57 protein-coding genes, 3 tRNA genes and 1 pseudogene (1 of these 61 only partly in view) are annotated in these 55838 nt (G+C 68.4%); 25 read left to right on the plus strand and 36 right to left on the minus strand.

The genetic code is table 11. The features are described from left to right. On the plus strand, positions 1-822 hold the 3' portion of the coding sequence (locus BM199_RS07335) for a phytoene desaturase family protein (RefSeq protein ID WP_091671375.1). It extends 771 nt beyond the left edge of the window; 822 of the gene's 1593 nt are visible here — the last part of the coding sequence; its start codon lies beyond the left edge, outside the window; it ends in the stop codon at positions 820-822. Between the two features lie 167 nt (positions 823-989). Here BM199_RS07335 and BM199_RS07340 read toward each other — a convergent pair whose 3' ends face one another. Beyond that, positions 990-1439 carry an SRPBCC family protein gene (locus BM199_RS07340; RefSeq protein ID WP_091671376.1) on the minus strand — a complete coding sequence of 150 codons (450 nt, stop codon included), beginning with the start codon at positions 1437-1439 and terminating at the stop codon, positions 990-992. A 79-nt stretch (positions 1440-1518) separates the two neighbouring features. Next, positions 1519-1758 (minus strand): hypothetical protein, encoded by a 240-nt coding sequence (locus tag BM199_RS07345; RefSeq protein ID WP_143101783.1) that lies wholly within the window; start codon positions 1756-1758, stop codon positions 1519-1521. A 138-nt stretch (positions 1759-1896) separates the two neighbouring features. Here BM199_RS07345 and BM199_RS07350 point away from each other — a divergent pair, with 138 nt between their 5' ends. Further along, positions 1897-2784, plus strand: coding sequence for a universal stress protein (locus BM199_RS07350; RefSeq protein ID WP_091671379.1), 888 nt, complete (start codon positions 1897-1899; stop codon positions 2782-2784). Here the strand turns inward: BM199_RS07350 and BM199_RS07355 are convergent, their stop codons facing one another. After that, positions 2785-3642 (minus strand): helix-turn-helix transcriptional regulator, encoded by an 858-nt coding sequence (locus BM199_RS07355; protein WP_245788208.1) that lies wholly within the window; start codon positions 3640-3642, stop codon positions 2785-2787. 122 nt (positions 3643-3764) lie between these two features. Here BM199_RS07355 and BM199_RS07360 point away from each other — a divergent pair, with 122 nt between their 5' ends. The 5 genes from BM199_RS07360 to BM199_RS07380 all read left to right on the plus strand — a co-directional run bounded on the left by BM199_RS07360 (position 3765) and on the right by BM199_RS07380 (position 9569). Continuing rightward, positions 3765-5462, plus strand: coding sequence for an AMP-binding protein (locus BM199_RS07360; RefSeq protein WP_091671381.1), 1698 nt, complete (start codon positions 3765-3767; stop codon positions 5460-5462). Positions 5463-5655: 193 nt separating this feature from the next. Next, positions 5656-6222 (plus strand): YbhB/YbcL family Raf kinase inhibitor-like protein, encoded by a 567-nt coding sequence (locus BM199_RS07365; protein ID WP_245788223.1) that lies wholly within the window; start codon positions 5656-5658, stop codon positions 6220-6222. A gap of 35 nt (positions 6223-6257) precedes the next feature. Next, positions 6258-6920 (plus strand): phosphoribosyltransferase, encoded by a 663-nt coding sequence (locus tag BM199_RS07370; RefSeq protein ID WP_091671382.1) that lies wholly within the window; start codon positions 6258-6260, stop codon positions 6918-6920. Positions 6921-7143: 223 nt separating this feature from the next. Beyond that, entirely contained in the window at positions 7144-8457 is a 1314-nt protein-coding gene (locus BM199_RS07375) for an erythromycin esterase family protein (RefSeq protein WP_091671384.1), read from the plus strand. A gap of 131 nt (positions 8458-8588) precedes the next feature. Beyond that, entirely contained in the window at positions 8589-9569 is a 981-nt protein-coding gene (locus tag BM199_RS07380) for a neutral zinc metallopeptidase (protein ID WP_143101784.1), read from the plus strand. A 9-nt stretch (positions 9570-9578) separates the two neighbouring features. Here the strand turns inward: BM199_RS07380 and BM199_RS07385 are convergent, their stop codons facing one another. From BM199_RS07385 to BM199_RS07435, 11 genes are all read right to left on the minus strand, one after another. After that, positions 9579-9821, minus strand: a complete 243-nt coding sequence (locus BM199_RS07385) for a DUF2630 family protein (RefSeq protein ID WP_091671388.1) — start codon at positions 9819-9821, stop codon at positions 9579-9581. A 70-nt stretch (positions 9822-9891) separates the two neighbouring features. After that, positions 9892-10590 carry a DUF7662 domain-containing protein gene (locus BM199_RS07390; RefSeq protein ID WP_091671389.1) on the minus strand — a complete coding sequence of 233 codons (699 nt, stop codon included), beginning with the start codon at positions 10588-10590 and terminating at the stop codon, positions 9892-9894. A gap of 74 nt (positions 10591-10664) precedes the next feature. Continuing rightward, entirely contained in the window at positions 10665-11453 is a 789-nt protein-coding gene (locus tag BM199_RS07395; protein WP_091671625.1) for a class I SAM-dependent methyltransferase, read from the minus strand. 64 nt (positions 11454-11517) lie between these two features. Beyond that, positions 11518-12141: an FMN reductase gene (locus tag BM199_RS07400; protein WP_091671391.1), complete on the minus strand. Its 624-nt coding sequence runs from the start codon at positions 12139-12141 to the stop codon at positions 11518-11520. Then, positions 12138-13217, minus strand: coding sequence for an LLM class flavin-dependent oxidoreductase (locus BM199_RS07405; protein WP_091671392.1), 1080 nt, complete (start codon positions 13215-13217; stop codon positions 12138-12140). The genes BM199_RS07400 and BM199_RS07405 overlap by 4 nt, the downstream gene beginning before the upstream one ends. 82 nt (positions 13218-13299) lie before the next feature. Beyond that, entirely contained in the window at positions 13300-13659 is a 360-nt protein-coding gene (locus BM199_RS07410) for a GntR family transcriptional regulator (protein WP_091671394.1), read from the minus strand. Between the two features lie 6 nt (positions 13660-13665). Further along, entirely contained in the window at positions 13666-14637 is a 972-nt protein-coding gene (locus BM199_RS07415; protein ID WP_091671395.1) for a DUF1648 domain-containing protein, read from the minus strand. A gap of 308 nt (positions 14638-14945) precedes the next feature. Beyond that, a complete protein-coding gene (locus tag BM199_RS07420) occupies positions 14946-15704 on the minus strand; it encodes a DUF2382 domain-containing protein (RefSeq protein WP_091671397.1) in 759 nt (252 codons plus the stop codon). Between the two features lie 173 nt (positions 15705-15877). Beyond that, entirely contained in the window at positions 15878-16261 is a 384-nt protein-coding gene (locus BM199_RS07425) for a hypothetical protein (RefSeq protein WP_091671399.1), read from the minus strand. A 1-nt stretch (position 16262) separates the two neighbouring features. Next, positions 16263-16982 carry a hypothetical protein gene (locus BM199_RS07430; protein ID WP_091671401.1) on the minus strand — a complete coding sequence of 240 codons (720 nt, stop codon included), beginning with the start codon at positions 16980-16982 and terminating at the stop codon, positions 16263-16265. A 2-nt stretch (positions 16983-16984) separates the two neighbouring features. Beyond that, the gene (locus BM199_RS07435) at positions 16985-17296 is read right to left on the minus strand and encodes a type VII secretion target (protein WP_245788209.1); all 312 of its coding nucleotides are present in this window, start codon (positions 17294-17296) and stop codon (positions 16985-16987) included. 123 nt (positions 17297-17419) lie between these two features. On the opposite strand from BM199_RS07435, the gene BM199_RS07440 reads away from it, so the two are divergent. Further along, positions 17420-17956 (plus strand): hypothetical protein, encoded by a 537-nt coding sequence (locus BM199_RS07440; protein ID WP_245788210.1) that lies wholly within the window; start codon positions 17420-17422, stop codon positions 17954-17956. Positions 17957-17970: 14 nt separating this feature from the next. Here the strand turns inward: BM199_RS07440 and BM199_RS07445 are convergent, their stop codons facing one another. From BM199_RS07445 to BM199_RS07485, 9 genes are all read right to left on the minus strand, one after another. Beyond that, complete coding sequence (locus tag BM199_RS07445; protein WP_091671403.1) at positions 17971-18201, minus strand: hypothetical protein; 231 nt, start codon at positions 18199-18201, stop codon at positions 17971-17973. A 91-nt stretch (positions 18202-18292) separates the two neighbouring features. Beyond that, entirely contained in the window at positions 18293-19126 is an 834-nt protein-coding gene (locus tag BM199_RS07450) for an SAM-dependent methyltransferase (RefSeq protein WP_091671404.1), read from the minus strand. A 798-nt stretch (positions 19127-19924) separates the two neighbouring features. Beyond that, positions 19925-19997, minus strand: a tRNA-Arg gene (locus BM199_RS07455). Positions 19998-20053: 56 nt separating this feature from the next. Then, a tRNA-Ser gene (locus BM199_RS07460) sits at positions 20054-20143 on the minus strand. Positions 20144-20300: 157 nt separating this feature from the next. Further along, a complete protein-coding gene (locus BM199_RS07465) occupies positions 20301-22274 on the minus strand; it encodes an acetoacetate--CoA ligase (protein WP_091671631.1) in 1974 nt (657 codons plus the stop codon). A 25-nt stretch (positions 22275-22299) separates the two neighbouring features. Beyond that, positions 22300-23073 carry an ESX secretion-associated protein EspG gene (locus BM199_RS07470; RefSeq protein ID WP_091671406.1) on the minus strand — a complete coding sequence of 258 codons (774 nt, stop codon included), beginning with the start codon at positions 23071-23073 and terminating at the stop codon, positions 22300-22302. Beyond that, positions 23074-24165, minus strand: a complete 1092-nt coding sequence (locus tag BM199_RS07475; RefSeq protein ID WP_091671408.1) for a PPE domain-containing protein — start codon at positions 24163-24165, stop codon at positions 23074-23076. Further along, on the minus strand, positions 24165-24626 hold the full coding sequence (locus BM199_RS07480; RefSeq protein ID WP_091671409.1) for a hypothetical protein: 462 nt from the start codon (positions 24624-24626) through the stop codon (positions 24165-24167). Before BM199_RS07480 ends, BM199_RS07475 begins: the two co-directional genes overlap by 1 nt. Before the next feature lie 94 nt (positions 24627-24720). After that, entirely contained in the window at positions 24721-25371 is a 651-nt protein-coding gene (locus BM199_RS07485) for a dienelactone hydrolase family protein (protein ID WP_091671411.1), read from the minus strand. A gap of 261 nt (positions 25372-25632) precedes the next feature. Here BM199_RS07485 and hisC point away from each other — a divergent pair, with 261 nt between their 5' ends. Next, the gene (hisC, locus tag BM199_RS07490) at positions 25633-26697 is read left to right on the plus strand and encodes a histidinol-phosphate transaminase (protein WP_091671412.1); all 1065 of its coding nucleotides are present in this window, start codon (positions 25633-25635) and stop codon (positions 26695-26697) included. Positions 26698-26708: 11 nt separating this feature from the next. Here the strand turns inward: hisC and glmS are convergent, their stop codons facing one another. The 4 genes from glmS to BM199_RS07510 all read right to left on the minus strand — a co-directional run bounded on the left by glmS (position 26709) and on the right by BM199_RS07510 (position 31085). Further along, positions 26709-28532, minus strand: coding sequence for a glutamine--fructose-6-phosphate transaminase (isomerizing) (gene glmS / locus BM199_RS07495; protein WP_091671414.1), 1824 nt, complete (start codon positions 28530-28532; stop codon positions 26709-26711). 24 nt (positions 28533-28556) lie between these two features. Beyond that, positions 28557-28826 carry a hypothetical protein gene (locus BM199_RS07500; protein ID WP_091671417.1) on the minus strand — a complete coding sequence of 90 codons (270 nt, stop codon included), beginning with the start codon at positions 28824-28826 and terminating at the stop codon, positions 28557-28559. Positions 28827-29028: 202 nt separating this feature from the next. Next, the gene (locus BM199_RS07505; RefSeq protein ID WP_091671418.1) at positions 29029-30228 is read right to left on the minus strand and encodes a lipase family protein; all 1200 of its coding nucleotides are present in this window, start codon (positions 30226-30228) and stop codon (positions 29029-29031) included. Between the two features lie 101 nt (positions 30229-30329). Then, complete coding sequence (locus tag BM199_RS07510; RefSeq protein WP_091671420.1) at positions 30330-31085, minus strand: sulfite exporter TauE/SafE family protein; 756 nt, start codon at positions 31083-31085, stop codon at positions 30330-30332. Positions 31086-31289: 204 nt separating this feature from the next. Here BM199_RS07510 and BM199_RS07515 point away from each other — a divergent pair, with 204 nt between their 5' ends. From BM199_RS07515 to BM199_RS07525, 3 genes are all read left to right on the plus strand, one after another. Further along, positions 31290-32387, plus strand: coding sequence for an Rv2629 family ribosome hibernation factor (locus BM199_RS07515; protein ID WP_091671422.1), 1098 nt, complete (start codon positions 31290-31292; stop codon positions 32385-32387). A gap of 150 nt (positions 32388-32537) precedes the next feature. Next, a complete protein-coding gene (locus BM199_RS07520) occupies positions 32538-32972 on the plus strand; it encodes an ATP-binding protein (RefSeq protein WP_425425504.1) in 435 nt (144 codons plus the stop codon). Next, complete coding sequence (locus tag BM199_RS07525; RefSeq protein ID WP_425425505.1) at positions 32969-33790, plus strand: SigB/SigF/SigG family RNA polymerase sigma factor; 822 nt, start codon at positions 32969-32971, stop codon at positions 33788-33790. Before BM199_RS07520 ends, BM199_RS07525 begins: the two co-directional genes overlap by 4 nt. A gap of 74 nt (positions 33791-33864) precedes the next feature. Here BM199_RS07525 and BM199_RS07530 read toward each other — a convergent pair whose 3' ends face one another. Then, complete coding sequence (locus BM199_RS07530) at positions 33865-34281, minus strand: CBS domain-containing protein (RefSeq protein WP_091671424.1); 417 nt, start codon at positions 34279-34281, stop codon at positions 33865-33867. Between the two features lie 119 nt (positions 34282-34400). On the opposite strand from BM199_RS07530, the gene ligD reads away from it, so the two are divergent. The 3 genes from ligD to BM199_RS07545 all read left to right on the plus strand — a co-directional run bounded on the left by ligD (position 34401) and on the right by BM199_RS07545 (position 38053). Continuing rightward, entirely contained in the window at positions 34401-35408 is a 1008-nt protein-coding gene (ligD, locus tag BM199_RS07535) for a non-homologous end-joining DNA ligase (protein ID WP_245788211.1), read from the plus strand. Beyond that, entirely contained in the window at positions 35408-36394 is a 987-nt protein-coding gene (gene ku, locus BM199_RS07540) for a non-homologous end joining protein Ku (protein WP_091671426.1), read from the plus strand. The genes ligD and ku overlap by 1 nt, the downstream gene beginning before the upstream one ends. A gap of 174 nt (positions 36395-36568) precedes the next feature. Further along, positions 36569-38053, plus strand: coding sequence for an adenylate/guanylate cyclase domain-containing protein (locus tag BM199_RS07545; RefSeq protein WP_091671637.1), 1485 nt, complete (start codon positions 36569-36571; stop codon positions 38051-38053). Positions 38054-38083: 30 nt separating this feature from the next. Here the strand turns inward: BM199_RS07545 and BM199_RS07550 are convergent, their stop codons facing one another. Continuing rightward, a complete protein-coding gene (locus tag BM199_RS07550; protein ID WP_177242509.1) occupies positions 38084-39136 on the minus strand; it encodes a beta-ketoacyl-ACP synthase III in 1053 nt (350 codons plus the stop codon). A 324-nt stretch (positions 39137-39460) separates the two neighbouring features. Between BM199_RS07550 and BM199_RS33210 the strand changes: the two genes are divergently transcribed. The 4 genes from BM199_RS33210 to BM199_RS07565 all read left to right on the plus strand — a co-directional run bounded on the left by BM199_RS33210 (position 39461) and on the right by BM199_RS07565 (position 45572). Further along, entirely contained in the window at positions 39461-39781 is a 321-nt protein-coding gene (locus tag BM199_RS33210; RefSeq protein WP_143101785.1) for a hypothetical protein, read from the plus strand. Between the two features lie 40 nt (positions 39782-39821). Beyond that, the gene (locus BM199_RS07555) at positions 39822-41351 is read left to right on the plus strand and encodes a penicillin-binding transpeptidase domain-containing protein (RefSeq protein ID WP_177242510.1); all 1530 of its coding nucleotides are present in this window, start codon (positions 39822-39824) and stop codon (positions 41349-41351) included. A gap of 122 nt (positions 41352-41473) precedes the next feature. Further along, positions 41474-42631: a bifunctional glutamate N-acetyltransferase/amino-acid acetyltransferase ArgJ gene (gene argJ, locus BM199_RS07560; RefSeq protein WP_091671428.1), complete on the plus strand. Its 1158-nt coding sequence runs from the start codon at positions 41474-41476 to the stop codon at positions 42629-42631. Positions 42632-42755: 124 nt separating this feature from the next. Continuing rightward, positions 42756-45572: an ATP-binding protein gene (locus BM199_RS07565; protein WP_091671430.1), complete on the plus strand. Its 2817-nt coding sequence runs from the start codon at positions 42756-42758 to the stop codon at positions 45570-45572. 3 nt (positions 45573-45575) lie between these two features. Here BM199_RS07565 and BM199_RS07570 read toward each other — a convergent pair whose 3' ends face one another. Beyond that, positions 45576-46184: a hypothetical protein gene (locus tag BM199_RS07570; protein WP_091671432.1), complete on the minus strand. Its 609-nt coding sequence runs from the start codon at positions 46182-46184 to the stop codon at positions 45576-45578. A gap of 218 nt (positions 46185-46402) precedes the next feature. On the opposite strand from BM199_RS07570, the gene BM199_RS07575 reads away from it, so the two are divergent. Both BM199_RS07575 and BM199_RS07580 read left to right on the plus strand, forming a co-directional pair. Next, complete coding sequence (locus BM199_RS07575) at positions 46403-46792, plus strand: hypothetical protein (protein WP_091671434.1); 390 nt, start codon at positions 46403-46405, stop codon at positions 46790-46792. Positions 46793-46868: 76 nt separating this feature from the next. Then, positions 46869-47420, plus strand: a complete 552-nt coding sequence (locus tag BM199_RS07580) for a DUF305 domain-containing protein (protein ID WP_091671436.1) — start codon at positions 46869-46871, stop codon at positions 47418-47420. Positions 47421-47483: 63 nt separating this feature from the next. Here the strand turns inward: BM199_RS07580 and BM199_RS07585 are convergent, their stop codons facing one another. Then, a complete protein-coding gene (locus tag BM199_RS07585; protein ID WP_245788212.1) occupies positions 47484-48692 on the minus strand; it encodes a glycoside hydrolase family 3 N-terminal domain-containing protein in 1209 nt (402 codons plus the stop codon). Between the two features lie 241 nt (positions 48693-48933). Here BM199_RS07585 and BM199_RS35165 point away from each other — a divergent pair. Beyond that, positions 48934-49125, plus strand: a pseudogene (locus BM199_RS35165) (LppA family lipoprotein); the annotation flags it as partial. 51 nt (positions 49126-49176) lie between these two features. Further along, positions 49177-49455: a DUF2277 domain-containing protein gene (locus BM199_RS07590; RefSeq protein ID WP_091671438.1), complete on the plus strand. Its 279-nt coding sequence runs from the start codon at positions 49177-49179 to the stop codon at positions 49453-49455. A 133-nt stretch (positions 49456-49588) separates the two neighbouring features. Here BM199_RS07590 and BM199_RS07595 read toward each other — a convergent pair whose 3' ends face one another. Continuing rightward, positions 49589-50530 carry an SEC-C metal-binding domain-containing protein gene (locus BM199_RS07595; protein WP_245788224.1) on the minus strand — a complete coding sequence of 314 codons (942 nt, stop codon included), beginning with the start codon at positions 50528-50530 and terminating at the stop codon, positions 49589-49591. Positions 50531-50664: 134 nt separating this feature from the next. On the opposite strand from BM199_RS07595, the gene BM199_RS07600 reads away from it, so the two are divergent. Further along, the gene (locus BM199_RS07600; protein ID WP_091671442.1) at positions 50665-51450 is read left to right on the plus strand and encodes a DUF427 domain-containing protein; all 786 of its coding nucleotides are present in this window, start codon (positions 50665-50667) and stop codon (positions 51448-51450) included. An 18-nt stretch (positions 51451-51468) separates the two neighbouring features. Here the strand turns inward: BM199_RS07600 and BM199_RS07605 are convergent, their stop codons facing one another. From BM199_RS07605 to BM199_RS07615, 3 genes are all read right to left on the minus strand, one after another. Next, positions 51469-51915, minus strand: coding sequence for a DUF1801 domain-containing protein (locus tag BM199_RS07605; protein WP_091671444.1), 447 nt, complete (start codon positions 51913-51915; stop codon positions 51469-51471). A gap of 163 nt (positions 51916-52078) precedes the next feature. Beyond that, positions 52079-52163: transfer RNA gene (locus BM199_RS07610), tRNA-Ser, on the minus strand. 21 nt (positions 52164-52184) lie between these two features. Continuing rightward, positions 52185-52661 (minus strand): MarR family winged helix-turn-helix transcriptional regulator, encoded by a 477-nt coding sequence (locus BM199_RS07615; protein WP_091671446.1) that lies wholly within the window; start codon positions 52659-52661, stop codon positions 52185-52187. A 577-nt stretch (positions 52662-53238) separates the two neighbouring features. Here BM199_RS07615 and ypfJ point away from each other — a divergent pair. Then, positions 53239-54153 (plus strand): KPN_02809 family neutral zinc metallopeptidase, encoded by a 915-nt coding sequence (gene ypfJ / locus BM199_RS07620; protein WP_091671447.1) that lies wholly within the window; start codon positions 53239-53241, stop codon positions 54151-54153. A gap of 78 nt (positions 54154-54231) precedes the next feature. On the opposite strand, the gene BM199_RS07625 is transcribed toward ypfJ, so the two are convergent. Further along, complete coding sequence (locus tag BM199_RS07625) at positions 54232-55767, minus strand: M28 family metallopeptidase (protein WP_091671449.1); 1536 nt, start codon at positions 55765-55767, stop codon at positions 54232-54234. Positions 55768-55838: the final 71 nt, after the last annotated feature.

Consider the following 55838-nt stretch of genomic DNA (forward strand, 5'->3'; position numbering starts at 1 on the left):
CGGGTGCTGACGGCCAGGGGACGCGCGGTGGGGGTGCGGGACGCGTCGGGGGAGCTGGTGCGGGCCCGGCACGCCGTGCTCGCCGACGTGCCCGCGCCCTCGCTGTACCTCGATCTGGTCGGTCCGGAGCAACTGCCCGCGCGGCTGCTGGAGGACCTGCGCGGCTTCCGCTGGGACGACGCGACGGTGAAGGTCGACTGGGCGTTGTCCGGACCGGTGCCGTGGACGGCGCGGGGTGCGGCCGGAGCCGGAACCGTGCATCTCGGCGCCGATCTCCAGGGGCTCAGCAGGTTCAGCTCCGATCTACAGCTGCACCGGGTGCCGGAGGACCCGTTCGTGTTGCTGGGGCAGATGACGACGACCGATCCCACGCGTTCACCGGAGGGAACGGCCTCGGTGTGGGCGTACACGCATGTCCCCCACGGCAGCTGCGACGACGAGCGATCACTGGCGGAGGTGGTGCGCCGGATCGAGCAGACCGTGCAGCGGCACGCGCCGGGTTTCACCGACCTGATCGTCGACCGACGGGTACAGGGCCCGGTGCAGCTGGAGGCGCACAACGCCAATCTCGTCGGCGGCGCGATCAACGGCGGGACGGCAGCGATCTACCAGGAGTTGTTCTTCCGGCCGGTGCCGGGACTCGGCCGGGCGGACACCCCGGTGGACCGGCTGTACCTGGCGGGGGCGTCGGCCCATCCGGGTGGCGCGGTGCACGGCGCGCCCGGCGCGAACGCCGCCCGGGCGGCCCTGGCCCGCCACGGGCTCGCCGGTGACCTGTACGCGCGTCTCATCCAGGGCCTGCACAAGCGCATCTACACCTGACCCGCACTTTCCCGGGAAAGTGTCGTGTCGGGCCTCGCACTTTCCCGGGAAAGTGCGGATGGTGGTAGTTGGCGCCGATGTCGATCTTGCTTGGTGGTACTTGCAGGCGCTCCATCCCTGGAAGGTGAGGGGCGGGCGGTGATCGCACTTTCCCGGGAAAGTGCGGGTCAGGGGGTGCCGCCGCCGCGGCCGTCGGCCAGATCGGCGAGCCTGCCGAGCGCCTCCTGGTTTCTCGGCTTGAGCAGGAGGTCCTGCAGTACCTTCGGCGCCATGCTCACGGGCCCACCGGTGGGATGCTCCTCCATCCGTATTTCGGTTTCCCGCTCGGCCAACGGCAAAAGCGACACGCGGATACGTACGTCACCCAGCACCCACAGCTTCGCCCGCAGCTCCAGCATCCGGTCCTGCTCCATGGTCAGCACCTCGGTCTCGTCAGCGACCTGGACCGGCCACGGACCGGACTTGTGGTAGATCCGCGACCCCACGGACGGCCAGTTCGGGTCGACATCGCGGATATGTGATGCACCGACCACCCATCCTGCGTAGGACCAGCCGTCGGCCAGCACGGCGAAGATGTCCTTCGCCGGCACGGGGACGGTGCGGCAGACCTCGGTCATACGTCCTCCTCAGCTTCGTGACCCCGGCGGGAACCCGTCAACGAGTTCCGGTGATGAGGGTGGGGATTTGGGGTGCACGTCAGGCACCGAGGGTGGAGATCTCGGTGCGCAGCAGTGCGACCTGCTCGCGCAGCCCGTCGTCGTCCGGGTTGTCACCGAGGCGGTCCCGCAGGGCAGCGCGCGAAATGACCAGCAGCGCGCCCTTCACCTCCTCGGTACCGGAGGGACCGGTCAGGACGTAGTCGCCCTCCCGCAGCATCAGTTGCGCACCGGGCCCGGCGTCCAGCAGCCGGCGCAGGTGGTCGACCTCCAGTGGCATGAGCATCTCCTCGAACGTCGTGCCGCACGGTCCTCCTCGGGATGCCCAGGATCGCGGTGGCGAAACGCTCGGCACGAAACGGTCACCGGCGGGACAATCGGGCAGGAAAGCGGCAGGCCGCGGGACCAAGGAGGTCGGATGACGCGACAGCACGGCAATGCGCCGATCGTCGTCGGAGTGGACGGATCGGAGCGGGCGCTCGACGCGGTCCGCTGGGCGGCACGGGAGGCCGCGGGCTGGAACACGCCGTTGCGCCTGGTGAGCGCGTCGGGCTATCCGGACCTCTACATCGGTGCCACGCTCCCGCCCCCGGGCGGCCTGCTGGACGAGCTGGAGCAACACGGGAACAACGTCGTGCACGAGGCGGAACTGGCGGCCGCGGCGGAGGCCGACGTCGAGATCCACACCCAGGTCACCCCCGACTCCCCCATCCCGTTCCTCATCGAGGCCTCGACGACGGCCCGGATGGTGGTGCTGGGCGCGTCGGGCCGCGGCGGGTTCGTCGGACTGCTGGTCGGTTCCACCACCATCGCGCTGGCGGCGCACGCGCACTGCCCCGTCGTGTCCGTGCGCGGCCAACCGGCCCCCGAAGGTCCGGTGGTCGTGGGTGTCGACGGCAGCGAGCTGAGCGAGGACGCCATCGAGTTCGCGTTCGAGGAGGCGGCGCTGCGTGACGCGGAGCTCGTCGCGGTGCACACCTGGAGCGACGCCGACACCGAAGCCGTGTTCAGCGAGACCCGGTTGCAGTTCGAGTGGGAGCCGCTGGAGGAGGCCGAGCAGCGGGTGCTCGCCGAGCGCCTCGCCGGGTGGCAGGAACGCCACCCGGACGTGCGAGTCCGGCGGGTGGTGGAGCGGGACAAGCCCCGGCACCAGCTGCTGGAGTTGAGTCGCGGCGCTCAGCTGTTGGTGGTGGGCAGCCGAGGCAGGGGCGGGTTCCGCGGCATGCTGATGGGCTCGACCAGCCAGGCGCTGCTGCACCACGCCGAGTGTCCGGTGATGGTGATCAGGAAGGAACAGGGTGAGTGATCACGGCAGCAGGCCGGCCCGCCGCGCGGCGATAACCGTCTCCAGGCGTCCGTGCGTGCCGAGCTTGCGCATGACCTGGCGGAGGTAGCTCTTCACGGTCTCCGGGCGCAGGCCCAGGCTCCGCCCCGACTCGGCGTTGGTGCAGCCTGCCGCCACGCACACCAGTACGTCGAGTTCCCGCGGCGTCAGCGCGGCGACCGGCGCCGGCGTGCCGGGGCGGCGCTGAGCCGCGGCGAGACGGTCGCACACGCCCTGCAGCTGGGCACGTAGTTCGTCGTCGTCGGTGTCCTGCGCGAGCAGCCGCAGTTCCGTGTGGGCCGCACGGACCTCCTCCCAGTCGGCGGAGTTCCACGGCTGGCTTCCGGCCTCGGTGAACGCACGCACGCTCGTGCGCCGACCGTCGAGTTCATCGCGGACGACGAGGTTCTGCTCCAGCCCACGGGCGGTGTCCACGGCCGCGCCGAGTGTCCGGTCACCGAGCGAGGCGGCGTTGCGGGCCGCTCCGTAGAGCACGCCGCGCACGGTGCGGCGCACGACCACGGGGACCGCGATGATGGCCCGCAGCCCCTCCGCGCCGACGGCCGCGTCGTAGTCGTGCGTGATCCCCCGCGCGCTGGGATAGTCGTTCAGGGCCAGCACCCGGCCCAGTGCCACGACCTTGCCACCCAGCCCCGATCCGGGTGCCACGGCGAGACCCTGCAGGGAGTTGGTGACGGTGCCGACGAGTTCGGACAGCTGCAACCGGCGCCCCCGCAGCACCGGCCCGCCGAAGACGACGGGCAGCCCGGTCTCCTTGCGCAACTGGAGCAGCGCAGCACGGATCGCGACCCGGTCGTCGCGCAGGCGCTGCTCGCCCACCACGCGATCACCTCCATCGGCGATCAGTCACGTCACCCCCGATCGGGGGTGGTGCGGCACCCCCGGCGGATCGCACGATCCTACTCAAATTGCGTCCCATTCGGACCTCGGGAGAGAACAACATGGCTTCGAGCATCCAGGCGTTTCGCGACGCACGTGAGTTCCTGCTGCGTCACCTGGAGGACTACGACACCGCCTACCGGGAGTTCCAGTGGCCGGAACTGGACGAGTTCAACTGGGCACTGGACTGGTTCGACAGCCTGGCGGTCGCCCCGGACAGCGCCGACCGCGCCGCGCTGTGGATCGTCGAGGAGGACGGGAGCGAGGGTCGCTGGACGTTCGCCGAGCTCTCCGAGCGTTCCAACAAGGTGGCGAACTGGCTGGCCGGCCTCGGTGTCCGCCGGGGAGACCGGATGGTGCTCATGCTCGGCAACCAGGTCGAGCTGTGGGAGACGATGCTCGCGGCGATGAAGCTCGGCGCCGTCGTCATCCCCGCCACCACGCTGCTGGCCCCCGCCGACCTGATCGACCGGATCGAGCGTGGCGGCGCGAGGCACGTGGTGGTCGGCTCGTCCGACGCGGGCAAGTTCGACGCGGTACCAGGTGACTACACCCGCGTCGCGGTCGGTGAGCCCGTGCCGGGCTGGCACAACTACCGCGAGGCTGCCGATCAGGAAGGCGAGTTCCGGCCCGACGGCACGACAAAGGCCACGGATCCGCTGCTGTTGTACTTCACCTCCGGCACGACGGCCAAGCCGAAACTGGTGGAGCACACACACGCCTCCTACCCGGTCGGTCATTTGTCCACAATGTTCTGGATTGGCCTCGAACCCGGCGACGTTCACCTGAACATCTCCTCCCCCGGCTGGGCCAAGCACGCGTGGAGCAACGTCTTCTCGCCGTGGAACGCCGGGGCGACCGTGTTCATCCACAACTACTCCCGCTTCGACGCCGACCGCCTGCTGTCCGAAATGGACCGATGCGGCATCACCAGTTTCTGCGCGCCGCCGACGGTCTGGCGAATGTTGATCCAGGCCGACCTGACGAAGCTCAGGACGCCCCCGCGCAAGGTGGTCGGGGCGGGCGAACCGCTCAATCCCGAGGTGATCGAGCAGGTGGAGAAGGCCTGGGGAATCAGCATCAGGGACGGGTACGGCCAGACGGAGACCACCGTGCAGGTCGCCAACACCCCTGGTCAGCGGATCAAGCCGGGGTCGATGGGCCGTCCGACGCCCGGCTACGTGATCGCGCTGGTCGACCCGGCGACCGGGCAGCCGGGGCAGGACGGGGAGATCTGCATCGACCTCTCCCGCAGGCCGCTCGGACTGATGGTCGGCTATCACGGGGACGACGAGCGCAATGCCGAGGTCATGCGCGACGGTTATTACCACACGGGCGACGTCGGTTCCCGGGACGAGGACGGCTACATCACCTACGTCGGGCGCACCGACGACGTGTTCAAGGCATCGGACTACCGCATCTCGCCGTTCGAGCTGGAGAGCGTGCTGCTCGAGCACGAGGCCGTGGCCGAGGCCGCCGTCGTCCCCTCACCCGACCCGGTGCGGCTCGCCGTGCCGAAGGCGTACGTGGTCCTCGCCTCCGGCTGGGCCGAGGACGAGAACACCGCTGCGGCGATCCTGAACTACGCCAGGGAGCATCTCGCGCCGTACAAGCGCATCCGGCTGCTGGAGTTCACCGACCTGCCCAAGACGATCTCCGGCAAGATCCGCCGCGTCGAGCTGCGGGCCCGCGAACACGACGAGTCCACAGCCGAGCAGCGCAGCGCACGCGAGTACCGCGACGACCAGTTCCGCTCCTAGGGAGACCAGGGCCGCGCCGTTACGTGTGCGGCGGCGCGGCCCGGGTACCCGCTGGTTGGAGACGACCGGCGAGGAGGAGCGCATGCCTGATCCCGGCAGCCACAAGTACGACATCAAGCGCACTCGCCTGCGGGACGAGTACGACGCGGGTGAGGCGCCCGACCAGCACGCTGACCGGGCCGCGAACGCGGACCTGCAGCGGGACAATCCGCCCCGCCCGCTCGGTGACCCCGACCGGGCGGCAGGTCCGCAGGGCACCAGGGGCACGAGCCGGGGCTCCCCCGGCATCGACGACCCGCCACGCCCGCTCTCGACCCAGGTCGAGCTGCGCAGTTCGGCGTTCAACGACCACACGCTGATCCCCGACCGATACTCCTACGCGGGCGGCAACATGTCGCCACCGCTGGAGTGGGGTGGCATTCCGGACGGGACCAGCGAGCTGGTCCTGCTGTGCGAGGACCCGGACGCGCCGAACGGCACGTTCGTGCACTGGGTCGTCACCGGCATCTCCCCGAGTTCCACGGGCGTGGGCGAAGGCGAGTCGCCTGGCGGTTCCCCCGGCCGAAACGGCTTCGGCGAACTCGGCTGGGGTGGCCCGCAGCCGCCCGTCGGGGACGAGCCCCACCGCTACTTCTTCCAGCTCTACGCCGTCGACCAGCCACTCGGACTTGTCGAGGCGCCGGGTGCCGAACACGTGCACGCGGCCATGGAGGGTCATGTGCTGGCCCACGGCAACCTGGTCGGGCTCTTCGCCCGCTGAGCAGGAAACACGGCACACGAGATGGGGTGCATCCCATGACACGCACGACGAGCAGAGGTCCCGTCTTCGCCGACCGCCGCGAAGCGGGCCGCGATCTGGCCGAGGTACTGCTGCACAGGCAGTGGTCCCAGCCGTTGGTACTCGGGCTGGCGAGGGGCGGAGTGCCCGTTGCCGCGGAGATAGCCCACCGGCTCGGTGCGGCGCTCGACGTCGTGGTCGCCCGCAAGATCGGCGCGCCGGGGAGGCCGGAACTGGGCGTCGGCGCCGTCACCGCGGACGGCCCTGCGACGTACGACGACGTGCTCCTGGCCAAGCTCGGGCTCACCCGGCAGCAACTGTTCGACATCTGCGAGCGGGAGCAGGCGGAGGCGCGCCGGAGGGAGTCGGTGTATCACGCGGACCGTTCGCCGGAGCCCCGCGAGGAACGGGACGTGATCCTGGTCGACGACGGCCTCGCGACCGGCGCCACCGCCACCGCGGCGCTACGGGCGTTGCGGGAGCAGCAGCCGGCCACCCTCACCCTCGCGGTCCCGGTGTCCTCTTCGCAGGCCGCCGCCGCGGTGCACGACGAGGCGGACGAGGTGATCTGCCTGTCCCAGCCACACGACTTCCGGGCGGTGGGCCAGTGGTACGGCGACTTCAGCCAGACCACCGACGAGGAGGTCCTGGCCGCGCTGGGGAAAACGGGGACCCGATGATCGCCGCATCTCCCGCGCGGCGAATCCCGCACTTTCCCGGGAAAGTGCGGTCACCGCCCGCCCCTCACCTTCCAGGGATGGAGCGTCTGCAAGTACCTCCAAGCAAGATCGACACCTGCACCAACTAACCCCATCCGCACTTTCCCGGGAAAGTGCGGACCCACCCAAGACGGCACTTTCCCGGGAAAGTGCGGGACGTCCGAACGGCATTGGCGGGGAAAAGATGATCGACGAGACGACCGAGGTTCGCCAGGCTCGCGAGGACGCGCTGCCGCTGCTGAGCCCGCAGGACCTCGATCCCCTGCTGGAGCGGATCGGGAACGCCAGGTACGTCCTGCTCGGTGAGGCCTCGCACGGCACCGCCGAGTTCTACCGCTGGCGCGCGGAGCTGACCAAACGGCTGATCGCCGAACACGGGTTCTCCTTCGTCGCGGTCGAGGGCGACTGGCCGGACTGCCACCAGCTGCACTGCTGTGTCTCCGGAGTCGCGGGCGTGCCGAACGATCCGGAACAGGTGCTCTGGAGCTTCGGGCGCTGGCCCACCTGGATGTGGGCGAACCAGGAGGTCGTGGACTTCGCCCGCTGGCTGCGCGAGATGAACAAGACCCGCGAGCAGGATCCGCCGGTCGGCTTCCACGGCCTCGACATGTACAGCCTGTGGGACTCCCTGCGCGCCATCCTCGACTACCTGCGGGAGCACCACCCCGACGAGGTCGAGACCGCGATGTCGGCGTACCGGTGCTTCCAGCCCTACGACGAGGATCCCCAGTCGTACGCGACCTCCACCTCGATGGTGCCCGACGGCTGCCAGGACGAGGTGACCGCGTTGCTGGCCGACCTGCGCGACCGCGCCAGCCTCAGCGCCACTCCCGGTCTCGGTCCGGCCTTTGTCGCCGAGCAGAACGCTGCGGTCGTGGTGGACGCCGAACGCTACTACCGGGAGATGATCCATGGCGGACCTCGGGCCTGGAACATCCGGGACATGCACATGGCGGACACCCTGGACCGGCTGACCGAGGCTTACGGGCCCGAGTCCAAGGCGATCGTGTGGGCACACAACACCCACATCGGCGATGCGCGGGCCACGGACATGGCCGAGGCGGACATGCTCAACCTCGGCCAACTGGTGCGTCAGCGGCACGAGCGCGACGGGGTGGTCGCGGTCGGGTTCGGCACACACAGTGGCAGTGTGATCGGCTCCCCGCGCTGGGGCGGACCGGTGCGCAGGGTGTCCGTGCCTCCGGCAAGACAGGACAGCACGGAGGGACTGCTCAACGAGGCCGTGCCGGACCGGGACAGTCTGTTCGTGTTCGAGCCGGACGCCCCGTCCGCGTGGGCCGAGCGAGTACGCGGGCACCGGGCGATCGGCGTGGTGTACGACCCGCGGCGAGCGCGGACCGGCGGTTACGTCCCCACGGTGCTCTCGGCGCGGTACGACGCGTTCGTGCACTGCGACAGAAGCACGGCGCTGGTGCCCTTACATCCCTGGGAGCCCGAGGCCCACGGCGAGGCGGAGACATACCCGAGCGGGTTGTAACGCTACGCTGCGGTATGTGTTCGTCCGGTTCTGTTTCCGTTCTGTTCTAGGATTAATCGGCTTTCGCGATTATGCTCAGGAACGGGTCCGCGTGGGGGCGCGGCGACGTCCGACTGCCACGCGGGGTGCCTGTGAACGCTGAGGGGGAACATCGGCGGGGCTCAGCAGAGCCACGTCCGCTGATTGACGACGACCTGCCGCTCGTAGCGGAGCGGGTTTCGATCGATGACTCGGTGCAGCAGGCCGCGCGTCCACCAGAGCCGGAACGCGAACGAGCAAGCAAGGCACCGGTCGTCTCGGTGGCCGGGGTGCTCGCGCTCGTGCTCAGCGTCGTGTTCCTGATCAGCTCGGTCGGCGGCGATCCGGACGACACGAGCGCAGAGGCAGCCGCACCGGTGGGCGTGACCGGCGCGAACCCGGAGGACGGTGCCCGGGTGGCCGAGCTCCTGGCCGCGGGCAGGACCCTGCCGAGGGTGCGGTGCGACCTGCCGGAACTCGGCGGCGAGCGGGAAGCACTGCGTGCCTTCTACCTGGCCGAGATCGAGTGCCTCGAGCAGGCCTGGCGCCCGGTGGTCGAGGAGGCGGACAGGCCGTTCACCCGAGTGGGCCTCACGTTGTCCGACGACGCGATCACCAAGTGCGGGCTGCTCCCACCCTCGACGAAGGTCACCGCGCTGTACTGCGGGGCGGACGAGATGATCTATCTGCCGATCACCAGGGTGCTCGACGGTCTCGACCTCGACCGCTCCGCGCACCTGGCGACGCTGGCCCACGAGTACGGCCACCACGTGCAGCGCATGACCGGGATCATGGACCGCGTGAACGCCGAACTGGGCACCTTCGAGGCTGGCAGCGACGGCGATCTCGCACTGGGCCGCCGGTTCGAACTGCAGGCAAACTGCTTCGCGGGCCTGTTCCTCGAAAGCGCGGCGGGACGCGGCTCGATCAGCGGGGCCGACGCACGGGCGGCCGTCGAGGACTTCCACAACTGGGCCGACAGCAGCACCCACGGCACCAGGGAGAACCAGGCCGACTGGGCCCGCAAGGGCTTCGAGGAAGGCACAACCGCGGCCTGCGACACCCGCTCCGCGGCCCCGGCCGAAGTCGGCTGAACGCCCGAGTCACTGGCGGTAGGACTCGACCTCGTCCACCGGGCGAACGGCCGGTTCCGGGGCGCTGTCCGGGAAGTCGTCCTGTGCCCGGCGCTGGCGCAGCAGGTCCCAGCACTGATCAAGACGCTCTTCCAGGTGCCGCAGACGCTGGGTGTCCGATTCGCTCAATCCGCTACCGACAGCCCGCGAACGCAGTTCGCGCTCCTCGTCCACCAGCTCATCGATGCGGCCGAAGATGTCGTCGTCAGCCATGTTTCCCACGGTACCGGCGCACCCATGCGCCAGCGACCTGACGAAAGACCGTCCGGGCGGCAGACCCGACTCAGCGGGACCTGGCGACGCGCTGGGGAGCATCATCGGCGATCTCCTCAGTCCTGGAGCTGCTGACCCGCCCGTCCGGTTGCACGAACAGGACCGAGAGACCGAGGTCCGTAAGGCTGGACGACGTGCTGTCGACGAGGTGCCGGTAAGCGGCCACATCAGGTAGTGCCAGGGCCGTCTCGTGTGCACCGCGGTCGTGGGTGTCGCGGGCCTGCATCGCGTCCAGCAGCGCGGTGGCATATCGCTGCCGGACCCTCGCCGGTTCGGGATCCGCCCCGGGCGCGCCGATGATCCGCACGAGGAGTGTCCGGCCCGCACGAGACGCGCACACGTGGCCGGACTCGCGCCGTGCCGCCCATCCGTCCGCGCCGAGGCAACGGACGATGGCCGTCCGCACCTCCGCCTCCGACAACCAGTCAGCAGCCGGACCTACGGGCTCCGCATACGCTCCGAGGTCCAGCACTCCCCTGGTGAAGACGACCTGCTCACCAATCTGATCCACCGTCTCCACGTGCCAGCCCGCGGCACGCCAGGACTGGGACTGGGGCTTCGAGTCGTTGGCCCACCACGCTCGATGCGAGCGCGACGCGGCCGGCAGCGGGCCGACGAACTGCTCGATCTCGGCGAAGGTCATCCGCACCTCGGCGATGTCGTCCCGCATCCCGGCGAGGTAGTCGCGCAGGGGGTCGTACTTCGCCATGTCGCACTCCTCACGCGGCTCGGGTGCCGGATCTCGGCGGCCGCCCCAGCATCATCGGCCCGCGATCGCGGGTGTTACTCCGGCACGCGGCCGAACAGCGTCGTCACCCGTACGTGCTCGACGTACGGCCGGTGTCGCTCCAGCTCGGCACGAACCTTGTCCGCGAAAACAGTCCGTTGCTCCGGCGCGGGCAGCTGCTCGACGGACATCGCCGAGTAGACACCGCCGATGATCTCGTCGAGGTCGAGTTCGCCCGCGTACTCGACGCTCGTCCCGGTCACCGCGTATCCCGAAGCCACGAGGCTTTCTGTGTACCGCTGCCTGCTGGACTCGTCGGTGCCGCAGGTGTGAGTGAGTGTCGTGTCGAGCCAGTCCTCCAGAACCGACCGCAATGCCTGGGACCACGGTGCGTCCTGCAGCCACAGCGGCGTCCCGTTCGACACGACGGCCACGCCGCCGCCCGCACGCAACCACGTGCCAAGCGTGCGGAACAGCGCATCGTGGTCCATCCAGTGCAGGGCCTGGCCGATGGTGACCGCGCCGATCGGCCTGCCCAGCAGCTGCCCCAGGGCGGGCAGATCGGTGTCGGAGCCGAGCAGCCAGCCCACATTGCCGACACCGCGCTCGATTGCCGCACTCCTGGCCCGGTGCAGCATGTCGGGTTCGGGGTCGATGCCGAGGACATGCCCCACCCGCTCCGCGAGGGGCAACGTGAGCTGCCCCGTGCCGCAGCCGAGGTCGAGCGCGAGATCGTCGCGGTTCAAGCCGAACTTGCGGACGATCGCATCGGGTACGGCGTCGGGGTAGCCGCGTCTGTACCGCTGGTAGAAGTCGCTGATCTCGCCACCGAAACCGAGTCCCATCAGCTCAGTGTCGGCTCGGAACGCCCCCTCGACCACCGTTTTCGCTCGTAGCGTGGTCCACCGCTCAGGCGTGGCCCTGCGATTCGGCGAGGAGCTGTTCGAACGGCGTCGGCTCGGCTGGTCCGTCGTTCCGGCGAGTCCGGCCCGCGGCCAGTGCGGCGAGTTCTTCGGCCGCCCTGTCGATCCTGGTGGTGAGTTCGCTGCCGCCGGTGCCGGAGGAGCCCCAGTCCGGCGACGCGGCGTACACCGCGGTGGGCACGACGACGGCTCGGAGATAGGCGAACATCGGCCGCAGGGCGTGCTCCAGCGCCAGCGAGTGCCGCGGAGTGCCGCCGGTGGCCGCGGCGAGCACCGGCAGGCCGGTCAGCGAGTCCGGATCGAGGACATCGAAGAACGTCTTGAACAACCCGCTGTAGGAGGCGTTGAAGACCGGCGTCACCGCGATCAGTCCGTCGGCACCTGTCACCGCGTCGATCGCGGGGCCGAGCTTGCCCGTCGGTACCCCGGTCAGCAGGTTGTTCGCCAGGTCGTGGGCGTGCTCCCGGAGTTCGATCACCTCGACCTCGGCCTCTTCGCCGTGCTCGACGAGGGCCCGCCTTGTCGCCGCGGTGAGCCGGTCGGCCAGCAGCCGCGTGGACGACGGCTGGCTCAACCCGGCGGAGACGACGGTCAGCTTGCGCGTACTCATGCCCGCACCCCGGCGATACGCAGGCTCTCGTGGGTCGGCGCCTCGGGGACGTGCGCGGGACGCAGCGCGTCGAACTCCTTGCGCAGCACCGGAAGGACCTCCGCACCGAGCAGGTCCAGTTGCTCCAGCACGGTTTTGAGCGGCAGACCGGCGTGGTCCAGCAGGAAGAGCTGGCGCTGGTAGTCACCGAAGGACTCGCGGAAGGTGAGCGTCTTTTCGATCACTTCCTGCGGGCTGCCGACGGTCAGCGGGGTCTGCTCGGTGAACTCCTCAAGTGAGGGACCGTGGCCGTACACCGGCGCGTTGTCGAAGTACGGGCGGAACTCGTTGACGGCGTCCTGCGAGTTCTTCCGCATGAAGAGCTGTCCACCGAGTCCGACGATGGCCTGGTCGGCCGCGCCGTGGCCGTAGTGCTCGAAACGGGAGCGGTACAGGCTCACCAGCCGGATGAAGTGCTCCTTGGGCCAGAAGATGTGGTTGGCGAAGAAGCCGTCGCCGTAGTACGCGGCCTGCTCGGCGATTTCCGGGCTGCGGATGGAGCCGTGCCAGACGAACGGCGGCACGCCGTCGAGCGGGCGGGGCGTCGAGGTGAAGCCGTGCAGCGGGGTGCGGAACTTGCCCTCCCAGTCCACGACGTCCTCGCGCCACAGGCGGCGCAGCAGGTGGTAGTTCTCGATGGCCAGCGGAATGCCGTTGCGGATGTCCTGGCCGAACCAGGGGTACACCGGTCCGGTATTGCCCCTGCCCATCATCAGGTCGACCCGGCCGTCCGCGAGGTGCTGCAGCATCGCGTAGTCCTCGGCGATCTTCACCGGGTCGTTCGTGGTGATCAGCGTGGTGGAGGTCGACAGGACGATCCGCTCGGTCAGCGCCGCGATGTGGCCGAGCATGGTGGTCGGCGAGGACGGCACGAACGGCGGGTTGTGGTGCTCGCCCGTGGCGAAAACGTCCAGTCCGACCTCTTCGGCCTTGAGCGCGATGCGGACCATGGCCTTGATCCGCTCGGCTTCGGTCGGGGCCACACCGGTGTTCGGGTCGACGGTCACGTCCCCGACGGTGAAGATCCCAAACTGCATGTCCACTCCTCGGGCAGCCGGTTAGTTAAGTGTTCAACTAATCTAACCGTAGCCGGTGACCCTGTATTCCCCGCCCCTGCGGTCAGGTCACCCTCGCGCGGGCCCGGATGAGGCCTATGAGTTCGTCCTCATCCAGATCCATCCGGCGGGCCGCCTCGACCACCTGCTCCACCAGTTCGGCGAGCGCGGCGCGATCGGCCCGCACCCCGGCGCGAACGGTCGCGCCCCGGCCCCTGCGCAGCTCGATCAGCCTCTCGTCGCGAAGCTGCTGGTAGCCGGCCAGCACGGTGTGAATGCTGACCTCCAAGGAGGTGGCCAGTTCACGCGCGGACGGCAGGCGATCCCCACCGTGCACCGACCCGTCGGCGATGCCCCGCCGCACGCAGGCTGCGATCTGACTGCTCAGCGGTACGTTCTTGGCAGGGTCCACCCGGAAGAGCACGGCGACTCACGCCCTGCGCGCAAGGAGGCCGTTGAGGACGCTTGCCGCCGTCTCCGCATCGTCCACCGTGACCACGAAACGTCTGCCCGAGGTGCGCGTGAGGATCAGGGCGGGCCCGGTGCGCAGCAGTACTCCGCTGGCTCCCGGGATGATGCGGTAGCCCCATCCGCCGAACTGGATCGGGGAGACGTCCTCCACCGAGGCGGACTCGATCTCGTCCAGACCGACGCGGACCCGGGGCCAGCCGAGCGCGGAGAACGCCACCGTCGTCCCGCGCCGGTCAACGGTGACCATCGCCCCGGCCAGCAGTGCGACCAGCAGCCCGGCCGCGAGGACCGTGCCGCCCGGGACCCACCCGACGACCCAGCCGAGAACCGGACCCGCCATCAGGAGCACGACTCCGAGCGCCCTGAACCAGGGCGAACTGATGGACCGCGACCAGCTGACGTGTTCGCCCGCGCTCAGCTCCATGGCCGGCGTCTCGTGGTCCTCGAGCGGCTGGGTCGTCCTGCCCCTCGGAGCGAGCACGGCGCCGATGGCCCCGGTCAGCACCGCGGCGCCCAGGGCGTAGAGCAGCGCGAGCGCGGGCAGCGAAACGGTGGCCGCGCCTTCCGTGTCGATGTTGCTCGTCACGAGCGCGAACAGGAGGACACCGAGGAATCCGGCCAGCCCCCAGGAGAGCACGACCAGCAGCCGCGGAAGGTCCCATTTGGAGAGCGGGACGACGCGCGTGCCGGACATCGAGCCGGCGACGAACCCGAGGGTCACCGAGAGCAGCAGACCGAGGCCGATCAGCGAGAAGAACACCGCGAGACGACCCATGTGGTCGCTGACCGAGCCGTCGAGCGCGAAACGGGTCGCCAACCGCTCGGGCAGCCGGTCCCATGCGGTCACCATCGTCACGACGGCGGGCGCCACGGCCAGCAGCTGCGGGCCACCGGCGAGGAGACCACGGTCCAACTTCGGATGACGGCTCATCACGACCTCCCAGGTTGTTATAGATCAACCATAACAATGCGAGGTCTGGTCCGCTACCTCGACCCGGCTGGTGCGGGAGCCCCGAGTCGTATCGAACCTGGATCGGCGACTTCACCAGGAGAATCGGCGGCAAACCGGCCGTGGTGGCTCAAGATCCGGGCGACTCCGACGGCGCCTGCGGAGTCGGCGGCCCCCGGCACTGCCGCCCCAGCGCACGCACGTAAAAACCAGGGCAAAAGCGGTGCTGTATCAGAGTTTCCGCGCGTGTTGCCGAGCGCACTCTGCGCGCCCGGCAACACCACGGTGGGTCAACGGCGTTGGTTGCCGCCACGACGCCGCGTGTCGTCGTCGATCTCGAACTCCTCGCGGCGAACCTGCCCGCTGACGGGCTGGTCCTCGGTGACGGTCTCCTTGCCGAGTCGAGCCTTCTCCACGGGGACGCTCTCCTTCTCGACCCTCGGTTTCTCGGCGTGCAGGGTGACCTCCTGCTCGGCCTCGCCGATGTCGGCACCCTTACGCCGGTCGGCCTCGCTGATGGGCTCGCGTTCGACGCGCACCTCCTCGTGCGAAACCGGGACGTTCACCTGCTGCTCCTCGGTCACCACGTGCTTACGCAGCCGGACGCGTCCGGTCTCCACCGGCTCGGTACCGACCTTGAGCCGCTCCTCGGAACGGGTCATCGACTCGCCTTCACGAGCGGTCTGAGCGGCCTGCCGTTGGCCCTGCTGGGGTTTTCCTGTGCCGCCCTGCCGGGGAATCGGCAGATTGTAGTACTGGTATAGGCGCGCACTGTCCTGATCGGACAGATGCCCGTCGTCGTCGGCCTGGGGAGCGTCGGAAACCTGGTCCTTGGACACCTGCACGTGCAGACCATCGGACTCGCGGCGGGCGCCCTGAAGGGGAACGAAGCTCTCCTTTTGCCCGAACAGGCCGGTCTTCACCGTCACCCATTCCGGCTGGGCCGTGTCATCGGTGATGTACACGGTGCCCACCTTGCCGATCTTGCTGCCCTGCGCGTCGACAACGGTGTCGTCGATCAGTTCTTCAGGACGAACAGTGGTAGCCACGGTTGTTGTCTCCTTCCACTTGGGAGCCGAAGTCCGGCCATGGAGACCGACTTCCACCATCCGCATTGCCGCCACCTTGCCGACAGAAACGGTCTGGCATACCAATCACCCATGTGGGTAACAAAGGAGACAAACTGGCGTTCGAGCACTGACCTGCGGTGAACGCTGTCCGCCTACCTCAACCAGGTTCGGTCACTGAAATCCTCGTCATCGTCGTCCGGCGAGTTTCCCCGCCGGGAGGCTTCCGCCTCGGACCGTCGCAGCTCTTCGAACTGTTCCTCACCCGTGCGGGTGAGCTCGGCACGTTCTTCTTCGGACAGATTCCGATAGTGCGTGGTGGCCTGGTCCATGAGCGGGTCCAGCGCTCGGGAGAAGGCGGGAGAGTTGAAGGTGTCACGCAGGCTTCTACGGCCGGAGGTGACGTCGTCGACCAGGTTACGGAACTCCGGGTCGTCGACCTTGCCGCGCAGGAGGTTCAGCGAGTTCTTGAGGTGTTTCGACAGCGCGGCGTCACCCCGCGCGACATCGAGCATCGGTTCCGGTTCCGGTTTGCTCATCTCACACTCCCGGGTGGTCGTAGTTGCTCTCCGGCAAAGCGTGCTTTTCGATGTCGCCAAGTGTGCTGAGGTAGCCGGCCATCAGTCCGACCAGTCCCTGTGCGGCGTTCCACGCCCAGGTGTGCGCCTCGAGCATCTGCCCCCACACCCCGAGCGCCTTGCTGATCGTGACAGCGGCGGCCGCGCCGGAAAGGATCGGGCCGATCACGGTCCAGCTGCTCGCGGCCGCGGCGGCGAGCTCGATGCCGATCGCGATGAGCAGGTCGAGCAGGGTTTCCAGCATCCCCTTGATCGCGTTGGCCGTTTCGTACATGCCGACGGCGGACTGCTTGAACTCCTTGCCCATCGCGACCAACGTGCTCTGCTGGTCCTCGATGGTCGCCGCGAGGCCACTGAAGTACGTGTTCGCGCTGTCGGCGGCGTTGCCCTGCCAGTCGCTGGACACGGTGCTCCAGCCCGAGGTGATGGCGCCGGAGTACTCGGTGCTGAACTTGCCGAGGTTCTCCAGTGCGATACCGGCCTTCTGCACCTTCTCCCAGTCACCGGCGAACTGCTCGGCGACCCAGGAGAACGGGTTGACGTCGAAGATGAGGTCGACGGCCTGCCCGACCCAGTACGAGATGCTGATGTACTGGCTGATTCCGATGACGTTCTCCAGGAGATCCGGGACCGGATCGGACGCTGTGGGGTCGGCGAGCTCGGCCGAGGGCGACTCGCTCATGGTCACTCACCCGCCTTGTAGGTACCGTCGATGCGCTCGGCTTCCGCGGTCTCGGTGTTGTCGTACATGGTCGCGGCCTTGTCCAGTTCCACCGCTGCGGTGCCTTGGATCTTGGCGAGCCGTTCGTAGTTCTCGCTGAGCGCGGACTTGGCCTCTTCGGCCGCACCCGCGATCGTGGCAAAGATCCGTGCGTCGGAACCCTCAATGCTCAGCCAGTCTTCGGCATAGGTCTTCGCCGCGTTGGCGTCGACCACCAGACCGTCCATTTTCTCACTGAACGTCCCGATACTCTTGGGCTCTACCTTGAAACCCACGTCTCATCCACCCCCGCACCAAACTGCCGCCAACGGTATCAACGCGCGGATCGTAACAAGTAGACTTTGCCCCCAGGCCAAATCGAGTCCGATCGCGCAAAATTCTCCAGAACGGGAGTTCGAGTGCGGCACGAGCCGAACGTCTACACACTGCCCGCCGAACTGGTTCAGCAGCCCGGCAATCTGCCGGCCCACTGCTCACGACACGGCAACGAGGCCGTGAAGCGTGTCGATTTCGCGCTGCAGTCGAAAGTGGAGATCGAGGGAAACCGGGCGCTCAGCGGGAATGTGCTCAGCACCACCGACCGGCTCGGGCAGCGCGCGAAGAAGGTACGGGTCACCAATGTCAAAGGCTGGCCGCTCTGCCGTGAGTGTGTGCGGTTCAGGGCGTTCTGGCTCACGATCGCGCTGGTGATGTTCGCCGGTGGTCTGCTCGCCTTCGCGGGCTCGCTGCTGGTGGGGATCGTCGCCGACACGTCCACGGTGCAGGCGTTCGCCGGGGTGGCGATCGTCGGTTTCGTCGTCATGATCGCCTCGGCGTTCCCGTTCCACCGTGCCGGCATGGCGCGTCTGGTCGGCGCGGCGACCTCGGCGGACGGTCAGTCGATCGTCATCGTGCGGCCAAGTCCGGCGTTCGCCGCCGAACTCCCCAGGCCCTGAAGGCGGACCAGGAGCTACTCGGGCGGCTCGTCGACCTGGTGGCCCTGGTCGGCTGTCGTTTCCTCGGGCTCGATGTCCTGCTCGTACGCCGGGCGGTTGGGATCCTCGTCACGCTGCTGGTCCTGGGTTTCCCCGAAAACCCGGTCCTCCAAGGAATCGACGGTCTGCTCCGGCCGGGCCCGCGGATTCTCCGGCATCGGCGTGTGCCCGCTGTCCTGCCGATCATCGGTGGGTTCGTCAGCCATGGGCGCTCCTTCCGTAAACAGGTCCCACCCTCAGCATCTCACCTGTCGGCACCGTCCGTGCTGTGGCAGATCGCCAGGAGTCAGGCAGACCTCACCGCTTCCACCCGGCGGCGACCAGGCCCCGGGAGCGCTCGGGCTGGTCCGCGAACGATTCGGAGCCGTCCGGCCGCCACTGCGGCAACCACACCAAGCCGGGTTCGGCGAGGTCGAGGCCGTCGAAGAAGGAAGTGATCTCGGCCCGGCTGCGGGGCGTGACCGGGCTGTTCGTCCGTCGGCGGTACGAGGCGGCGACCTTGTCCGACGCAGCCTGTGTCTCGGTGTCCTCCGGAGCGATGTGGATGTGGGAGAGCGCCATCATACTTCCGACGGGAAGTTGGTCGAGGTAGAAGCGCAGGGACTGCTGGGGGTGGGTGTCGGGCGGCATGAAGTGCAGCAGGGCGACCACCAACAGCGCGACGGGCTCCCGGGTGTCGATCACGCCGGTGTCGAGCACGCGCTGCCAGAGCCCGGGGCCGTCGAAGAAGTCGGCGTCGATGGCGCGGTGCCGCTGCGGATCCGCCGTCCGCTCCAGCAGGATCTCCGCGTGCGCCTGCGCGATCGGCTCGTTGTCGATGTAGACGACCCGGCATTCACCAGGTGCCGCTTGTTCTGCCACCTCGTGCACGTTGCCCTGCGTCGGCAGGCCGGAGCCGATGTCGACGAACTGCCTGATCCCGGCATCGACCGCATAGCGGACCACTCGCCCCAGATACGCACGGTTGGCCCTGGCGAAATCCCGGATATCCGGCAGGATCTTCAACTGTTCCTCGGCGAACGCCTGGTCCACGGCATAGTTGTGCACGCCGCCGAGCAGGTAGTCGTACACCCGCCCCACGGACACCTTGTCAACTGAGGCGGCCAGCCGTTCGGCCTCGTTCGACACCATCCTCGTACCCCCATCGGTCGTGGTCCCAGTGTGCCGAACTTGCGGCGGACTGTGCACGGCCGAACGGCGGTACCGGCGACAGGCTCGCCGAAACCGGCAGCAGAAAACCCCCTGTTTCCAGGGGGCTTTCTGGTTGTTCGCCACAATTACGGGCGAACATCTACATTACCGATGCAATTCTAGCCGCCGAGAATACCTTTTGGCAGAATCTCGTTGAAAGTGTGCGAAGGAGTTGGCACAGCCTCAGTGATCCCCGGACCCCCGTCGACACCTCCCAGGAGTGCACCAACAGAGCCGGTCAATGCTCCCGCGCTTGACGTGACCACGTCCTCCAGACCGACCGACGAAGGCTGCGACGCCGCAGACGCCGCCGGTGCCAGCACCACCATCGCCCCGAGCGTGAGGCCCGCCAACGCGAATCCATGACGCGTCCGCCGTGTGAACATCAATTCACCTTTCCCCTGGTTTGAAAATTTCCCGTGCAAGATACCGTCGCAGAATCCAGATGTCGCTCCCTCGAACAGTGCGAAAAGAAGACCCGATTGGGTTTCTCCGAAATGCAAGCGGTGACCGCTCACCAGCGAACTGCTCAGTCGTCCGTGGCGCGGACAAGTAGGGACAGCGAGACCGACAGAGCTATTCCCCGTAGTACGTCTGCGGCAACGTACGGCGCGCGCAGTCCCGGTATCGAAGATTGTGGTCGCGTGCGGCGGAACTCATCCGCGTCGACCCACCCCCGGACAGCAAGAAACCCCCTGTTTCCAGGGGGTTTCTTGGTCTTGCTGTCTCAACCAGACGTGCGCCCGAAGGGATTCGAACCCCTAACCTTCTGATCCGTAGTCAGATGCTCTATCCGTTGAGCTACGGGCGCGTGTTCAGTTGTTAGGCTAGCAAGCTAGCCCCGGTTCCCGGCGAACCGGGTCCCAGCGGAGGCTCCGGGATTTGAACCCGGGAGGGGGGGTTACCCCCAACCGCATTAGCAGTGCGGCGCCATAGACCAGACTAGGCGAAGCCTCCAGGCCAACGACCACTGCCGAGATAGAGTACACAGCGCCGTCACCCTCCGGCAAAGCACCCCCGGTTCACCCACTTGAGCTGCTAAAACACTCCGCTGGCCCGCCCGCGGCTCCGCTTGGGGCCGGAGCACGGGCGGACAACGCAAAGGTGTTCGAACTCACTTCCCCGCGAGGGCCACGAACGGCGACAGCGACTCCGGGTTGGCCAGTGCGTCCCGGCTGACCGCCCTGTCCGGCGCCACCCCGCGCAGGATCTTCTTCACCGGCACCTCGCACTTCTTGCCGTTGAGCGTGCGGGGCACCTCGTCGACGAGGATGAAGCGGTCCGGCACATGCCGAGGCGACAACGCCGCGCGCAGTTCCTTGCGTAGCGCCGGCTCGATCTCGGCCAGCGTGGCACCCGGTGCGAGCACCAGGAAGCAGAGCAACTCCCCCTCCTCGTTCGCCGACGTGTCGATCACCAATGAGTCCGCGATCTGCTCGAAGCCCTCGACCACCCGATAGAACTCCGCCGTCCCCATCCGCACACCGCCGCGGTTCAGCGTCGAGTCGCTGCGGCCGTAGATCACCGCCGATCCGCGCGCGGTGATCCGGATCCAGTCGCCGTGGCGCCACTTGCCGGGATACTCCTCGAAGTACGCCTCCTGCAGCCTGCTGCCGTCCTCGTCGTTCCAGAAGAACACCGGCATCGACGGCATCGGCTTCGTGATCATCAGCTCGCCGACCTGCTCCACCACCGGCTGCCCGTCCTCGTCGTATGCCTCCACGGCCGCACCGAGGCACCGGCAGGACAACTCCCCCAGCCACACCGGAACGTCCGGCGCCGAGCCGACGAACGCCGTGCACAGATCCGTCCCGCCGGACACCGAGCTGATCTGCACCCCACTGCCGACCTCGTCCGCGATCCAGCGGAACCCGTCGTCGCTCAGCGGGGCTCCCGTGGACCCGAGCGCCCGCAGGGCCGAGAGGTCGTACTGCTCGGCCGGCTTCAGGTGGGCCTTCAGGCAGCTCTGCACGAACGGAGCCGACGTCCCGAAGTACGTCACCTCGTGCTTCTCGGCGAGCTGCCACAGCACGTTCAGGTCGGGATACCCGGGGCTTCCGTCGTACAGCACGATCGTCGAGCCGACCAGCAAGCCGGAGATGAGGAAGTTCCACATCATCCAGCCGGTCGTGGTGAACCAGAAGAACCGGTCGTCCGGCCCGAGGTCGCTCTGCAGTGCCAGCGCTTTCAGGTGCTCGACGGTGATCCCGCCATGCCCCTGCACGATCCCCTTCGGCAGCCCCGTCGTTCCGGACGAGTAAAGCACCCACAGCGGATGGTCGAACTCCATCGGGTCGAACTCCAGCGCCGCGCCCTCGTGCTCGCGCAGCAGCTCGTCCCAGTCGCGTGCTCCCGTGAGCGTGCCCTCTCCCGCGTAGTTCACCAGAACCGTCGCGGCGAGCGAGGGAATCTGCTCCCTCAACTGATCCACAGTGGATCGAACGTCGAACGTGCGTCCGTTGTAGACATATCCGTTCACCGCGATCAGCACCTTGGGCTCGATCTGGGTGAACCGGTCCGACACGGCCCGCACGCCGAAGTCCGGTGAGCACGACGACCAGATCGCGCCCAGACTGGCAGCCGCGAGGAAGGCCACCAGCGTCTGCGGGCAGTTCGGTGCGAGTGCCACCACCCGGTCGCCCTTCGTCACCCCGAGCGCGCGCAGCGCGGCACGGGCCGCCGCCACCTGAGACCGCAGTTCGCCGTAGGTCAGGGCAGCGCCCGCGCCGTCCTCCCGCTGGAAGATCACCGCGAGTTCGCCGTCCCCCTTCGCGGCCCCGGCGACCCCGCCGGCCAGCGCATGCTCGGCGTAGTTCAGCGTGGCGCCGGAGAACCAACGCGCGCCGGGCATCTCCGTGCCGGACAGCACCTCGGTCGGACGCTCGTGCCAGCGCACGCCGAGAAACTCGGTGGCCGCGTCCCAGAATTCGGCCATCGACTCGGTGGAGTACTCCCACAACTCGCGGTAGTCCGCCACCTCCACCCCCCGCTCGGCCCGCAACCAGCGGCGGAACGCTTCGATCTTGGTGTTGACGACCCGATCCGGTGCAGGGCGCCACAGCAATTCAGGAGCAGCAGTCATGTCCAGCACCCTAACGCGAGATCGAGCAGGTTCAGCCCAGCAAATCCGCCAGCAGTTCCTCACCCATCGACCGAAGACGCGGCCCGTCCACCGGTGTCGCGGTGACCCAGTCGGCCTTACGCCGCAAGGCGTAGCGGCCCTCCTCGGTGTCCACCCAACCCAGCACCGACGCGGACCGCTGCCAGCGCCCGTCCCGCGTCCTGACGCTGCCACCGAGCTGCCCGCCCGCCACGCGGCCGGTCAGTGCCCTGGTGAAGACGTTCACTTCCGGCGGCCGCAGTCCTGCCGTGCGCAGCACACCCGTGAAGGCACCGGTGCCCTCGCGTTCACCGGCCGCACAGGCGGCCAGGTAGTCGACCATCCGGACATTGGCCCCGCTCCCCACAGCCGACGGCAGGGACGGGAGCACCTGCAGCATCGTCGCGACGAGGTTCGGCGTGCGCACCGGACCGAGGCGAACCTCCGTCCCGGCGATCCCCACGGAAACCGCACCCTGCGTGGTGACCGAGCCGAACGCGGCGAACGAGAACCCTTCGCCCTCGGCGTGCAGGTCCAGCCGGACGTGCGGGTCCGCCAGTCCTCGCAGCAGTCCGGCAAGATCGTTCGCCGGGTCGCGCACCGTGCCCAGATCACGCTCGGCCAGCGCCCCGCCCGCGGCCACGACCAACTCCTCCCGCTCCGCGGGCATTCGGCCGATGTGCGGAACCCGCAGGATCGCGGGCGGCTCACCCAGCCCGAGTTCGGTCCACAGCAGGAAGAACTCACCGACATGCAGCTGGATCCAGCCGCTGGTCTCGTCGCGCAACTAGAACCCCCTGCGGTGGGAGTCCTCACCGATCACCGGTGCCACCACCGGCACGTCGGCCCCCCACAGATCCTCGTCCTCTTCCAGATATGCCGGCGACTTGTGTTCGGTGTCGTCGCCCGGCCGGGCACCCGATCCCGCGGCACCCATCGGCATCCCGCCCGCCGCCAGCGGACCGCGCGGACCGCCTCCGGCGACGGGGCCGGAGGCGGCGGTAGCGGCGGCCGGGCCACCGACCGCCCCCGCGCCGACACGCCCACCCCCGGCGAGCTGATCACCGGCGGACGGCGGCATCCCGGCGCCCGCCATACCGCCAGGTGCAAGCGTTTGCGGACGGCCCGAGCCCGCGGCCGCACCGGCAGGAGCGCTGTCCACGCCGCTGGCCGTGGTGCCGTCGTCGCCCACATCAGGGCGCGGCTGCGGGGGCAGGGGCCGTTCGGGAGCCTCGTACTCCACGCGGGGCGGCGGGAAGTGCGGAACCCTGCCGTACACCTCGCCGGAGTCGTGTTGCAGCTGCCGCATCACCTCGGCGGCCTGCTGGTGGCGGTTGGCCACGATCTCCTGCTGTGCTCCGTTGTCGGCGACCAGTTCACCACCCCGTGCGAAACCACCTCCGCCGAACGCCGAGAGTTCCGGGCGCTCCGGCACCGCGGGCAGGATCGGAGCCGGCATCGAGTCTCTGGCCACCCGCACGTATCCGGCCTGGTCGCCGACGAGACCCGCCACTCCGTGTCCACGCCCCGCCGTACCCTCCGACCAGTGCACGAGCCCGGTCGCGGCCTCCCGGGCCTGCTCGGCCGCCTCCCCACTCCAGCCCGCCGACGAGCTCTGCACCGCCCTGCGCAGGTCCTCGGCGATCCGGTCGAGGGAACTCCCGAGGTCGCTCCAGGTCTGCGCCACCCGGTCGGCACCGGCCAGATCCACCTCGTCGTGCACCATCGTGTGCAGTTCCTGGTGAGAATAGGCCGACCAGTCGACGGGCAGGCCGAAGATGCCCGCGTCGGTCTCCGGCTCCTCCGGTGGCTGTGGCGGCCACGGCCTCGGCGGCCACGGCACACATGGTGGATCGGCGTAGAACTCCGGCCGCTCCATCAGAAACCTCCGTCCAGTGCCCGGCCGATGTCTCGAGTGCTCTGGGCAGCGCTCTCGTCGGTCTCGGTGTAGGTCCGGTCGGCCGCGCGCACGATGTCCTCCAGTTCCGCCACCACCTCGCTGAACTGTTCGAGGACCGGCAGTACGGCGCCGGGGTTGCCTGCCGCGGCTCCCCGCAGTCGCTCGGCCATCGTTCGGCCGATGATGTTGTCGCCCAGCCTCAGCGGCACGTCGAGTCCGTCGGCCACGTCGACGATCAACTGCCGGACCTGCGCCTGCACGGACGAGAGATCCGCCATCAGCTGCCGGGCAGCGCCGTCGTCGAGGGCGAGCCCTCCGCTCTGCGCCTGGGTCTTGACCTGCTGGATCTGTCGGGCCACCGGAGCGAGCGCGGCTCCGGCGGGTTGCGCGAACCCCGCGACCGGCGACGGCTCCCCACGGCTCAGTTCAGCATCGACCACGATGTCATCCCACCCCTGTGTGACATTGGGATCGACACTGTACCGCCGTACCGAAACGCACAGGAGCGGTTTGAACTCGATTACTCCAGAAGGTTCACCTCAGGTGTGCGTCGAACCAGTCGAGCGTGCGCTGCCACGCCTCGGCCGCCGCATCGGGATCGGCGTCGAACCGGTGATTGGCACCGGGGTAGCTCACCACGTTGGTGGCCACCTTGGCGGCGGATGCCGCGTCTCGGAGCCGCTCGATCTCCACCTCGTCGGCGTTGTCGTCGGCGCCGCCGTGAATGCCGAGCCACGGACTGATCACCGTGCCCGCGACGTCGACCAGCGCGGGCAGGTCCCCGGCAACGGGCTCGCTGATGCCCACCGGCGAAACGCTCACCGCCGCGCCGAGCGACCGGCGCGTGGCCACCACAAGCGCCGCCGTGCCGCCGAGGTCGAAGCCGACCACTCCGAGCAGATCCGCCCCGATACCCCGGTCGACCAGCCAGGCCAGCGTGACGTCCGTCGCGGTCAGCACGTCCGCGCATCCTGGCTCGGCACCAGGCGAGGTGATGTGCGGAGCGACGGCGAGCCAGCCCTCCTCGGCGAGCGCGGCCACGAGCAACCGCACTCCGTCGTTCACACCATCGGCCTCGTGCAGGACCACCAGCCCGCCACGCGTCACTCCGTCCGGCTGGGCAAAGGTGAGGCGGACCGCACGGCCGTCCGGCCGCTCGTAGTCCTCGGTGTGCGTCTGCGTCATGTACCCACTCAACCACCAAGGGGTGAACCCAAGTCAACATGACGAGCACGACCTCGGGCGTTCGGCGCGGTCACGCGAGCCGATAACGTGGGTGACGCACCCCACGACCTGAGGGTTGTGCACAATGCAGCCGACGGGGATCGGCCGGAGCTTGCGGAGGTCGATTCGCGGTGGATACATGCAGGTGACGGCCGGGATAATGCCGAACCAGCGACCGTGCACAACCCGATCATTGAATGCGACACCAGGAGCCACACGACGATGACGTCCCCTGTCCACACCCGTGCCGACCTCGACTCCCTGCCGAACTACGTGCCAGGGCGCACGGTGCCCGGTGCGATCAAGCTCGCCAGCAACGAGGTGCCTGGTGGACCGCTGCCCAGCGTGACCGAGGCGATCGCGCAGGCGGCCACTCAGGTCAACCGGTATCCGGACATGGGCGCGTGGGCGCTGGTCGACCGCGTGGCCCGCGAACTGGACGTCCCGGCGGAACAGGTCGCCGTCGGCTGCGGTTCGGTGTCGTTGTGCCAGCAGTTGGTGCAGGCCCTCTGCGAGCCCGGCGACGAGGTGCTGTTCGCCTGGCGTTCGTTCGAGGCCTACCCGATCCTCACGCAGATCGCCGGCGCGACGCCCGTCACCGTGCCGCTCGACGCGACGCACACGCACGACCTCGACGCCATGCTGGACGCCATCACCCCGCGCACCCGGCTCGTGTTCGTCTGCAACCCGAACAACCCCACCGGCACCGCCGTCCGCCGTGCGCAGCTGACCCGATTCCTGGACAAGGTGCCGCCGCACGTGCTGGTTGCCCTTGACGAGGCCTACCGGGAGTTCGTCACCGACGAGGAGGTGCCGGACGGGCTGGAGTTCCTGCGGGAGCGGGAGAACGTGGCCGTACTGCGCACGTTCTCCAAGGCCTACGGCCTCGCCGGCCTGCGGGCCGGATACGCGGCGGCACCAGCGAAGGTGACGGAGGCACTGCGCAAGGTGTACGTGCCGTTCAGCCTCAACGCACTCGCCCAGGCGGCCGCGATCGCGTCGCTCGACGCCAAGGACGAACTGATGGCCCGCTGCCGCGACATCGTCGCCGAGCGCACCAGGGTCCGCGACGCGCTGCTGGCCTCCGGCTATGTCGTACCGGAGACGCAGGCGAACTTCGTCTGGCTGCCGCTGGCCGAGCGGGCCTCGGAGTTCGCCGAGCACGCACTGGACAGCAAGGTCGTCGTCCGCCCGTTCGCGGGTGACGGCGTCCGGGTCACCATCGGCACCCCCGAGGAGAACGACGTGTTCCTCGATGCGGCGGCAAGCTTCCAGCGGCGCGCGTAGCGCCGGCGGCACTACTCGACGGTGACGCTCTTCGCCAGGTTGCGCGGCTTGTCGATGTCCCTGCCCAGCTGTGCCGCCAGGTGGTAGGCGAACAACTGCAGCGGTATGGCGAACAGGAGGGGGTCCAGCTCCGGCTCCGACCTCGGCACGGTCAGCACCACATCGGCGAGCCCGTCGGGCAGCTCCGCGTTGGTGACCGCGATGACCGGTCCGCCGCGCGCCTTGATCTGCTCGATCGTGCCGAGGTTCTTCGCCAGCAGTTCGTCGTCGGGCACGAGCACCACCGACGGCATGCGCTCGTCGATCAGCGCGAGTGGCCCGTGCTTGAGCTCGGCGGCCTGGTAGGCCTCGGCGTGCACGTAGGAGATCTCCTTGAGCTTCTGCGCGCCCTCCCTGGCCACCGGCCAACCGCGCACCCGCCCGATGAAGAACATGTGCTCCGCCGCGCTGAACCGCTCGGCCGCGCGGATGATCTGCTCCTCGTCGGCGAGGATGGCGTCGATCTGGGCGGGTAGCTCCGCCAGCGCATCCACGAGCCTGCGTCCGTTCGCGACCGAGAGGTCCCGGACCCGCCCGAGCAGCAGCGCCAGCATCGCGAAGCACACGCTCATGTTCGTCACGGCCTTGGTGGAGGCGACCGACACCTCCGGGCCTGCGTGCAGGAAGACCCCGCTGCCGCACTCGCGGGCGATCGCGCTGCCGACGACGTTCACCATGCCGATCACTCGGCCGCCCTTGCGCTTGAGCTCCTGCACCGCGGCGAGGGTGTCGAGTGTTTCACCGGACTGGCTGACCGCCACGTACAGGGTGTCGGGGTCGACGACGGGATTGCGGTAGCGGAACTCGGACGCCGGTTCGGCGTCGGCGGGCAGGCGCGCCCACTCCTCGACGAGGTTCGCCCCGAGCTGTCCGGCGTAGTAGGCCGAGCCGCAGCCGAGGAACTTCACCCGCCGGATCGAGCGCAGTGCGCGCGCGTCCAGTTCGATCCCACCGAGATGCGCGGTGGAGAAGCGCTCGTCCAGCCTGCCCATCAGTGCACGGCGCACGGCCTCCGGCTGCTCGTGCATCTCCTTGCGCATGAAGTCCGCGAACTCGCCGAGCTGGTAGTCGTCCTCGGCGACGTCCACAGTGGTCGGTGTCTTGGCGGTACGGCGCGCCTGGAGCGTGCTGGTGCGGAAGTCGTCCTTGGTGATGGTGGCCAGCTCGCCGTCGTCCAGGTAGACGACACGCTGGGTGTGCCGGACCAGAGCGGCGACGTCGGAAGCGACAAACATCTCGCCGTCACCGATGCCGAGGACGATCGGACTGCCGTTGCGGGCGACCACCAGCTCGTCGGGCTCGCGAAGGTCGAGCACGACGACGCCGTAGGCCCCGTCCACCCCGCGCAACGCGGCACGCACGGCGTCCTCCAGTGTGTCCGCGACCTCCCGCTCGGCGGCGATGAGGTGCGCCAGCGCCTCGGTGTCGGTGTCCGACACGAACTCCACCCCGGTCGCGGTCAGCTTTTTGCGCAGGACCTCGGCGTTCTCGATGATCCCGTTGTGCACCACGGCGATCCGGCCGCTCGCGTCCACATGCGGGTGGGCGTTGGCATCGGTCGGTTCACCGTGCGTCGCCCACCTGGTGTGCGCGATTCCCACCGTCGAGCTGGTGCCCTTGCCCACCAGCTCGCGCAGTTCGTCGACCCGCACCGCCGCCTTGGTGACCTTGAGCCGCCCGCGGTGCACGACGGCGATGCCCGCCGAGTCGTATCCGCGGTACTCCAGCCGGTGCAGTCCCTCCAACAGGATCGGCCCGGCAGGCCGGGAGCCCAGATAACCGACGATTCCACACATGATGCTTCCAATCCGCACACCGCGTCAGCCGTAGACGATGCGGCGAAGCTGCCGTTCGGTGAGCCGGTCCGCCGCGAAGGGCCGGGCGGCCAGCTCGGCGCCGAGCATCGTCCAGATCTGCGCGTTCCGGTGACCACGCCGATGCAGCTCCCCGTGGCGGCGGCGCACATACTGTTCGGTGGTCTCGCTGAAATAGGCGACGACGTCGGCGACCACGCGTGCCGCTGTCGGTGCCGGCAACCCGGTGGATCCGGCGATGTGACGGACCAGCTCGGAGTGTGGCACCTCCTCCATTCCGCAGACTCTGGCAGGCCGGACCGGAAGACGCAAATTTCCTGCCCGATATCGGGCAGAAACCTCAAAAGAACCCGGACTGCGTGCGCGTGCAAGTACCGCACTTTCCCGGGAAAGTGCGCGGCGTGGAGGCTCCCGCCGCAGGTCACGGCCTCGCCCACCTCGCACTTTCCCGGGAAAGTGCGAGGCGTCGAGAGGCGGGTCAGCAGGTGGAGGTGGCGGGTTTTCCGGCGAAGCGGTCGGCGAGGAACGCGAGCGCGTCGGCGCTGCCGGTGTGGACCAGCGTGATGTGGTCGGTGTCGTAGGCCTTCCACGTCAGCGACATTCCCAGGCCGCAGTAGTCGTCGCGCAGGGTCTCCGCCTGTCCGGGCGCGACCAGCTCGTCACCGCTCGCGTGGTACTGCAGCACCGGAGCCGGAATGGCCGATCCGCCGAGCTTGTTCTCCCCCACCCTGGCCAGCCAGGGCGGAGTGAGCACGGGGCTGCTGGTCGTGTACTCACTCAGGGAATCGCCCGCATAGTCGATGAGCAGTTCCAGCGTGCAGGCGTTCTGCTCCATCTTCGCGAACTCCGCCCGGCCCCTGTCGTTCAGATACGAGTCGAGATCAAGTTCGGGATAGGCGTTGTCCAGACCGATCAGAGCGTAAGCCAGGAAGCCGAACCCGAACTTGCCTTCCAGCGGTAGTGCCACCTGGACGAGATCGGCCGGGACTCCGCCGCCCGCCACGCCGACCAGGTCGAGTTCGGGCGCGTAGTCGGGTTGCTGCTGCCCCGCCCACATCACCGCTCCACCGCCCTGGGAGTACCCGCGCAACGCCACGGGCGCCTGGTCCGACAACCCGGCCTCGGGCAGGCGCAGCGCCGCACGCACGGCGTCAAGCACCGCATGCCCCTCGGACCTGCCCACGATGTAACTCGTGGCCGGCTCCGGCGAGTAACCCTCGTAGTCGGTCATGGCGACCGCGTACCCACTGCGCAACAAGCCGTCCAGCGCGGGCTGCTCGTAGAAGGCCTGTCCCTGGAGCATTTTCGACGGCGCGCAGCGGAACGCGGGGCCCTGCGTGCCCGCCGCGAAACCGACGACGGGGGCGGTCGCCGGATCGACCCCCTTCGGCACGAGCACGGTGCCCGTCACCGCGTTGGGCTCACCGAGCGCGTCGGTGGACCGATACATGATCTGCCAGGCATCGGCGATTTCCGTTGCGGTTCCCGGCCGTGAAGGACGTGCTCTGATGATGTCTCCGGGCGCACCGGACAATTCGGCAGGCGGGACGTAGAAACTGTCGTCCAAGGCGGCTGGCGCGGCGATCGCGGGGGCGGTCAACGTCCCTGCGACGACCGACAACGCGACGGCGGACGCGGTGAGCAGAAAACGGCGGAAACGACGCGAAGAATTCGGCATGCGGCTTAAAGTAATAGGAAATAGATGCGTCGGCAAAAATTGTAAGTCAATTACCGGATTTTAATTGGCCGACTGTGAACGAGGTGAGGGTTATGCCCGACTCAGCGCAGGAGCATCTGCACGACCGCGGCGAGACCGACGACGATGATCACCGCGCGCAGCACCTTCGGGGAGAGCTTGCGGCCGATCCTGGCACCGAGGAGACCACCGAGGACCGAGCCGGCCGCGAGCAGCCCGACGACCGGCCAGCTGATCGGCGCGATGAACGCGTAGATGGTGCCTGCGACAACGTTGACGATCGCTGACAACACGTTCTTGATCCCGTTGAGGCGCTGGATCGAGTCGGACAACAACATGCCCATGACCGCCATCAGCATCACGCCCTGCGCGGCCGTGAAGTAACCGCCGTAGATGCCGATGAGGAAGATCAGGAACAGCAGCAGCGGGCCATAACGCTTCGTCCGTCCGCCGTTGCGGCTCGCGACCCACGCGGAGACCCGCGGCTGAACGATCACCAGGATCACGGCCAGCCCGATGAGAACCGGCACGACCGCTTCGAACGTGTCACTCGGCAGCGAGAGCAGCAGGATGGTCCCGCCGATCGCCCCGAGGAACGATGCGGTGCCGTAGACCAGCAGGCGCCGCAGCTCTCCCCTGATCTCGTGCCGGTACCCGATAGCACCGCTGATCGTCCCGGGTGCCAGGCCGATGGCGTTGGAGGTGGTGGCGGTGACCGGCGGGTATCCGAGCGCCACCAGGACCGGAAAGGTCACCAGCGTCCCCGAGCCGACGACGGTATTGATCGTGCCTGCCCAGATGCCGGCCAGGCCGATGAGAACCGCGTGCCACCACGTCATCGTGCAATCACGTTAGTGAGCCTAAGCAACAGCGCCCCGACCCTTGAAGCGGGTGTGGCAGGACAGACAACGCACACCGTCACATCTTATGTACGCAGCGTGCTCCTGACTGACAGGAACCGTCGCGACCATCGGGTGACGTTTCGCTTCCTGGTGAATCGGGTACACGCCGCTGCAGGACAGGCCCGGAAGCAAGGAGGATCTGTGCAAACTACGGGGTTCCGCGACCTGGTGACCACCGACGGCCCGTTCGCCTCGGTGTACTTCGAGGACACATACCAGACGGAGGACGCGGAGAAGCAGCTCGAGCTCAGGTGGCGCGAGTTGCGGGAGCGCCTCAGCGAACAGGGCACCCCGGAGTCCACTTTGGATTCACTTGAGGCCGCTGTGCAGGAGGGCGACCGCGCGGTGGGCGAAGGCGGTCGGGCACTTATCGCGGCCGCTGACCGGATTCTGCTTGACCGGCATCTGGAAACGCCGCCGGCAACCGCCCAGGCTCGCCACTCGGATCTGCCTTTCCTGCTGCCACTGGCCCGCTACGGGGAGGTCGCTCCCCCACATGTCGTGGTCGTGGTCGACAGTGTTGGGGCGGAAATCACCGCTGTGGACCGGTTCGGTGAGGTGGTCGCCCAGCGCACCACTGAGGGCAGGGAGCATCCCGTACACGCGGTGACCCACGCGGGCCAGGTCATGGCCCATCTGCAGGAGCACGTGGACGAGGTCATCAAGCACAACATCAACGAGGTCGCCGAGGAGGTCGCCAAACTCGCGCGGAGTACGGGTGCCCAGCTGGTGATCGTCGCGGGTGAGGTGCAGTCCCGCACCAAGCTGCACGAAGCGCTGCCAGAGCAGGCTCGCAGGCTCGCGACCGAGGTGGAGCCCGGCACTCGGGCTCCCGGCTCGGACCCGGCCCAGCTGAGCGCCGCGGTACGTGAGGTGATCGACCAGGCCAGGCGAGCACGGCTCGATGAGGTCGCCGAGCGGTTCAGGGCCGAGGACGGCCGCGGGCAGGGCCTTGCAGCGCAGGGGCTGGATGCCGTAACCGCCGCGCTTCGTGAACGAAAGGTGGACACGCTCCTGGTAGGCGACGTCACCGCCACCAACGTCCTCATTGGCCCGGACCGGTCCCAGGTCGCGACGAAGGCGGAAGACCTGGCCGGTTCCGGAGGCGCGACAGCGGGCAGCTACCGCGCCGACGAGGCGCTGGTGGTCGCCGCGGTCGCCACCGGGGCCGACCTGGTGGACGTGCGCGATCGGCTCGAACTCGACGACGGCGTCGGCGCCCTGCTCCGGCACAACTGATGCATGTTCTCCGGAGGCACACGCGGCGAGAACCCCGGAAAGGGTCGACAATGTCAGAGAAGCAACCGAACCTGGAACTTGACAGGTGACCGCGAGGTGTACTGGGGTCTGCTTCGCTCCGAGATATCGACCAGTCAGCAGAGGTGAGGCGTGAACGAGATGGGTCCGCCGTCGCAAGGCGTCGCAACCAAGGACGACATCGAACTGCGCCTCGGCGCGGAGCTTGAACACCTGCCGCTGATCCGGTCGCTGGCTTCCAGCATCGCGATGCGAGCCGACTTCGATCTCGACATGATCGCGGACCTCAAGCTCGCGGTGGACGAGGCGTGCTCCACGCTGATCGTGCGCGCCGTTCCGGAAACACGGATGGTGTGCCGGTTCGCCCTGGGCAAAGGAGAACTTCGGTTCACGGTGTCGGTCGTCACGGCTCGCGACACCCCGCCAAGCACCAAATCCTTCGGCTGGCAGGTACTGACGACACTGACCGACTCGGCTTCGTCGTGGATCGAGGGACACACGGGAAACGGGCAGGCATCGTGGGTGTACGTAGAACTGACCAAACGGCGGCCGGAGACCAGCGGGTGACGGTGGCCAAATCCGGAACGCCTCCATCGCCCAGAAAGCCCTCGACTCGTTCCTCTTCGGACGACTACGGGCATCTGGCTCCGCTGTTCGAGAAGCTCGCCGCGCTCTCCGAGGAGGATCCGGAACGTGTGCGGCTACGAGATCGGCTGGTGACCGGTCATCTTCCGCTCGCCGAACACATCGCTCAGCGCTTCTCCGGCCGAGGCGTCGCCAAGGAGGACCTGGTCCAGGTCGCCAGAGTGGGCCTGATCAACGCCGTCGACAGGTTCGATCCGGCCCGCGGCTCCGACTTCCTCTCCTTCGCCGTGCCCACGGTCATGGGCGAGGTACGCAGGTACTTCCGGGACACGGGCTGGACCGTGCGCGTACCCCGCAGGTTGAAGGAACTGCATCTGTCGATCAGCAGCGCCAGCACGACGTTGTCCCAGCGTCTCGGCCGTGCCCCCGCGCCCAGTGAGATCGCTCAGCATCTCGGGCTCACCGAGGACGAGGTCTACGAGGGACTGGAAGCCGGTAACGCCTACAACTCGATGTCGCTGGACGAGGTGCTCTCCGCGGACGCCGAGAGCCGCTCCCTCGGCGACACACTCGGCGAGGAGGACAGTGCGCTCGAGGGCGTCGAGAACCACGAGGCGTTGCAGCCGCTGGTCCAGCAACTACCCGAGCGGGAACGCAAGATCCTGGCGTTGCGGTTCGTGCAGAACCTGACGCAGACCCAGATAGCCGAGCGGATCGGCATCTCGCAGATGCACGTTTCGCGGCTGCTGGCAAGGACCCTCGTGCAGCTGCGCGAGGGCCTCACCGAATCGTCCGAATGATCGGCGTGAGCTGGCTGCCCCTGATCGGGCAGCCGGCTCACGTTCGGTCACGACCAATGGCTGACGGATGCCGATCAGGGCACGGACAGCGCCTCTACGAGGTCCCCCACCTTTGGGTCCTTCAGCGCACGGGCAGCGTCGGCCTGGGCCACTACCCCGACGAGGGTGTGCCCGTCGATGACCGGCAGCCTGCGGACCTTGTGCTCCGACATCGTGTTCAGCAACTCCTCGACGTCGTCGTCCGCGCCGATCGTGACGGCCTCCCCCTGCGCCAGCTCGCCCGCGTGCACGGCACGCGGGTCCTTGCCCTGCGCCAGCACCTTCACGACGATGTCGCGGTCGGTGAGCATGCCCTTGAGCTTGTTGTCCTCACCGCAGATCGGCAGTGCCCCCACCGAGAGGTCACTCATCCGCTTGGCCGCGTCGAGCACGGTGTCGCTCGCCGAGACGCAGGCGGCGTCCGGGGTCATGATGTCCCTTGCCTTGGTCATGTCAGCTCCTTTCGTGATGGCCGGTTATGGCCTACCCCCGGTGCGGCAAGGCAAACGTCGTCGGCCCGCTACCAGCACTGATCGTTTCGCCGGGCCGACCCGCGGGTACTCAGGAACGCATGACGGACCCTGGCACGCCCTCGGCCCGCCCGGGCTGGCGGGCACCGATGCTGGCGACCTTGACCGAGGACCGTTTCTCCAGTGACGAATGGCTGTACGAACGCAAGCTCGACGGTGTGCGCGCGATCTGCTCCCGCGACGGCGGCGAGGTGACGCTGTGGTCCCGCAACCAGAACGCGATCGAACGCAGTTACCCGGAGATCGCCGAAGCGCTGGCCGTCTCCGGCGGGCCGAGGTTCGTGGCGGACGGGGAAATCGTGGCCTTCGACGGCAGGCAGACGAGTTTCGCCACCCTGCAGGGTCGTATCCACCTCACCGACCGCGACCGTATCGAGGCGACGGGCGTACAGGTCTACTACTACCTGTTCGACCTGCTCTTCTACGACGAGTCCGACGCTCGCCCGCTCCCCCTGCGACAGCGGAAACAGTTGCTGAACAAGGCTTTCGACTTCACCGATCCCCTGCGCTTCTCCAGCCATCGCAACGGCGACGGTGAACGGTTCTACCAGCAGGCGTGCGCGCGGGGCTGGGAAGGACTGATCGCCAAACGGGCGACGGCGCCCTACCAGGGCGGGCGCTCCAAGGACTGGCTGAAGTTCAAGTGCGTGCGCGAACAGGAGTTCGTCGTCGGCGGGTTCACCGATCCCAGCGGTTCGCGAGCGGGCTTCGGGGCACTGCTGCTCGGCTACTACGACCACGGCTCACTGCGGTTCGCCGGCAAGGTCGGCACGGGCTACGACGTCGCGATGCTGCGGTACCTGCGCGGCCTGCTGGACCAGCTGCGCACGTCCTCAGCCCCGTTCGCGGAGCCGGTGCGGGAGCGCGGTGCGCACTGGGTGCGTCCTGAACTGGTGGTGCAGGTGACGTTCGCCGAGTGGACTGGCGACGGCAAGCTGCGGCACGGCCGGTTCACCGGCATCAGAGACGACAAGCCGGCGGCCGAAGTGGTCCGGGAGACCGGAATCGGCGGCAAAAATAGCCCACAAGGGACACGAGGAGGTCGGTGATGGCCAGGCCCATCTGGAGCGGAGCGTTGAACTTCGGGCTGGTGACCGTGCCGGTCGAGCTCTACAGCGCGACCGAGGACCACACCATCCACTTCCGCCAGTTCGAGCGGGGGACCTCCGACCGGATTCGCTACCGCCGGGTGAACGAGCGCACCGGCAAGGAAGTCCCGTACGAGGACATCGTCAAGGGCTACGAACTCGACAGCGGGGACTACGTCCTGGTCGAGCGGGAGGAACTGGAGCAGATAGCGCCAGGCAGGTCGCGCACCATCGACATCGAGGCCTTCGTCGACCTCGACGAGATCGACCCGATCTACTTTCAGAAGAGCTACTGGCTGGCGCCGGCGAAGGAGGAGTTCAACCGGGCCTACAGCCTGCTCATCGAGGCCATGGCCAAGACGAACCGCGCGGGAGTCGCGACATTCGTCATGCGCGGCAAGGAATACGTGGCGGCCGTGCGGTCGGGCGGAGGCGTGCTTGCACTGGACACACTGCATTTCGCGGCCGACATCCGGGACCCGGCCAAGGAACTGCGCAAGCTGCCGGAGCGCGCGCAGGTTCGCGGCAAGGAAGTCGACATGGCGATAAGCCTGATCGAGTCGATGAGCGAGGACTGGCAGCCCGAGGAGTACCGAGACACCTACACCGAGCGGGTACTGAAGCTGATCGAGGACAAGAAGGCGGGCCGAACCGTCACCGCCGAGTCCGAGCCGCCGGAGCCGACGACCGTGGTGGACCTGTTCGACGCGTTGTCACGCAGCGTCCGTGGCCGCAAAACCGGCGAGCGGGAGCGCGGCGGCGGGCGTAAACGCCAGGAGAAGCGACAGGCCAAGCCCGAGCCGACCGATTTCGGCGACATGACGAAGGCCGAACTGGAGGCCATGGCGCGTGACCTCGAGATCAAGGGCAGGTCGAAAATGACCCGCGGCGAGCTGGAGAAGGCGGTCAAGTCGGCCTCCCGCCCGCGCCGGAAGCAAGCCAGCTGACCGCACTTTCCCGGGAAAGTGCGCGAGGGGAAGCCCGTGACCTGGGACGGGAGTACACGATCTCGCACTTTCCCGGGAAAGTGCGAGATGGGGCGGGGCGGGGGCACCGGGGGTGACGTGCGGTGAGCGGACGGGTGCGTGCCGTGCAGGCAATACGATCAGCCGGTGGCCAGGATGCGGTTGTCCGCGAGATTGCGCACTGTCCTGCGCACGAGTCTCGGCTTCGCCGCCCTCGGCGTCGGCTCGAGCGTCTGCGGCGCCGGAGTGGTGTTCCTGCTGCTCACGCTGCAGGGCATCCCCGGCGAGGTCGGCGGCAAGGAGTGGATCCTCGCCGTCTGCGCGGCGAGCTACGTCGCCCTTTCCCTGCTGATCGGCACGGTGTGGACGGCGTTCCTGCAGCGGCGCACGGCAATCTGGTTCGTCCTCGGGCGCCCGCCCGCACCGGACGAGGCACGGCGGGCCCTGCGACTTCCGGTGGACATGACGCTGGTCAGCGGCACGCTCTGGTCGATCGGGACGGTGTTGCTCGGCGTGCTGGCCGCGGCCTTCGGGTCGGGCTGGGACGCGGGCGGGGTCGCGCTGACCATCGCGCTCGGCGGGCTCACCACCGTCGGCCTCACCTACCTGGCCGCCGAATGGGTCGCCAGGCCGGTGATGACGCTGGCGCTGGACGTCGTCCCGCCCAAGGAGAACCTGCCGACCACCGTGCTCACCAGGCTCGCCGTGACCTGGGCGCTGTCCAGTGGTGTGCCGCTGCTCGGCGTGCTGCTCGTCGTCTCACCACCCAACCTCGGCACACAGGAGCCCAACGCGAGCCTGGTGCTGCTGTCGGCGATCGGCCTCGTGGTCGGCGCCGTCGCGACCGCCCTGCTCGCGCGAGCCGTCGCCACCCCACTGCACCGGCTGCGGAGCGCGCTCGACGAGGTGGCGCGGGGACGCACGGACATCGCCGTTCCCGTGGACGACGCCAGCGAGATCGGCCGCCTGCAGACCTCGGTGAACGACCTGGTGGCCGGGCTGCGTGAGCAGGAGCGGATGCGTGATCTGTTCGGCAGGCACGTCGGCGCGGACGTCGCGCGGCACGCACTGGAGTACGGCGCCTCGCTCTCGGGGGACGTACGCGAGGTGACGGCGTTGTTCGTGGATGTGGTCGACTCGACCGCGCTGGCCTACCGGATGCCACCGGAGGAACTGGTCCGCAAGCTCAACCGCCTGTTCACCAGCGTCGTCGACGCGGTGAGCACCCACGGCGGGCTGGTCAACAAGTTCCAGGGCGATGCCGCGCTGTGCATCTTCGGCGCCCCCACCAGACTCGCCGACCCCGCGACGTCGGCATTGCAGGCAGCTCGGCGGATCCGCGACGAGGTCCGCGAGGCCGGCGAGCTCGACCTGGGGATCGGGGTGGCCATGGGGCCGGTGTTCGCAGGTCAGCTCGGTACCAGCAGCCGGATGGAGTACACCGTGATCGGCGACGCGGTGAACGAGGCCGCCCGCCTGACCGAGCACGCGAAGGGGGTATCCGGCCGCATACTGGCCAGTGACCCGGTGATCAAAACCGCCGCCGCGGGCGAGCGCACGGGCTGGAACCTCCACGAGACGGTGCGGTTGCGCGGGCGGCAGTCCCCGACCGTGTCCTGGGCCGATTGCCGGAGCGGGTAGCGAAGCCCAGGTCAGCGTCGGTCCGCACGCTCAGAGGGCGGCGGCCTGCACGATGCGCTGTTCGCGGTGCGGGGACTCGACGTCGGCCAGTTCCGGCCAGCGCAGAGCGGTGGAGCCCCAGGTGAGGCCGGCACCGAAGGCGCTGATCAGCACCTTGTCCCCCGGCTTCAGGGTGCCGTCCACGCAGGCGTCGGTGAGCGCGAGCGGGATGGAGGCCGCACTGGTGTTGCCGGTCCGCTCGATGTTCACCACCACGTCCTCCTTCGGCACGCCGAGGTGCTTGGCCACGGCGTTGAGGATGCGGACGTTGGCCTGGTGACCGACGAAGCTGTCCACCTCGTCGACCGCCCAGCCCGCCGCACGCAGCACCTCCCTGGACGACTCCGCCATCCGGGCGCTGGCATGGCGGAACACGGCGGTGCCCTGCATGGCGAGGAAGTAGTCGGTCGGGTCGTCGGACCTGCGCATCTTCGACCCGCCCGCGGGCACGACCAGCAGATCCGCCAGTTCGCCGTCGCTGTGCAGATCGAACGGCCCGAGTGCGCCGAGTTCGCCGGGTGTGCCCGCACGCAGCACGACGGCGCCCCCGCCGTCGCCGAAGATCGGCACCGTTCCCCGGTCGTTCGGCTCCACGAGGGTGCTGAACGTGTCGGCGCCCACTACCAGCACCCGGCTCGCGGCGCCCGCCGCGATCAGCCCGGACGCGGTGGCGAGTGCGTACACGAAGCCGGCACAGACGGCGTTGACGTCGAACGCGGCGATGCCCGTGAGGCCGAGCCTGCTGGCAACCTGTGGAGCGCTCGCGGGGCACACCTGATCGGGCGTGGCCGTCGCGAGCACAAGAGCGTCGACTTGATCCGACCCCGCCGAGCGCAGCGCCAGCGCGCCCGCCTCGGTGGCCAGATCTACTGTGGACATTCCTGGGGTCACGATGTGCCGCTGGCCGATGCCCGTGCGGGTGCGAATCCACTCGTCCGAAGTGTCGAGCCGCTGTGAGAGCTCATGGTTGTCTACGACGTGCGGCGGCAGCCAGGCGCCGAGACCGGCCAGCACCGCCGCGCCACGCATTTCCTGCGTTGGCACCGAGAACTCCTCCACGGACCAGCGAAAGGGGAAAGCAGGCTGCGGAAAACCGGTCCACTAACACTTGTATGGCCTACTAATCGGTAGACCATCGTCATTGTGACTCACGTCTCAATGTGAGCTGTTTTTACTGATCAGCCGCTGTTTTTCCAAACTCCCGCGAATCCGCCGGTGAGCGAGCCGCTGCCACCGTCAGACGGCAACCATGTACCGGTCGATTTGGTGAGCCAGCGCGATACCCCTGCGAGTACAGTCCGTAGCGGTCGCAGAGTCAGTTGATGTCGCGCGACGGGGGGTCGCGCAGGGGGAAGGAGAACCGCCTCGATGGTGGCCGCCCGGAGCGCAGTTGCCCGATCGCGCCTGCGCCGATGCACCGCGCTGTTGCTGATCCCGCTGACCGCCGGGACGCTGGTCACCGCGTGCTCGGGCGACGAGGACGCGGCGACGCAGTCGCTGGAGACGTTCCTCGGCGCCTGGCAGGAAGGATCCGTGCCGGGGCACGATGCGGAATACCAGCAGGTGACGGCCAGTCTGGGCGGACGCACTCCGGAACTCAGCGCGGGCGAAGTCAACGTCGAGGAAGGCCGTGCCAGCGCTCCGGTCACCGTCGCCTGGACGCTGGCTCCGGACGTGCGGTGGGAATGAGACCACGGTCTCCCTCGCGCAGGCCGGCGAACAGTGGCAGGTGGAATGGACACCGGCCATTGTGCATCCTGAGCTGAAGGCCGGTGAACGACTGACACTGCGTCGCGGCGCGGACCCGCGGGGATCCATCCTCGACGCGAGCGGAGGTCCGATCACCGAGTCCCGGCCGGTCGTCGTGGTCGGCGTCCAGCCAAGCAAGGTGGAATCCGCCGAGGACCTTGCCGCCTCGCTCGGGGAAGCCCTCAAGGAGGACGGGGTGGACACCGGGGGCCTGCCGAAACGCATCAGCGAGGCAGACCCCGACGCGTTCGTTCCCGTGGTGACCCTCCGCAAGGAGCGCTACCTCGAAGTGCGGCCCGAGATCTACGAGCTGCCCGGCACGGTGTTCCGGGAGGAGTCACGTGTGCTGGCTCCGACGAGGGACTTCGCCAGGGCGCTGCTCGGCACCGTGGACCCGGTGACCAAGGAGGACATCGAGGCCGACGCCGACCAGTTCCGCGCAGGGGATCAAAAGGGGCACAACGGCCTGCAGGAGGCCTACGACCAGCGGCTGCGCGGGGTGCCGAGCATGGCCGTGACCATCGGGGCCACCGGTGACGCGGGGGCAAATTCCGGCAGGGAGCTGTTTCGCAGTGAGGAGCAGCCCGGCTCCCCGGTGGCGACCACGCTCGACGCCGCCACGCAGAACGCGGCGGACAGGGCAGTGGCGGAGGCCACCAAGAACACGGCGATCGTCGCGACCCGAATCTCTGACGGCTCGGTCCTCGCGGTCGCCAACTCGCCCGAGTTGGGCATGCACAACCTCGCGTTGGACGCGCAGGTGCCACCGGGGTCCACCTTCAAGGTCGTGAGCGGGCTCAGCCTGCTGGGGTCCGGTGCGGTCGATCTCGACACGCCGGTGTCCTGCCCGGCCACCACCAACGTGGGCGGGCGCGAGTTCAAGAACGCATGGGACGGTGGGATCGAGAACGCCACTTTCCGTGCCGCCTTCGCACAGTCCTGCAACACCGCCTTCGCGCTACTGGCACCGAAGCTCGGCGAGGACGGGCTGGCGAAGACAGCCGCCGAGCTGGGGATCGGGCAGAAGTGGGACCTCGGCGTTCCGGTACACACCGGATCCGTCGGCACCGGCGGAAAGCCGGTCGACCAGGCCGCGGCCGCGTTCGGCCAGGGCCGGACAGTGGTGAGTCCGATGGCGATGGCCGCGGCGACCGCGGGTGTCGCCCGTGGCCAGTGGAAGCAACCCTCGCTGATCACGGATCCGGCCCCGGCCGCTCCCGCGGCCGACGGCCCCGAGCTGGACCGGGCGACGATCGAGAAGTTGCGCACCGTCATGCGCGAGGTCGTCACCGAAGGCTCGGGACGCGAACTGAGCTCCGTCCCGGGCGGGCCGGTGTTCGGCAAGACCGGCACCGCGGAGTACGGCACGGAGACTCCCCCGCGCAGCCACAGCTGGTTCACCGGCTGGCAGGGCGACGTCGCGTTCGCGGTCTTCGTCGAGGACGGCGGCAACGAAGCCAGTCTCGCCCTCACCGCGACCGAGAGGTTCCTCAGCGCGCTGGCCGGCTGAAGCGACACGCACGACGGCCGGATGCTGCGCCGAAAATTTGCACTGCCATGCATAGTGATGCATTACGCTGGTTGGTAAACGGTTGGTGAGCGGCACCAACCTCGTCTGCCGAAAGGTGCGCCATGAGCTGCTCGGGACCCCGTGGCTTCCAGGTTCACACCGCGAGCGCCGGGCTGGGGGACGACGACCGCGCCGACTTCACGGTCATCGCGTCCGAGGTGCCCGCCGTGTCGTGCGCCGTGTTCACCCAGTCCCGGTTCGCCGGTCCCAGCGTCGTGCTCAGCCGGGAGGCTGCGGCAGCGGGGCGCGCGCGGGCAGCCGTGGTCCTCGCGCGCAACGCCAACGTGGCCACCGGCAAGGAGGGAGCTGACCACGCGGCCGAGGTCCACCAGAGCGTCGCGGAGGCGCTCGGGGTCGACACCGACGAGGTGCTGATCGCCTCCACCGGGGTCATCGGCGTCAAGTACCCGATGCCGGGCGTTCGGGCCGCACTGCGGGAGCTGCGCCTGCCCTTCGCCGGCTTCGACTTCTCCGACGCCGCCGGCGCGATCATGACCACCGACACGCGTCCCAAGGTCGTTCAGCTCACATGTGGCGCCGCCACGGTGACCGGGATCGCGAAGGGCGTCGGCATGTTGGAGCCCAACATGGCGACGATGCTGGCCTTCTTCTGCACGGACGCGCAGCTGGGGCAGGACGATCTCGACCGAATCTTCCGGGCCGTCGTGGCACGCACGTTCAACGCCGTGAGTATCGACACCGACACCTCGACCAGTGACACGGCCGCGGTGTTCGCCAACGGGCTCGCCGGGCCGGTCGACCTCACCGAGTTCGAGCAGGTGCTCGAACAGGCCGCACTCCACCTGGTCAAGGAGATCGCCAGCGACGGGGAGGGCGCGAGCAAACTCATCGAGGTACGCGTCTCGGGAGCGCGCGACGACGCACAGGCCAAACGCGTCGGGAAGACCGTCGTCAACTCGCCGTTGGTGAAGACAGCCGTACACGGCAGCGATCCCAACTGGGGGCGTGTGGCCATGGCGATCGGCAAGTGCGAGGACGACCTGGACATCGACCCCGAACGCACCCGGATCAGCTTCGGTGGTCTCGAGGTCTACCCGAGCGAACCGGACGACGCGGCGCTGGCCGCGCTGGTGGACCACCTCGGCGGTGCGGAGGTGGTGATCGAGATCGATCTCGGGATCGCGGACGGCACCTTCACCGTCTACGGGTGCGATCTCACCGAGGGGTACGTGCGGCTCAACTCCGCCTACACAACATGAACCGAGGACTGAACCTGATCAGCTCACGCCGAACGTAGGTCGGCAGGTTTACCGACCGTCATTTCCCCCATTACGCTCCGAGGCACCGTGCGGACAGCTACCCACCCCGGTCGAGGAGAGCGCCATGGTGATCACGCCTGGCCCTCGCCCCGCCGATCGCGCGGTACAGCTCAGGGCGCTCGTCACCGCTCTCGAACGCCGCCCGGCGCTGGCTCTCATCGAGGGCGCGGCCGGGCTCGGCAAAACCCACCTGCTGGAGGAGCTGCTCGGCAGGCCGGACTTCGCCAGGGTGCGGGTGCTGCGCGGCGGGTGCAGGCCGATGCGGGAACCGTTTCCGCTCGGTCCGGTGCTCGAGGCGTTACGGGGACTGGCCCGCGCGGAGCTCGGTGAGCTCACCGCGGTCACCGGCGCCCTCCGTCCACTGCTGCCGGAATTGGCGGGCGTTCTTCCCGCCGAACCGGAGCCGGTCACCGGCGCTGCCCTGCGGCACAGGGAATTCCGCGCACTCCGCGACCTGTTGACGGCTTGCGGTCCGGCACTGCTCGTACTGGAGGACGTGCACTGGGCCGATGAGGGAACCCGGGAGTTCTTGCGATACCTGCTCGAACCACCGGTCCCCCACCTCGCTGTCGTGCTGACCTACCGGCCGGAGGCACTGCCACCCGGCGGAGCGCTCGGCTCGCCGGTCGGCGCGGACGTACGCGTCCGGTTGCGGCCGCTCGACCTGCCCTCGGTGCGCAAACTCGCCAGTGACGTCCTGGGCGTGCCGATGGTCGGCGGGGAATTCGCGGGGCGGCTGCTCCACTGGACGGCGGGTATCCCACAGGTGGTCGAGGAGACCATGCGTGTGCTGGCGAACCACCCGGCCTGGCCACGCGACCTGGACGAGTTGGAGGTTCCCCCGCTGCTGCGGGAGTCGATGCACGCCCGTCTCGCCGCGCTCACCCCACCCGCGCTGCGGCTGGCCACGGCCGCTGCCGTACTCGGCGCGCCGAAGGACGCCGCGGTGATCGGCGCCCTGGCCGGTTTGCGTGGCGGCCGCCTGTGCTCGGCCCTCAGCAGTGCGCTGGACGCGAGCGTCCTCCACGCGTTCGACGGCGATCTGTACGGGTTCCGGCACGCTCCCGACCGCCGCACCGTCTACGAGACGCTGAGCGTCCCGGAACGAAGGTTGCTGCACGCCAAGGCATTCGCGTTGCTCTGCGGTAGACAGCCGCAGCCACTGGCGGATCTGGCCGGGCATGCGAGAGCCGCCGGACGGCTCGCGGACTGGCAGCGTTTCGCGGAGGCCGCCGTCGAGGCGGCCGACGCGGCGGGCGAGACCGCGGCGGCACTGGACGTGCTGCAGTCGATCCTCAATGGACCGGTGGACCCCGCCGACGTCGAACGGCTCGCCGTCAAACTCAGCCGGCTTGCGCTCCGTGAGCACCGTACCGAGGTCGTGGAGACACTGGAGCGGATTCTCGCCGGGGACGGCCTCGGCCGCACCGCCCGTGGCACCGTCCGGCTCCAGGTGGGGCTGTTGCTGTGCCGCGGTCCCGGCAGACTCGTGCGGGCCCGCGCTCAGGTGGAGCAGGGAGTTGCCGAACTTGAGGACCACCCCGAACTGGCGGTGCGCGGCTACAACGTGCTGGCGGTGCCGATCGAGGGGATGACCTCCCTGCGCTGGCACCGGCAGTGGATGGACAAGGTCGCCGCGGTCCTCGACCGGGTGGAGGACCCGGAGTTGCGGCTGGCGCTCGCGGGCGACCGCGTCGCGGTCAGCGCCCACATCGGCGACGGCAGTGCGTGGGAGGAGTACCTGGGCATGCCCGATTCGGCCAGGACGATGGGCGAACGGGCGCAGCTGGCCCGGTTCTGGTGCAACCTGGCCGACGCCCAGTCCTGGGTCGGCAGGCTGGACCGGGCGGAACGACTCCTCGATGACTGTCTGCGCATGGCGGAGTCGGCGGGCGCGCTGTTCGCGGCGAGCATCGCGCAGGGCACCCGGTTACGGCTGGACTGGGCCGCGGGCAACTGGTCGGGACTCGCCGAGGCAGCCGCTGCGGCAAGTGAACGGTACGACGATCTCGGACCGGTCATCGTGGAGGCGGAACTCGTGCTCGGTGCGCTCGCCGCCGTGCGGGGCGATTTCGCCGAGGCGGAACGCCACCTGCACGCCACCGGGCTGGCTGCACCCGAGCACGCGGTGATTCCTGTGGTGCTCTGCGCGACGGGGTTGCTGACCAGGGTCCGGCTCGCCACGGAGGACCTGGTGGGCGCGTGCGCCGTCGCCGATCACGGAATGACCGTTGCGCGACGCAAGGGCGTGTGGATGTGGGCGGCGGATCTGGTCCCCGCTGCCGCGCGGGCCTACACGATGGCGGGCAGGACCGGTGACGCCGAAAGAGTGGTGTGCGAGTTCGCCGAAAGTATCGAGAATCTCGACGCTCCGTACGCGTCGGCAGCGCTGGCTTCGGCGCGGGCGACGCTGCTCGGCGCGAAGGGCGAGTACCGGACCGCGGCCGCGGATTTCGGCACCGCCGCGGCAATTTTCCGCGACCTGTCCATGCCCTACCCCGCGACGCAGGCGACCGAGGAGAGCGCGGGGTGCACGTTGGCCGCGGGTGAGCGTGGTGCGATCGAGGACCTGCGCACCGCCGCGCGGTCCTACGAGGCGATGGGTGCCGTCCGCGATGCCGGTCGCTGCCATCACACATTGCGCGAGCTGGGGGCTTGGACGCCCTCGCACCGGGGACGCAGAGGTTACGGCGACGAGCTCTCGCCTCGGGAGCGGGAAGTCGCGTCGATGCTCGCGGCAGGCCGGACCAACCGCGAGATCGCGGACGGGCTCTTTTTGTCGCCACGGACGGTGGAACAGCACGTCACCAGGGTGCTGCGCAAACTCGGAGTGCGCTCGCGGACGGAGGTGGCCGAACGCACCGGGTCCCTCGGGGTCTGAAGCTCAGCGTTGGGGCGCGAACCCCGGGATCATCTCGATCATGGAGTCGGCCGCCTCGAAAGCCGGCTCCACGACACTGCGCACCTGCTTGCGAACCTTCGTCACCGGCTTGGGCTCGGTGGCCTGTTCGGGAAGGTCAACCCTGGCCTCAGGAGTGCTCAGCGGCTCAGGCCGCGCCCACTGTGGCTGCTTGGTGTCAGGCTCGGGTTCCGGCTTCGCTGCTGTGGCGGTGCGCACCGGCTCCGACTCCGGCTCCGGCATGACCGGCTGGGGCTGCGCGGGAGCGGGCTGGATGGGCGCTTGCGCTTCGGGCGCCGAGACCGTGGTCTGCTCGGTGAGGCCACCCGCCGACTCGACCGGCTCTTCGCGTTGACCAAAGCCGTACATTCCGCCGAAGGCCACCACGAGCATCAGGGCGCCGGCCACCCAGCCGAGCACCGCGGAACGCCCGACCCCCCGGCTCGGTACGACGAGTTCGAGGTGCTCATCGTCGGCGGCGTCATCCCGTCGCCGTTGGCGGGGGATGCTGGCGGCCAGGATGCCGGTCCGGTCCAACAGTTCCGCGAGGTCTCCGGCGTCCTCGGGCCTGTTCCGCAGCACCGTGCGCGCCATCCGAAAACCTCCGTCGCGAGTGCGTGCCGCCGAGCGACGGCAGCAGGTGCGCCGAACCGTCCACTGGCATTCTCAACTGCATCGGCAGAATCCGCCGAAAGCTAAACAGTGTGTACCGGCTACTGCGGCGGAAGTCACGAGCTGGTGCCCCTACGAGACAACATTGACCCGATCTAGTGAAAAGCAGTACCAACGGGTCGCTGACTATTGTGGTTTTTATGGGTGTTGACAGGCGAGCCGAGTTGGCGCGGTGTGTGCTGTTGCTCGTCATCGCCTTCGGTGTGCTCGTCATGCACCACACACCGGCGTCAGCGGAGGGGCATCCGGCGATCGCCGCGCACGCGGGAATGGAGACTTCCGCACTCATCACTGGTACTCACCAGGGCCAGGGCGGCGGCGAGCACGGCTCCCACGGGTTCGTGCACGAGTGCCTGGCCGTAGTCGCGCAGGTCGCTCTCGCTCTCCTCGCCTTCGCCCTGGTCCTCCGGCTGGTCCGCACAGCGCACGTCATCGCCCCTGGTTCGCTCCACCGCGCCAGGGCTCCCGATCGGCCGGCGCAGGCAGGCGGACGGTCGATTCTCACGTCCCTCTGTGTGTTGCGGGTGTAGGAGGCCCACGGACGACGCCGGACCGAGACGCCGTCCGTCCCGACCCACTTGCACCCAACACAAAGGACTTTCCTCGATGAGAAGGACACTTCTGGGCTTTGCCCTGCTCGCAATCGCCGCACTGCTGTCAGGTTGCGGTGGTGACGCCGCATCGGTCACACACAACGAGGCCGATGTGCAGTTCGCTCGGCACATGGTGCCGCATCACGAGCAGGCGATGGAGATGGCCGGGCTCGTGCCCGAGCGAACGGACAACGAGGCCGTACGGAAACTGGCGAGCCGGATCGAACAGGCTCAGGGCCCCGAGATCGACCAGCTCGAGACCTGGTTGGCGAAGTGGGGTGCGCCGGGCGCCGAAACCGGCGGCCACGGTGAGCACAGTGGAAAGCCCGGTATGGCCGGAATGATGTCCGATGCGGAGATGAGCGCGCTTTCGGCAGCGGAGGGAGCGAAGTTCGACTCCGCGTGGTTGGACTTGATGATCAAACACCACGAGGGCGCCGTGGAGATGGCCAGAACCGAAATCGCTGACGGCACCGACCCGGAGACCGTGGCCATGGCCCAGCGGATCGTCGACGCGCAACTGGCGGAGATCGCCGAGATGCGGGAGCTGCTGAACAGGCCGTGACATTGCCGGGCGTGGGGCGGTCCGCCCCACGCCCGGGTTACTCCACAGTGGACGGTTTCACGATTATCCTGCCTCGCAGGCGCCCTTGGCGAGCAACACTCTGGCAAGAGCTTCTCGTACGCGCGACTCTGGAAGCTCACCACTGTCGAGCGCTGCCTCGAGCCGGTCCAGCACTTCGCCGGTCCGGCCTCCCGAAGACCACAGGGCCTGATCGGCCCCCGCCTGGAGAGCACGCAGGACGGCCTCGGGCAGGCTGTACGAGTCGGCGATGGCGCGCATGGCGCCGAGGTCGTCGGTGAGCACCGGACCGTCGAACCCGTACTCGGCGCGGAGCAGACGGTAGACGTCGGCGGACAGCGATGACGGCGCCCCTCCGGTGAGTCCTGGGACGTTGAGATGACCGATCATCACGCCGACCTGACCGTAGTCACCGATGTCTTCGTACGGAACAAGGTCGTTGTCGCGCAGCTCGGCCAACGGGGGTGTGGTGACGAGTGACTGATGCGAGTCGCCGTCGGCGTGACCGTGGCCCGGGAAATGCTTCAGTACCGGAAAAACGCCGGCCGCCTGCAGGCCCTCGGCGAAGGCCAGCGCGTACTCACGGACCACATCGGGGTCGGCGCTGAATGCCCGGTCACCGATCACGGAGCCCGCGGGCTGGTCGCTCACGTCGGTGTCGGGGGCGTAGTTCACGGTGACACCCCGCTCCCGCAACTGCCGACCGCGCTTCTCGCCGAGAGCACGGACTTCGTCAGGGGTCATCGACCTGGCCATCTCGCGAGCACTGGGTATCGAACCGACAATGTCGTCGATTCGCTGCACACGTCCGCCCTCGTCGTCGACGGCGATCGACACGGGCAGGTCGGCCGCCTCCTGCACGGTGTCGAGCGCGCCACCCTCGAACAGAGTGGTGTCGTTGCCGCCGATGAAGATCCCGCCGACGCCCTCGTTCCGGAGCAGACGGGCGGCGGCAGCCGGGTCGGTGGGATCAACACCCACGACGACGAGCTGTGCCAGCCGCTGTCGTGCGGACATGTCCTCGATGACGGGCGCGCAGTCGGGCCCGGACGTCTCACTCGTCGGCGCCGGAGTGGTGGTTCCGCTGCTCGACGGGGCGGCGGAGGACTGTCTTTCCGTGGTGGTCGGGGCAGCGTCCCCGGTGGGATCGGCGTCGCACGCCACGAAGAACGCGGCGACCATGGCGCCGACGGTGGCGGTGAGCAACAGCCGAAGGGTGAACGGCCTGCGGGGGCGGGAGCGATCGTGTGTCATCGAACCTCGGAGTCGGTGAAGCGCGGAAGCGGATCCATCCCACCACGAGTCCCGTGTGTCGGCAGTGTGCAGGTCAGCCATGCGTAGGACTGCTCAAGTTCGGTTGAACTCGTCGCCGCGGGCCAGGGCCGCGTCGTGGATCTGGCCGACGGTGGCCTGGCCCTGGCCACCGCACCTCCCGGCGGCCGAGTGACATGGACAGCTACTCGGAGAAACTCGTCTCGGCCGCCGACAGCTACAGCCGTACGGCTTCAAAGGCCCCGAACGTGCCGCGGACAAACCCGGTAACCGAGAGATCCGCTATTACGACGCCGTCGACAGCCGCCTGTCCTTCGGACAGATCAAGAACGTGTCCACCTACATCAGCACCGGCTGCCTCCTGAGGCCGGAAGCCCACCAACGGGGCGGCCCGCCACCAGACGAAACCCGCTGACCTGGGTTCGAACCCCTCGCCACGGTCGTTGCCACCTCGTACTCTCGTCACATGTGCCGAAACATCACCGCGCTACGTGGTCTTGAGCCCGAGGCGACGGCCGAGGAGATCGAGGCCGCCGCACGTCAGTACGTCCGCAAGGTCAGCGGCGTCCAGTCGTTGTCGGACAGCACGCGCGACCCGTTCGAGGCCGCCGTCGCCGAGGTAACCGCGACCACGACCCGCCTGCTCGCCGAACTGCCGCCCCGGCGGCAGCCGCCGAAGACGATTCCGCCACTGCGGCGCCCCGAGGTGCAGGCGCGGATCGCCGCGCGGGCATCGAAGACGTAACCGCAGCTCCCGAACCCGCTCCTGACACGAGATCATCAGCGGGCACTACGAAAGAGCGCACCGCTGGCGGCGAGGGACAACTTCGGACCCGGTTCCTCGTCCAGCACCACGGTCGGCTGCCGTGCACCAAGCGTCAGTCGGTGAATGCCGGCGCTCCACAGCACTTCTTGTACTTACGCCCGGAACCGCACCAGCACGGTTCGTTGCGACCGGGAAGTCCGACGGTCGATGTCCCGGTCCGGTTCAACTCCACCGCATAGGACGCCCTGGTGGCGGCCTTGGCACCGTCGAGGTCGCGGTCAGCGACGAAATCGGCGAAGTGGGCCGCGTCGCCGATCGCCACCATGGGAGACGTCCCCGAAAGGGAGGCTCGAAGGGTGCGCTCGACCTCACGACGATGTTCGAGGTGCGGCTCGGCGACGTCCTGGAATCCCGGATAGCCGTCCGGCCACCGACGCCGGTACTCGGCCAGTTCCGCAGGCGGCCAGTAAAGAACGGCGTGCCCTGCCGACCGCCGCGTCCGCGTCTCGGTGTTGTCGTCCCCGCCCAGGTCCGCCTGGAACTTTTCGCGGGACTTCTCCCAGAGCTCGTCCCACTCGTCGGCGGGCTGGCCAACGGCCTGACGAACCCGATGCCGAGCCGCGAAGAGGGCCGGCAGCGCCATGTCCTGGGCAAGCGCGTCTCCCGTGGGCGCGGCGGTCGTGTCGATCGAGCGCATGATCCCGCGGGTGTACCAACGCAGTGCGGTTGCCGGATCATCAAGTGCGATCTCGTAGACCTCGCCACCATCCACATGCGCCAGACCGCTTAGCTCCCGGTCCCGCCACGCCTGGTCCAGCAGTTCACGCGCTCGCTGCGGCTCCCGCACCCCGAGCAGGAAGGTCGCATAGGCGATCCGGACATCGGAGACCGTCCGCCCTTCGCCGTCGAGCACCTGCTCGAACAGTTCCCGGGCACGCTCGTCGTTGCCCGCGATGTGCCACGTCTCGGCCGCTTCGAGCAGGTACTGCCTGCGCTCCTCCGGCTTTTCCGTCGCCGCCCGCTCAAGATCTCGGGCCCGCTCCTCGTTTGACATGTTCACCCGGCCACCGTAGGCGCTCACGCTCGGTGACGACACTTTCCCGGGAAAGTGTCGTGGGGCATGGGGCGAGCCGTGGCTACCAGGTCGATGATGGTGGTGACGTCACCACTTTCCCTGGAGGTCGCCCGATGAGCTTGACCATCTCCGACGGACCACTGTCCCGGCGTGCGCCGGCCACGACCAACTACACGATCTCGGGGCCGGCCCACAACCTCCTGATGCACCCGTTTCCCCGGCGCGTCCGGGCCGAGTTCGGCGGCGAGACCATGGCCGACACGACTCGCGGGATGCTGCTGCACGAGACCGGGCTGCTACCGCAGCTGTACTTCCCCGAGGAGGACATTCGCGCCGACCTCCTCGAACCCACCGAGCACACGACGCACTGTCCCTTCAAGGGCGACGCGTCCTACCGCACCGCTCGCGTCGGCGACCGGGTCGTGGAGAACGCCGTGTGGAGCTACCCGCAGCCGACTGCCGAGGCGCCTTGGTTGGCGGGCTATGCGGCGTTCTACTGGGACTCGATGGACGCCTGGTACGACGAGGACGAGCAGGTCCACGGGCACCTGCGCGATCCCTACCACCGCGTGGACGCCCGAGCCAGCAGCAGGCATGTCCGCGTCCTCGACGGCGACCAGTTGCTCGCCGACAGCGACCGGCCGCTCCTGCTGTCGGAAACCGGTCTGCCCAATCGGTTCTATCTCCCTCGTGCCGACGTCCGGATCGAGGTGTTGAAACCGACCGACACCGAGACCGTCTGCCCCTACAAGGGCACGGCCACCTATGTGGGCCGCGACGGCCAGGACCTCGCCTGGATCTACGAACACCCGCTGGAGGACGCCACCAAGATCGCCGGTCACATCTGTTTCGACCCGTCGAAGGTCATCGTCGAGGTCGACGGCGAGCGCGTCGGCTGACCACGTCCCGCTGATGTGTCAGCTGACGGCTTTCCTGACGAGGTCGGCGATGGTTTCCTCGGCCTTGTCGGTCAGCTCGGTCACGGCAAACGACGTCGGCCAGAGACCGCTGTCGTCGTCGAGATTCGCTTCGGGGGTGAGCCCGAAGGTCGAGTAGCGCTCTTTGTCGTCATGGCCGCTGCGGAAGAAGCACACAACTTTTCCCTTCCTGGCATATGCGGGCTGCCCGTACCACAGCTTCGGCGAGAGGTCTGGGGCATTGCTGCTGACGCTCGCGTGGATGCGTCCGGCCAACGCACGGTCGGCTTCGTCCATCTGCTCGATCTTCGACAGCACGTCGGCTTCGGCGGCGGCTGCCTTGTCGCCGCGCCCTCGGCTTGCCTCCTTCTTCAGCTCGGCGGCGCGTTCCTTCATGGCCGCGCGCTCGTGCTCGGAGAAGCCTTTGGTGTTGGACGTGCTGCTCATCGCTGTCCCTTAACTGTCGTATCACGGTGTCTGTTTGCGACGTTAGGCTTTCGCGGCGCAGCGGGCTTCTTGAATCCTGATGGACTCATCAGGTGGGGGACCAGTAGGACCAAAAAAGACCAGGGCGAACCATTTCTCGGTGGTTCGCCCTGGCCGGCAGGTGCGGAAGCGGAGGGATTTGAACCCCCGGTGGGTTGCCCCACGCTCGCTTTCAAGGCGAGTGCATTCGGCCGCTCTGCCACGCTTCCCTGGGTGTCGAGGGTAGCCCCTCAGCTGTCGAGCTCCGTCAGGTGTTCGAGTACCCGTGAGAACGCCTCCCCCATGGCCACCTTCTCCTCCATCGTGAGCAGGTCGATCAAGTTCCTGCGCACCCCTTCGACGTGGGTGGGCGCCGCCCGCTCGAGCACCGCGAACCCGTCGTCGGTCAGTTCGGCGACCACACCGCGCTTGTCCTCCGGGTCCTTCACCCTGCGCACCAGACGATCCGCCTCCATCCGGCCGACCTGATGCGACAGCCTGCTCTTCGTCGAGCCCAGCATGCTGGCCAACTCGGTCATCCGCATGCGCCTGTCCTCCCGCGACGACAGGCATACGAGCACCTCGTAGTCGGTGAGTGACACGTCGTGGCCTTCCGCGAGATCGCGGTGCAGCCGGTGCCGAAGCATCAGCGTCGAGACGATGTAAGAACGCCACGCGCGCATCTCGGTCTCGGACAACCAACGCACATCCTCATGCACACCGCTCATTTTGAGAGCCTAGAACCTTCCTGCCGACGGCGTCGGGCACGGTGCGTTCTGTACCCGCTGCACGCAACCACGGCAGCGGTTCACGAAACTGCGCCCAGACGAGGGATATCAGAACTGTTGTGACTCAGCTCTCAGAAGCGCATCCTGAACAGGACGGAGGGCTTCGTCCGGATCTCGGCACGACACCCCGAGAGGTGCCGGTTCGGCGGGTCCGTCCCGGGAAAGGGAGCGGTGGTGCTGTGACCAATGATCCGTTGCGGTTGACTGCCAGTTGTGGCCCCGCGGCTGAGGCGGCCTGAACCCGGCCCAGTCGCGATTGTGAGCAGCTCGGGTTTCAACAGTGCGCTCGGCATTCCACCGTGCACGACGGCGTTGTTCGAGCCTGTCTCGGCGCGGCTTCTGCGCCCGCGCCAACAGTGCAATTCGCCGGCCCGGTGCGCGGTCGACCGCAGTAGCCAACAAAACAACCTCGGTAGTCCTGGGTGCGGCGCCTGAAAACGGTGGCCGCACCCAGGCTGTGTCTGTGGACCGACCATAATCCTGGCGCGATCGTCGGCGACGCTGCGAAGGAATTCTCGTGAGATTCAACGAAGGTGCCGGGCTGGATGTCTCCCAGGTCGAAGACCTGCGCGGCAGTGGCATCGGCGGGCGCGTCGCCGCGGGCGGTGGCGGACTCGGCGTGGTCGGGCTGGTGATCTATTTCCTCCTCGCCCAGTTCGGTGGCGTGGACAGCACGAGCGTCTCCGGGTTCGGACAACTCGGCGAAGTCGGCGCGGGCCAGCAGGTGGACAACAGCTCACTCGAGCAGAACTGTCGCACCGGGGCCGATGCGAACACCAACCATGACTGCGCGACCGTCGCAACGGTCAACTCGATCCAGGACTACTGGAGCGACCAGTTCGCCCGCTCCGGCCGCACGTACGCGGAAGCGCCGACCAACTTCTTCACCAGTGGCGTTCGCACCGCCTGCGGCACAGCAGGCTCGGACGTCGGCCCGTTCTACTGCCCCACCGACTCCGAGATCTACATCGACCTGACCTTCTTCGAGGAACTGCGGCAGCGGTTCGGCGCAAGGGGCGGACCGTTCGCCGAGGCGTACGTGCTGGCCCACGAGTACGGCCACCACGTGCAGAACCTGCTCGGCACGTCGGCACAGGTGCGCGGCGGGAGCGGGCCCGAGTCCGACGGCGTCCGGTTGGAACTTCAGGCCGACTGCTACGCCGGTGTGTGGGCCAACCACGCCACCACCACTCCGACGGAGAACGGGCAGCCATTGATCACCGAGATCACCCCCGAGGACATCGCGAACGCACTGGACACCGCCGCGCGGATCGGCGACGACTTCATCCAGCGCGAACTCGGCGGCGGAACCGTGGACGAATCCAGCTTCACCCACGGCACTTCCGCGCAGCGGGAGAAGTGGTTCACCACCGGCTACACGACCGGCGACCCGGCCCGCTGCGACACCTTCGGCGCGCGCGATCTCGGCTAGCCGAAACGGGCTGCAGGATGTCCCCAATGTGGCATTCGGGACGTTGAACGTCCCCAATGCCACATTGGGGTACTCCTACTAGCGCACGTTCGCGTGCGGGTCGCCTGCGACCTGCGCGGTGAACGCCCGTTGCATCACTCGCTGCTGAGCCGTCGCCTTCTTGCTCTTCGCGGCGAACGGCGCGACACCGTTCACTTCCTCCGTGCTGATCGCGTAGCGGGCGGTCACCCAGGCCAGCGCGTCGGAGTTGCGGTCCAGTGCCGTCCGGTCGACGTTGCCCAGGTTGTCGCACTCGGTGTGGTAGCACGGGTCGTACGCGACACCCGCGCGCCCGCCCCACTTGGCGGCCTGCGCCTCGGTTTTGATGCCCTCGGCGCCGGTGAACAGACCACCCGCCGGGATGCCGACCGAGATGAAGCGGCCGTAGTCCGAGCGGCCCGAGAAGTCGGTGCCCTCCGTGGGCGTGCCGGTTCCCTGCAGGTAGTCCACGAACGCGCTCTCGATCTGCGCCGAGCCGTACGGCCCCGCGCCTGCACCCTCGCCGTCGGAGTCGTCGCCGTCATAGACGAAGTACCCCGCGTTCGGCGAGCCGATCATGTCGAAGTTGAGGTACATGGAGATGTCGAGCTGCTGCTCGAAGCTCAACTGGTCGACGTAGTAGTTCGAGCCGACCAGGCCGACCTCCTCAGCACCCCACCACGCGAAGCGAACCGCGTTGTTGACCTTCGGGCTGCCACCGAGCTGCAGCGCGGTCTCCAGCAAACCGGCCGAACCGGTGCCGTTGTCGTTGATGCCCGCGCCTTCGGTGGTGCTGTCCAGGTGCGCGCCAGCCATCACGACGTTGTCCTTGCGACCCGTCTTGGTCTCGGCGATGACGTTGTAGGTGCTGCGTTCCTCCTGCAGCGCCCGCAGTTCCAGGGTCACCGAGGTGCCGTCCTGGCCGATCAGCGACTCGCCGGCGGCCTTGCTGATGCCACCGGTCGGAATGCGCGCGGCATCCGGCGAGCCCAGCGTGCCGTTCAGAGCGCCGTCCTCGTTGTTGTAGACCACAGCGCCTACCGCACCGGCGTCGGCCGCTGCCGCCTGCTTCTGCGCGAACGAACAGGCTCCGCGCTGGATGAGCGCGATCTGCCCGGTCACGTCGCCGAAGTCGGCGACGTCACAACCGGGTGTCTCGTCCGGCTCGATCACCGCGAGCGGTGCCGTGATGCCGTCTTCCGGGGTGGACGGGCTGTAGCTCATGAGGATGATCGGCACGTCGGTGCCGCCGACCGTCAGGCTCTCCGCCAGCGTCTCGCTGTACGTGAACGGGAACTCCTGCCTGGTGACCTCGTAGCCCGCGGCCGCCAGTTTCCCCGCGACGTACTCGGCCGACCTGTCGTAGCCGGAGGTGCCCGACGCACGGTTTCCCCCGCTGCTGTCGGAGATGCGTTGCATGGCGATCAGGTGCCGGTTGATGTTGCCGACCTTGACCTTCTTGACCAGCTTCTTGGCCAGTGCGGGCCCACTCGGTGGAGAGTGCACCACCGCCGCTGCAGGGGTGCTGGTGAGCACCAACCCCGCGCAGGCCGCGATGGCGACCGCAGGCGCGAGTCTTTTCCTGACAGTTGACATAAAAAGGTTCTCCTTCTCCCAGGATCCGGACGGGTGCCAGTCACCTCCCCGACACGGTGAGTCGCGCCCGG

This window comes from Amycolatopsis marina (assembly GCF_900111885.1).
Taxonomy (GTDB): Bacteria; Actinomycetota; Actinomycetes; order Mycobacteriales; family Pseudonocardiaceae; genus Amycolatopsis; species Amycolatopsis marina.

Bases quoted from the DNA above. Each gene is read 5' to 3' on its own strand.
- BM199_RS07340 (WP_091671376.1), bottom strand. From the start codon at position 1,439: ATGACCGAGGTCTGCCGCACCGTCCCCGTGCCGGCGAAGGACATCTTC.
- BM199_RS07345 (WP_143101783.1), bottom strand. From the start codon at position 1,758: ATGCCACTGGAGGTCGACCACCTGCGCCGGCTGCTGGACGCCGGGCCC.
- BM199_RS07350 (WP_091671379.1), top strand. From the start codon at position 1,897: ATGACGCGACAGCACGGCAATGCGCCGATCGTCGTCGGAGTGGACGGA.
- BM199_RS07360 (WP_091671381.1), top strand. From the start codon at position 3,765: ATGGCTTCGAGCATCCAGGCGTTTCGCGACGCACGTGAGTTCCTGCTG.
- BM199_RS07370 (WP_091671382.1), top strand. From the start codon at position 6,258: ATGACACGCACGACGAGCAGAGGTCCCGTCTTCGCCGACCGCCGCGAA.
- BM199_RS07375 (WP_091671384.1), top strand. From the start codon at position 7,144: ATGATCGACGAGACGACCGAGGTTCGCCAGGCTCGCGAGGACGCGCTG.
- BM199_RS07385 (WP_091671388.1), bottom strand. From the start codon at position 9,821: ATGGCTGACGACGACATCTTCGGCCGCATCGATGAGCTGGTGGACGAG.
- BM199_RS07390 (WP_091671389.1), bottom strand. From the start codon at position 10,590: ATGGCGAAGTACGACCCCCTGCGCGACTACCTCGCCGGGATGCGGGAC.
- BM199_RS07395 (WP_091671625.1), bottom strand. From the start codon at position 11,453: ATGGGACTCGGTTTCGGTGGCGAGATCAGCGACTTCTACCAGCGGTAC.
- BM199_RS07400 (WP_091671391.1), bottom strand. From the start codon at position 12,141: ATGAGTACGCGCAAGCTGACCGTCGTCTCCGCCGGGTTGAGCCAGCCG.
- BM199_RS07405 (WP_091671392.1), bottom strand. From the start codon at position 13,217: ATGCAGTTTGGGATCTTCACCGTCGGGGACGTGACCGTCGACCCGAAC.
- BM199_RS07415 (WP_091671395.1), bottom strand. From the start codon at position 14,637: ATGAGCCGTCATCCGAAGTTGGACCGTGGTCTCCTCGCCGGTGGCCCG.
- BM199_RS07425 (WP_091671399.1), bottom strand. From the start codon at position 16,261: ATGAGCAAACCGGAACCGGAACCGATGCTCGATGTCGCGCGGGGTGAC.
- BM199_RS07430 (WP_091671401.1), bottom strand. From the start codon at position 16,982: ATGAGCGAGTCGCCCTCGGCCGAGCTCGCCGACCCCACAGCGTCCGAT.
- BM199_RS07445 (WP_091671403.1), bottom strand. From the start codon at position 18,201: ATGGCTGACGAACCCACCGATGATCGGCAGGACAGCGGGCACACGCCG.
- BM199_RS07450 (WP_091671404.1), bottom strand. From the start codon at position 19,126: ATGGTGTCGAACGAGGCCGAACGGCTGGCCGCCTCAGTTGACAAGGTG.
- BM199_RS07475 (WP_091671408.1), bottom strand. From the start codon at position 24,165: ATGGAGCGGCCGGAGTTCTACGCCGATCCACCATGTGTGCCGTGGCCG.
- BM199_RS07485 (WP_091671411.1), bottom strand. From the start codon at position 25,371: ATGACGCAGACGCACACCGAGGACTACGAGCGGCCGGACGGCCGTGCG.
- hisC (WP_091671412.1), top strand. From the start codon at position 25,633: ATGACGTCCCCTGTCCACACCCGTGCCGACCTCGACTCCCTGCCGAAC.
- glmS (WP_091671414.1), bottom strand. From the start codon at position 28,532: ATGTGTGGAATCGTCGGTTATCTGGGCTCCCGGCCTGCCGGGCCGATC.
- BM199_RS07500 (WP_091671417.1), bottom strand. From the start codon at position 28,826: ATGGAGGAGGTGCCACACTCCGAGCTGGTCCGTCACATCGCCGGATCC.
- BM199_RS07505 (WP_091671418.1), bottom strand. From the start codon at position 30,228: ATGCCGAATTCTTCGCGTCGTTTCCGCCGTTTTCTGCTCACCGCGTCC.
- BM199_RS07510 (WP_091671420.1), bottom strand. From the start codon at position 31,085: ATGACGTGGTGGCACGCGGTTCTCATCGGCCTGGCCGGCATCTGGGCA.
- BM199_RS07530 (WP_091671424.1), bottom strand. From the start codon at position 34,281: ATGACCAAGGCAAGGGACATCATGACCCCGGACGCCGCCTGCGTCTCG.
- ligD (WP_245788211.1), top strand. From the start codon at position 34,401: ATGACGGACCCTGGCACGCCCTCGGCCCGCCCGGGCTGGCGGGCACCG.
- ku (WP_091671426.1), top strand. From the start codon at position 35,408: ATGGCCAGGCCCATCTGGAGCGGAGCGTTGAACTTCGGGCTGGTGACC.
- BM199_RS07545 (WP_091671637.1), top strand. From the start codon at position 36,569: ATGCGGTTGTCCGCGAGATTGCGCACTGTCCTGCGCACGAGTCTCGGC.
- BM199_RS33210 (WP_143101785.1), top strand. From the start codon at position 39,461: ATGGTGGCCGCCCGGAGCGCAGTTGCCCGATCGCGCCTGCGCCGATGC.
- argJ (WP_091671428.1), top strand. From the start codon at position 41,474: ATGAGCTGCTCGGGACCCCGTGGCTTCCAGGTTCACACCGCGAGCGCC.
- BM199_RS07565 (WP_091671430.1), top strand. From the start codon at position 42,756: ATGGTGATCACGCCTGGCCCTCGCCCCGCCGATCGCGCGGTACAGCTC.
- BM199_RS07570 (WP_091671432.1), bottom strand. From the start codon at position 46,184: ATGGCGCGCACGGTGCTGCGGAACAGGCCCGAGGACGCCGGAGACCTC.
- BM199_RS07575 (WP_091671434.1), top strand. From the start codon at position 46,403: ATGGGTGTTGACAGGCGAGCCGAGTTGGCGCGGTGTGTGCTGTTGCTC.
- BM199_RS07580 (WP_091671436.1), top strand. From the start codon at position 46,869: ATGAGAAGGACACTTCTGGGCTTTGCCCTGCTCGCAATCGCCGCACTG.
- BM199_RS07585 (WP_245788212.1), bottom strand. From the start codon at position 48,692: ATGACACACGATCGCTCCCGCCCCCGCAGGCCGTTCACCCTTCGGCTG.
- BM199_RS07590 (WP_091671438.1), top strand. From the start codon at position 49,177: ATGTGCCGAAACATCACCGCGCTACGTGGTCTTGAGCCCGAGGCGACG.
- BM199_RS07595 (WP_245788224.1), bottom strand. From the start codon at position 50,530: ATGTCAAACGAGGAGCGGGCCCGAGATCTTGAGCGGGCGGCGACGGAA.
- BM199_RS07600 (WP_091671442.1), top strand. From the start codon at position 50,665: ATGAGCTTGACCATCTCCGACGGACCACTGTCCCGGCGTGCGCCGGCC.
- BM199_RS07605 (WP_091671444.1), bottom strand. From the start codon at position 51,915: ATGAGCAGCACGTCCAACACCAAAGGCTTCTCCGAGCACGAGCGCGCG.
- BM199_RS07615 (WP_091671446.1), bottom strand. From the start codon at position 52,661: ATGAGCGGTGTGCATGAGGATGTGCGTTGGTTGTCCGAGACCGAGATG.
- BM199_RS07625 (WP_091671449.1), bottom strand. From the start codon at position 55,767: ATGTCAACTGTCAGGAAAAGACTCGCGCCTGCGGTCGCCATCGCGGCC.